Annotated in this window: 56 protein-coding genes, 1 riboswitch and 3 other annotated features (2 of these 60 running past the window's edge); of the genes, 54 read left to right on the plus strand and 2 right to left on the minus strand. The window is 32.4% G+C overall.

Features of this window, described 5'->3' with window-relative positions:
* The 24 genes from polA to C7J89_RS07590 form a co-directional block, all read left to right on the plus strand.
* On the plus strand, window positions 1-1186 hold the 3' portion of the coding sequence (gene polA, locus C7J89_RS07475; protein ID WP_103294680.1) for a DNA polymerase I. The gene continues 1445 nt to the left of window position 1, outside the view; only the last 1186 of its 2631 coding nucleotides appear in the window; its start codon lies off the left edge, out of view; it ends in the stop codon at window positions 1184-1186.
* A 15-nt stretch (window positions 1187-1201) separates the two neighbouring features.
* On the plus strand, window positions 1202-2074 hold the full coding sequence (mutM, locus tag C7J89_RS07480) for a bifunctional DNA-formamidopyrimidine glycosylase/DNA-(apurinic or apyrimidinic site) lyase (RefSeq protein ID WP_103294681.1): 873 nt from the start codon (window positions 1202-1204) through the stop codon (window positions 2072-2074).
* Between the two features lie 16 nt (window positions 2075-2090).
* Window positions 2091-2705, plus strand: coding sequence for a dephospho-CoA kinase (gene coaE / locus C7J89_RS07485; RefSeq protein WP_103294682.1), 615 nt, complete (start codon window positions 2091-2093; stop codon window positions 2703-2705).
* A gap of 133 nt (window positions 2706-2838) precedes the next feature.
* Window positions 2839-3864, plus strand: a complete 1026-nt coding sequence (gene gap, locus C7J89_RS07490) for a type I glyceraldehyde-3-phosphate dehydrogenase (RefSeq protein ID WP_103294683.1) — start codon at window positions 2839-2841, stop codon at window positions 3862-3864.
* 179 nt (window positions 3865-4043) lie between these two features.
* Entirely contained in the window at window positions 4044-4514 is a 471-nt protein-coding gene (nrdR, locus tag C7J89_RS07495; RefSeq protein WP_061854466.1) for a transcriptional regulator NrdR, read from the plus strand.
* Window positions 4514-5893 (plus strand): replicative helicase loading/DNA remodeling protein DnaB, encoded by a 1380-nt coding sequence (locus C7J89_RS07500; RefSeq protein WP_103294684.1) that lies wholly within the window; start codon window positions 4514-4516, stop codon window positions 5891-5893. Before nrdR ends, C7J89_RS07500 begins: the two co-directional genes overlap by 1 nt.
* On the plus strand, window positions 5893-6813 hold the full coding sequence (gene dnaI / locus C7J89_RS07505; RefSeq protein WP_103294685.1) for a primosomal protein DnaI: 921 nt from the start codon (window positions 5893-5895) through the stop codon (window positions 6811-6813). Before C7J89_RS07500 ends, dnaI begins: the two co-directional genes overlap by 1 nt.
* 329 nt (window positions 6814-7142) lie before the next feature.
* Complete coding sequence (thrS, locus tag C7J89_RS07510) at window positions 7143-9080, plus strand: threonine--tRNA ligase (RefSeq protein WP_103294686.1); 1938 nt, start codon at window positions 7143-7145, stop codon at window positions 9078-9080.
* Window positions 9081-9151: 71 nt separating this feature from the next.
* Window positions 9152-9325, plus strand: a riboswitch (Lysine riboswitch).
* Between the two features lie 147 nt (window positions 9326-9472).
* The gene (locus tag C7J89_RS07515) at window positions 9473-10963 is read left to right on the plus strand and encodes an amino acid permease (protein ID WP_103294687.1); all 1491 of its coding nucleotides are present in this window, start codon (window positions 9473-9475) and stop codon (window positions 10961-10963) included.
* A 60-nt stretch (window positions 10964-11023) separates the two neighbouring features.
* Window positions 11024-11150 (plus strand) — a sequence feature (ribosomal protein L20 leader region).
* Between the two features lie 27 nt (window positions 11151-11177).
* Window positions 11178-11705, plus strand: coding sequence for a translation initiation factor IF-3 (gene infC, locus C7J89_RS07520; protein ID WP_048793669.1), 528 nt, complete (start codon window positions 11178-11180; stop codon window positions 11703-11705).
* 27 nt (window positions 11706-11732) lie between these two features.
* Complete coding sequence (gene rpmI / locus C7J89_RS07525) at window positions 11733-11933, plus strand: 50S ribosomal protein L35 (RefSeq protein WP_061854471.1); 201 nt, start codon at window positions 11733-11735, stop codon at window positions 11931-11933.
* Window positions 11934-11997: 64 nt separating this feature from the next.
* Window positions 11998-12354, plus strand: a complete 357-nt coding sequence (gene rplT / locus C7J89_RS07530; protein ID WP_048793476.1) for a 50S ribosomal protein L20 — start codon at window positions 11998-12000, stop codon at window positions 12352-12354.
* Between the two features lie 102 nt (window positions 12355-12456).
* On the plus strand, window positions 12457-13068 hold the full coding sequence (locus C7J89_RS07535; RefSeq protein WP_061854472.1) for an NUDIX domain-containing protein: 612 nt from the start codon (window positions 12457-12459) through the stop codon (window positions 13066-13068).
* 12 nt (window positions 13069-13080) lie between these two features.
* Window positions 13081-14004, plus strand: coding sequence for a hypothetical protein (locus C7J89_RS07540; RefSeq protein ID WP_103294688.1), 924 nt, complete (start codon window positions 13081-13083; stop codon window positions 14002-14004).
* 155 nt (window positions 14005-14159) lie between these two features.
* Window positions 14160-15470, plus strand: a complete 1311-nt coding sequence (tig, locus tag C7J89_RS07545; protein ID WP_061854474.1) for a trigger factor — start codon at window positions 14160-14162, stop codon at window positions 15468-15470.
* Window positions 15471-15661: 191 nt separating this feature from the next.
* Window positions 15662-16924 carry an ATP-dependent Clp protease ATP-binding subunit ClpX gene (gene clpX / locus C7J89_RS07550; RefSeq protein WP_061854475.1) on the plus strand — a complete coding sequence of 421 codons (1263 nt, stop codon included), beginning with the start codon at window positions 15662-15664 and terminating at the stop codon, window positions 16922-16924.
* A 143-nt stretch (window positions 16925-17067) separates the two neighbouring features.
* On the plus strand, window positions 17068-17655 hold the full coding sequence (gene yihA / locus C7J89_RS07555; protein WP_061854476.1) for a ribosome biogenesis GTP-binding protein YihA/YsxC: 588 nt from the start codon (window positions 17068-17070) through the stop codon (window positions 17653-17655).
* Window positions 17656-17840: 185 nt separating this feature from the next.
* Window positions 17841-19178, plus strand: a complete 1338-nt coding sequence (gene hemA, locus C7J89_RS07560; RefSeq protein WP_061854477.1) for a glutamyl-tRNA reductase — start codon at window positions 17841-17843, stop codon at window positions 19176-19178.
* A gap of 20 nt (window positions 19179-19198) precedes the next feature.
* Complete coding sequence (ccsA, locus tag C7J89_RS07565) at window positions 19199-20020, plus strand: cytochrome c biogenesis protein (RefSeq protein ID WP_061854478.1); 822 nt, start codon at window positions 19199-19201, stop codon at window positions 20018-20020.
* Between the two features lie 49 nt (window positions 20021-20069).
* A complete protein-coding gene (gene hemC, locus C7J89_RS07570; protein ID WP_061854479.1) occupies window positions 20070-20996 on the plus strand; it encodes a hydroxymethylbilane synthase in 927 nt (308 codons plus the stop codon).
* Window positions 20997-21013: 17 nt separating this feature from the next.
* Entirely contained in the window at window positions 21014-21691 is a 678-nt protein-coding gene (locus C7J89_RS07575; RefSeq protein WP_103294689.1) for a uroporphyrinogen-III synthase, read from the plus strand.
* 1 nt (window position 21692) lies between these two features.
* Window positions 21693-22670 (plus strand): porphobilinogen synthase, encoded by a 978-nt coding sequence (hemB, locus tag C7J89_RS07580; RefSeq protein WP_103294690.1) that lies wholly within the window; start codon window positions 21693-21695, stop codon window positions 22668-22670.
* 12 nt (window positions 22671-22682) lie between these two features.
* Window positions 22683-23966, plus strand: coding sequence for a glutamate-1-semialdehyde 2,1-aminomutase (gene hemL, locus C7J89_RS07585; protein ID WP_103294691.1), 1284 nt, complete (start codon window positions 22683-22685; stop codon window positions 23964-23966).
* Window positions 23967-24118: 152 nt separating this feature from the next.
* A complete protein-coding gene (locus tag C7J89_RS07590; RefSeq protein ID WP_103294692.1) occupies window positions 24119-25192 on the plus strand; it encodes an AbrB family transcriptional regulator in 1074 nt (357 codons plus the stop codon).
* A 35-nt stretch (window positions 25193-25227) separates the two neighbouring features.
* Here the strand turns inward: C7J89_RS07590 and C7J89_RS07595 are convergent, their stop codons facing one another.
* Window positions 25228-25791, minus strand: a complete 564-nt coding sequence (locus C7J89_RS07595; RefSeq protein ID WP_103294693.1) for a DNA-3-methyladenine glycosylase I — start codon at window positions 25789-25791, stop codon at window positions 25228-25230.
* 58 nt (window positions 25792-25849) lie between these two features.
* Window positions 25850-26074, plus strand: a binding site (T-box leader).
* A gap of 39 nt (window positions 26075-26113) precedes the next feature.
* Here C7J89_RS07595 and C7J89_RS07600 point away from each other — a divergent pair.
* The 8 genes from C7J89_RS07600 (at window position 26114) to C7J89_RS07640 (ending at window position 36173) form a co-directional block, all read left to right on the plus strand.
* Window positions 26114-28744, plus strand: coding sequence for a valine--tRNA ligase (locus C7J89_RS07600; protein ID WP_103294694.1), 2631 nt, complete (start codon window positions 26114-26116; stop codon window positions 28742-28744).
* A gap of 11 nt (window positions 28745-28755) precedes the next feature.
* On the plus strand, window positions 28756-30018 hold the full coding sequence (locus C7J89_RS07605) for a bifunctional folylpolyglutamate synthase/dihydrofolate synthase (protein ID WP_103294695.1): 1263 nt from the start codon (window positions 28756-28758) through the stop codon (window positions 30016-30018).
* A gap of 165 nt (window positions 30019-30183) precedes the next feature.
* Window positions 30184-30882 carry a prepilin peptidase gene (locus C7J89_RS13590; RefSeq protein WP_103294696.1) on the plus strand — a complete coding sequence of 233 codons (699 nt, stop codon included), beginning with the start codon at window positions 30184-30186 and terminating at the stop codon, window positions 30880-30882.
* Entirely contained in the window at window positions 30883-31560 is a 678-nt protein-coding gene (radC, locus tag C7J89_RS07615; RefSeq protein ID WP_061854488.1) for a RadC family protein, read from the plus strand.
* A gap of 147 nt (window positions 31561-31707) precedes the next feature.
* Entirely contained in the window at window positions 31708-32889 is a 1182-nt protein-coding gene (locus C7J89_RS07620; protein WP_103294697.1) for an FtsW/RodA/SpoVE family cell cycle protein, read from the plus strand.
* A gap of 29 nt (window positions 32890-32918) precedes the next feature.
* Window positions 32919-33833 (plus strand): LCP family protein, encoded by a 915-nt coding sequence (locus tag C7J89_RS07625; RefSeq protein WP_103294698.1) that lies wholly within the window; start codon window positions 32919-32921, stop codon window positions 33831-33833.
* 742 nt (window positions 33834-34575) lie between these two features.
* On the plus strand, window positions 34576-35184 hold the full coding sequence (locus C7J89_RS07635) for a hypothetical protein (RefSeq protein WP_103294700.1): 609 nt from the start codon (window positions 34576-34578) through the stop codon (window positions 35182-35184).
* Window positions 35185-35879: 695 nt separating this feature from the next.
* Complete coding sequence (locus C7J89_RS07640) at window positions 35880-36173, plus strand: hypothetical protein (RefSeq protein ID WP_103294701.1); 294 nt, start codon at window positions 35880-35882, stop codon at window positions 36171-36173.
* Window positions 36174-36220: 47 nt separating this feature from the next.
* Here C7J89_RS07640 and C7J89_RS07645 read toward each other — a convergent pair whose 3' ends face one another.
* Window positions 36221-36403 carry a hypothetical protein gene (locus tag C7J89_RS07645; RefSeq protein ID WP_061854494.1) on the minus strand — a complete coding sequence of 61 codons (183 nt, stop codon included), beginning with the start codon at window positions 36401-36403 and terminating at the stop codon, window positions 36221-36223.
* A gap of 142 nt (window positions 36404-36545) precedes the next feature.
* Here C7J89_RS07645 and C7J89_RS07650 point away from each other — a divergent pair, with 142 nt between their 5' ends.
* The 22 genes from C7J89_RS07650 to aspS form a co-directional block, all read left to right on the plus strand.
* Window positions 36546-37004, plus strand: coding sequence for a DUF4930 family protein (locus C7J89_RS07650; protein ID WP_061854495.1), 459 nt, complete (start codon window positions 36546-36548; stop codon window positions 37002-37004).
* A 69-nt stretch (window positions 37005-37073) separates the two neighbouring features.
* Window positions 37074-37229 (plus strand): hypothetical protein, encoded by a 156-nt coding sequence (locus tag C7J89_RS13310; RefSeq protein WP_170066444.1) that lies wholly within the window; start codon window positions 37074-37076, stop codon window positions 37227-37229.
* Between the two features lie 266 nt (window positions 37230-37495).
* Window positions 37496-38338, plus strand: coding sequence for a rod shape-determining protein MreC (gene mreC, locus C7J89_RS07655; RefSeq protein WP_103294702.1), 843 nt, complete (start codon window positions 37496-37498; stop codon window positions 38336-38338).
* Window positions 38338-38862, plus strand: coding sequence for a rod shape-determining protein MreD (gene mreD, locus C7J89_RS07660; protein ID WP_103294703.1), 525 nt, complete (start codon window positions 38338-38340; stop codon window positions 38860-38862). Before mreC ends, mreD begins: the two co-directional genes overlap by 1 nt.
* Before the next feature lie 29 nt (window positions 38863-38891).
* Window positions 38892-38965: a sequence feature (ribosomal protein L21 leader region), on the plus strand.
* A 12-nt stretch (window positions 38966-38977) separates the two neighbouring features.
* Complete coding sequence (gene rplU, locus C7J89_RS07665; protein ID WP_061854498.1) at window positions 38978-39286, plus strand: 50S ribosomal protein L21; 309 nt, start codon at window positions 38978-38980, stop codon at window positions 39284-39286.
* A gap of 2 nt (window positions 39287-39288) precedes the next feature.
* Complete coding sequence (locus C7J89_RS07670; RefSeq protein ID WP_048793501.1) at window positions 39289-39609, plus strand: ribosomal-processing cysteine protease Prp; 321 nt, start codon at window positions 39289-39291, stop codon at window positions 39607-39609.
* A gap of 11 nt (window positions 39610-39620) precedes the next feature.
* The gene (rpmA, locus tag C7J89_RS07675) at window positions 39621-39905 is read left to right on the plus strand and encodes a 50S ribosomal protein L27 (RefSeq protein ID WP_002510438.1); all 285 of its coding nucleotides are present in this window, start codon (window positions 39621-39623) and stop codon (window positions 39903-39905) included.
* A 123-nt stretch (window positions 39906-40028) separates the two neighbouring features.
* Window positions 40029-41321 carry a GTPase ObgE gene (obgE, locus tag C7J89_RS07680; RefSeq protein WP_103294704.1) on the plus strand — a complete coding sequence of 431 codons (1293 nt, stop codon included), beginning with the start codon at window positions 40029-40031 and terminating at the stop codon, window positions 41319-41321.
* A 12-nt stretch (window positions 41322-41333) separates the two neighbouring features.
* Window positions 41334-41789, plus strand: coding sequence for an ACT domain-containing protein (locus C7J89_RS07685; RefSeq protein WP_061854501.1), 456 nt, complete (start codon window positions 41334-41336; stop codon window positions 41787-41789).
* Window positions 41790-41801: 12 nt separating this feature from the next.
* On the plus strand, window positions 41802-42404 hold the full coding sequence (ruvA, locus tag C7J89_RS07690; RefSeq protein WP_103294705.1) for a Holliday junction branch migration protein RuvA: 603 nt from the start codon (window positions 41802-41804) through the stop codon (window positions 42402-42404).
* A gap of 19 nt (window positions 42405-42423) precedes the next feature.
* Window positions 42424-43422 (plus strand): Holliday junction branch migration DNA helicase RuvB, encoded by a 999-nt coding sequence (gene ruvB / locus C7J89_RS07695; protein ID WP_103294706.1) that lies wholly within the window; start codon window positions 42424-42426, stop codon window positions 43420-43422.
* Between the two features lie 5 nt (window positions 43423-43427).
* Window positions 43428-44453: a tRNA preQ1(34) S-adenosylmethionine ribosyltransferase-isomerase QueA gene (gene queA / locus C7J89_RS07700; RefSeq protein WP_103294707.1), complete on the plus strand. Its 1026-nt coding sequence runs from the start codon at window positions 43428-43430 to the stop codon at window positions 44451-44453.
* A 22-nt stretch (window positions 44454-44475) separates the two neighbouring features.
* On the plus strand, window positions 44476-45615 hold the full coding sequence (gene tgt / locus C7J89_RS07705) for a tRNA guanosine(34) transglycosylase Tgt (RefSeq protein ID WP_061854505.1): 1140 nt from the start codon (window positions 44476-44478) through the stop codon (window positions 45613-45615).
* Between the two features lie 15 nt (window positions 45616-45630).
* Complete coding sequence (gene yajC, locus C7J89_RS07710) at window positions 45631-45891, plus strand: preprotein translocase subunit YajC (RefSeq protein ID WP_048793508.1); 261 nt, start codon at window positions 45631-45633, stop codon at window positions 45889-45891.
* A gap of 223 nt (window positions 45892-46114) precedes the next feature.
* A complete protein-coding gene (secDF, locus tag C7J89_RS07715) occupies window positions 46115-48391 on the plus strand; it encodes a protein translocase subunit SecDF (protein WP_103294708.1) in 2277 nt (758 codons plus the stop codon).
* 152 nt (window positions 48392-48543) lie between these two features.
* Window positions 48544-50820 (plus strand): single-stranded-DNA-specific exonuclease RecJ, encoded by a 2277-nt coding sequence (gene recJ / locus C7J89_RS07720; RefSeq protein WP_103294709.1) that lies wholly within the window; start codon window positions 48544-48546, stop codon window positions 50818-50820.
* Window positions 50821-50837: 17 nt separating this feature from the next.
* Window positions 50838-51356, plus strand: a complete 519-nt coding sequence (locus tag C7J89_RS07725) for an adenine phosphoribosyltransferase (protein ID WP_061854508.1) — start codon at window positions 50838-50840, stop codon at window positions 51354-51356.
* 358 nt (window positions 51357-51714) lie between these two features.
* Complete coding sequence (locus tag C7J89_RS07730; protein WP_103294710.1) at window positions 51715-53904, plus strand: RelA/SpoT family protein; 2190 nt, start codon at window positions 51715-51717, stop codon at window positions 53902-53904.
* A 14-nt stretch (window positions 53905-53918) separates the two neighbouring features.
* Window positions 53919-54371, plus strand: a complete 453-nt coding sequence (gene dtd, locus C7J89_RS07735) for a D-aminoacyl-tRNA deacylase (protein ID WP_061854510.1) — start codon at window positions 53919-53921, stop codon at window positions 54369-54371.
* Complete coding sequence (locus tag C7J89_RS07740; RefSeq protein WP_061854511.1) at window positions 54368-55243, plus strand: N-acetylmuramoyl-L-alanine amidase; 876 nt, start codon at window positions 54368-54370, stop codon at window positions 55241-55243. The genes dtd and C7J89_RS07740 overlap by 4 nt, the downstream gene beginning before the upstream one ends.
* A gap of 335 nt (window positions 55244-55578) precedes the next feature.
* On the plus strand, window positions 55579-56841 hold the full coding sequence (gene hisS, locus C7J89_RS07745) for a histidine--tRNA ligase (protein WP_103294711.1): 1263 nt from the start codon (window positions 55579-55581) through the stop codon (window positions 56839-56841).
* Window positions 56842-56853: 12 nt separating this feature from the next.
* Window positions 56854-57671 carry the start of an aspartate--tRNA ligase gene (aspS, locus tag C7J89_RS07750; protein ID WP_103294712.1) on the plus strand. 949 nt of this gene lie beyond the right edge of the window, so the window shows 818 of its 1767 coding nt (coding positions 1-818); its start codon is at window positions 56854-56856; the stop codon falls past the right edge of the window.

Below are 57671 nucleotides of genomic sequence, written 5' to 3' on the forward strand. Positions count from 1 at the left end.
AGCTAAAATTTTAAGCAAAATGGAAGAAACTGGTATTTATACTGAAGCTAGTGAATTAAAAGAGATGGAAATCGAAATACAAAACAAATTGGATAAATTAATCGCTAATATATATGACTCAGCTGGAGAAGAGTTCAATATTAATTCTCCAAAACAATTAGGCGTTGTCTTATTTGAAACATTAAAATTACCTGTTATTAAAAAGACAAAGACTGGTTATTCTACTGCAGTTGATGTATTAGAACAATTAAAAGGTGAACATCCGATCATTGATTATATTTTAGAATATCGTCAATTATCTAAATTACAATCAACTTATGTTGAAGGTCTTCAAAAAGTAATCAGTGATGATAATAGAATACACTCAAGATTCAACCAAACATTAGCTCAGACAGGTAGACTATCGTCAATAGACCCAAATCTACAAAACATTCCTGTACGCCTTGAAGAAGGACGTAAAATTAGAAAAGCATTTAAATCATCTGATAAAGATACTGTTATCTTCTCAGCCGATTATTCGCAAATTGAATTACGTGTATTGGCGCACATCACACAAGATGAAAGTATTATCCAAGCCTTCAAAAACAATGAAGATATTCATACTGCAACGGCAGTCAAAGTGTTTGGTGTAAGTGCTGATGAAGTTGATAGCTTAATGCGTAGACAAGCAAAAGCGGTAAACTTTGGGATTGTATATGGTATTAGTGATTATGGCTTAAGTCAAAACCTAGGTATAACACGTAAACAAGCAAAGCAATTTATCGATGATTATTTAGATAGCTTTCCTGGCGTAAAACAATATATGACTGATATTGTTAAAGATGCAAAAGCCCAAGGATTTGTGGAAACGCTCATGCATCGACGTCGTTATATTCCAGACATCACAAGTCGTAATTTTAATTTGCGTAGCTTCGCTGAACGTACTGCTATGAATACGCCTATTCAAGGTAGTGCAGCTGATATTATCAAGCTAGCGATGGTGAATTTTGATAAGGCAGTTAAAAATGAATCGTTCAATGTAAAATTATTACTTCAAGTACACGATGAATTAATTTTCGAAGTACCAAAAGATGAAGTTGATGATTTTAGTGAATTTATAGAAAATATTATGGATAATGCATTACCTTTAGATGTACCACTATTAGTTGAATGTAACTATGGTGATACTTGGTACGATGCAAAATAAGAAAGTTGGATTATCATGCCAGAACTACCAGAAGTTGAACATGTTAAAAGAGGCATTGAGCCATATGCTAAAGGACAAACGATAACATCTGTTATTTTTTCTGATAAAGTAAAAGAAGGTAAAGCTGACGGACGAGAAACAATAATAAAAGGCATGTCACTGGATACTTTTAAAACTTTTACAGAAAATTTTGTTATAGAACAAATTGAAAGACGTAGTAAATACATCGTTTTTCATTTAGTTAATGAACACGAACATAGAATTTTAATTAGTCATCTAGGAATGGCAGGCGGATTTTTTATAGTCAGAAGTTTAGATGATATAACTGTTAAAAATTATCGTAATCACTGGCACGTCATTTTTACGTTGGATAATGATATGTTACTGGTTTATTCTGATATTAGAAGATTTGGAGAAATTAGAAATGTACCTTCATTAGAAGCCTACCCATCGTTCTTAGAAATAGCTCCAGAACCTTTCGAGGATGAGGCATTAAGTCATTATCTATCATGGTTTGACCGTAAAAGCTACGTAAAAAAACCTATTAAGCAAATGATTTTAGATCATAGAGTGATAGCAGGGTGTGGTAATATATATGCTTGCGAAGCGTTATTTAGAGCTGGCATTCATCCTAATCGAACGACAAATAGTTTAAATAACCAAGAAAGAGAAATGTTATTTTATTATGTTCGGGAAGTGTTATCCGAGGGTATAAAATATGGCGGGACTAGTGTTTCTGATTATCGACATGCCGATGGTAAGACAGGAACAATGCAATTACACCTCAATGTATATAAACAAAAAACATGCAAAGTATGTGGCAGTGATATAGAAACACAAGTTATTGCAACACGTAACAGTCATTACTGTCCTACTTGTCAAAAATAAAGGAAGAGTGAAATTTATGCCAAAAGTAATAGGGCTTACCGGTGGAATTGCAACCGGTAAATCTACAGTATCAGAAGTTTTATCTGTACATGGTTTCAAAATTGTAGATGCAGATGTTGCTTCAAGAAAAGCAGTCGAAAAAGGTAGTGAAGGATTAGCAAAAGTAAAAGCAGCCTTTGGTGATGATGCTATTGATGAAAATGGAGAAATGGACCGCGCTTATGTCGGTAATGTTGTATTTAATCAACCGGAAAAACGATTAGAATTAAATGAGATTGTACATCCAATCGTCCATGATATTATGGAAAACGAAAAAAATGAGTACCTTAACCAAGGGTATAACGTAATTATGGATATTCCATTATTATTTGAAAATGAATTACAAGATACTGTTGACGAAGTGTGGTTAGTTTATACTTCAGAAAGTATTCAAATTGACCGTTTAATGGAACGAAATAATTTATCACTTGAAGATGCCAAAGCACGCGTACTAAGTCAAATCTCTATAGATAAAAAACGTAGAATGGCAGATCATGTCATCGATAATAGAGATTCTAAGCTTGATTTAAAGCAAAATTTAGAAAGTTTATTAATTGAACAAGGCTATATTGATGAAACTGAGCATCTTTAATATTCGCCATTAGCGTTTTACTTAGAAGCGCTAATGGTAATTTTTAATTTTTTAAAGCAAACGCTTTCATTTTTTAATTAATATGTTATACTAATTTCTATAAAGTATAACATAAATTTGAGAGGTGCATTCGATGACGACTAATATAGCAATTAATGGAATGGGTAGAATAGGGCGAATGGCTTTACGTATCGCACTTAAAAATGAGGATTTAAACGTGGTAGCAATTAACGCTAGTTATTCACCAGAAACTATAGCTCATTTAATTAATTATGATACTACGCATGGTACATACGATTTAAAAGTTGAGCCGACTGAAAATGGTATTAAATTAGGAGACCATGAAATTAAATTAGTATCAGATAGAAATCCTGAGAATTTACCGTGGAAATCACTTAATATCGATATCGTGATAGAAGCTACTGGTAAATTTAACCATGGAGATAAAGCAGTTGGCCATATTAATGCTGGGGCTAAAAAAGTATTACTTACGGGACCATCTAAAGGTGGCGACGTACAAATGGTTGTAAAAGGCGTTAATAATGATAACTTAGATATTAATAAGTATGACATATTTAGTAATGCTTCTTGCACAACCAACTGTATTGGACCAGTTGCTAAAGTTTTAAATGATAAATTTGGTATCGTTAACGGATTAATGACGACTGTACATTCAATTACTAACGATCAAAATAATATTGATAACCCTCATAAAGATTTAAGACGTGCGCGTTCATGTAGCGAAAGTATAATACCAACTTCTACCGGTGCAGCAAAAGCATTAAGAGAAGTTTTACCTGAATTAGATGGCAAGCTACATGGTATGGCACTTAGAGTTCCAACAAAAAATGTATCATTAGTTGATTTAGTCGTTGACTTAGAACAAAATGTAACGGCAGAAGAAGTAAATAATGCATTTAAAGAAAATGATTTACAAGGTGTTTTAGCTACAGAAGACGCACCGTTAGTTTCAGTAGACTTTAATACAAACCCACATTCAGCTATTGTTGATACACAAAGTACAATGGTTATGGGCGACAACAAAGTAAAAGTGATTGCTTGGTATGATAATGAATGGGGCTATTCAAATAGAGTAGTTGAAGTAGCTGCGCAATTAGGACAATTGTTAAATTCCGAAGCGGACGTACTAATTAGTTAAACTTAGATAAAAACGCATAATATAAAAATGTCAGAATTTAGATTCTGACATTTTTTTGTTATAATATATAGTATTTCACAAAAAAATAGTGATGTACTTTTAACTGTGACATCATTCTTTTGTCGTATAGTTATTTATAGTATAATAAAGTCGAATCAACTGAAGAGGGTGATAGCACAATGAAATGTCCAAAATGTAATTCAACGCATTCACGTGTCGTAGATTCTCGTCACGCTGATGAAGTTAACGCGATTCGCCGTCGTAGAGAATGTGAAGTTTGTAATACAAGATTTACAACATTTGAGCATATTGAAAAAAGACCATTAATCGTAGTGAAAAAAGATGGTACACGTGAACAATTTTTAAGCGAAAAAATCTTAAATGGTTTAGTTCGCTCATGTGAAAAAAGACCAGTGAGATATGAGCAATTAGAAGATATCACTAATAAAGTCGAATGGCGTCTTAGAGATGAAGGGCGTGCTGAAATCTCTTCAAGAGACATTGGTGAATATGTAATGAATTTATTAATGCATGTAGACCAAGTATCATACGTGCGCTTTGCATCAGTCTATAAAGAATTTAAAGATGTAGATCAATTATTACAATCGATGCAAGGTATCTTATCAGAAAATAAACGGAGTGATTCATAATGGGTTTGCAATCTTCGGATTTTGGATTGAGACCTCAAGATAACTTTAATGTTATCCGCGATTTTTCCATTAATGAACAACATTTAGATATATTAAATAGACTATTCACTCCATTAGTAGGTCCCAATGCAATGGGGCTTTATTACTATTTAGAGCAATTTGTAACACAAAAAGTTGAAATAGTAACCACACATTATGTTGTAATGAGTGAATTACAAATTAATTTAAGCGAATTTAGAACACAAATGGACTCACTAGAGGCTATAGGTTTAGTCAAAAGTTATGTGCACCATGATAGTAATACTTCATCTTTTGTCTATAAACTTATTCAACCACCAACGGCGTATCAGTTTTTTAGCGACCCTATGTTATCGATATTTTTATTTACCGCAGTGGGCAAAGAACGTTATCATCAGCTAAAAGCTCATTTTGAGGCCGGTACAGCGTTTAACCTTAGCGATTATCAAGAAATAACACGCAAGTTTACCGATGTGTTTTCAGTACCTAACAAGCAGTTTCACAATGATGTTTCTAACATTAAACGTGAGAAAAGTTATGAAGGTTTGAATTTAGCGAAAGTAGACTTCGACTTTGAGGCACTTTATGACTTATTACAGTCGCATTTTATTAGTACAGAAATTATTAACGCTGATGCTAAAGCTTTAATTACGCAGCTTGCTACCTTATATGGCCTAACGCCAGAAGCTATGAAAAGCGTGATTTTAAAATCAATCACGAGCGCACAACAATTATCGTTTGAAGATATGCGTAAATATGCTCGTACTTATTACCAAATGGAACACGAACAAAGTTTGCCATCATTACAATTAAAACAACAAGACATGGTCCAGTCCGAAGACAATGGTCAAGCTGCTGAAGAAGATCGTTTAGAACAATTGAATCGTGTGAGTCCAATTGAAATGTTGACTGCATGGAAAGGCTCTGAAATTAGTTTAGACGAAAAGAAATTAGTTGAAGAGTTGGTCGAAAGAGAACAGTTACCATTCGGTGTGATTAATATATTATTGCAATTTGTTATGTTAAAACGAGATATGCGTTTGCCTAAAAAATATACGTTAACTATCGCGGCGCATTGGAAACGTAAAGGATTAAAAACTGCGCAAGAAGCAGAGCCGTTTGCCAAGAAAATAAACGAAGAAGAACAACAACAAAGATCTCAACGTAATTTCAAACAACCAAGAGCAAATTTAGTTTCAAAAGAGATGACGCCGAAATGGCTATTAGAAAGAGATAATACAAATAATGATCAACAAAAGCAGTCAGAAAATGAAACAACAGCAACAGATGATTCTGAACATGAAAAAGAACGTGCCGCGTTCTTACAACATTTAAAAGAAAGATGGGGGGATGATGACTAATGAAAAGCTTTGAAAATATAATGGGCGAATCAAATGATCTAACAAAACGTATTGCTAAAATCAAACAAGATGTTGTGAATGATAAAGACGTTAAAGCATTTTTAACCGAGCATCAGTCTGAACTTACTAATGCGATGATTGATGAAGATTTAAATGTCCTACAAGAATACAAAGATCAACAAAAACATTATGACGGTCATCGTTTTGAAGATTGCCCAAACTTTGTAAAAGGTCATGTACCAGAACTTTATATCGAGCATAATCATATCAAAATAAGATACTTACAATGCCCATGTAAGATTAAACACGATGAAGAGAAGTTTAATGCTCATTTAATTACCTCCCATCATATGCAACGTGATACATTGAATGCGAAGTTAAAAGACATCCATATGGATGGTAAAAGACTAGAAGCAGCAATGAAAGCAGATGAAATATGTAATGATATAGCGAATGACAAAACGAATGTTAAAGGTTTATATTTATACGGTCAGTTTGGTACAGGTAAATCATTTATTTTAGGTGCTATAGCAAATCAGCTAAAAACTAAAAAAATACCATCTACTATTATTTATTTGCCGGAATTTATACGTACATTAAAAAGTGGATTTAAAGATGGAAGTTTTGAATCAAAATTAGCTACTGTACGAGAAGCGAATATTTTGATGCTTGATGACATCGGTGCAGAAGAAATTACACCATGGGTTAGAGACGAAGTTATTGGACCTATTTTACATTATAGAATGGTGCATGAATTACCAACATTCTTTAGTTCGAATTTAAATTTCAAAGAATTAGAACACCATTTATCAGTGACACGTGATGGTACTGAAAAAACGAAAGCTGCACGAATTTTAGAACGTATTAAAACGTTATCGACACCTTATTATTTAGAAGGGAAAAATTATCGTGATGTTTGAAAAATTAAATAAATGTTGTATAATAAATTTAAATCTAAATTAAAGCGAAATAAATTGAGGACATGATAATTTATTCACTGATATCCAGAAAGTCATTAGCTGATGAGAATATGACTATCATAATAATTTTATTACTCCCTCAAGTACAGTGTTTGTAATGAACACTCGGCTCAAGACCGTTATCTTAAGTAGAGTTTATATTAGGCGATGATAAAACGTTTAATATATTATTTTAGGGTGGTACCGCGAAGACCTCGTCCCTTTTTTAGGGGACGGGGTTTTTTTATTTCGTTTTATGCAGAGTGAGTTCAAAATAGGAGGGTTTAACTATGGAACAAATTAATATTCAATTCCCAGATGGTAATTCAAAGGAATTCGATAAAGGGACTACTACAGAAGAAATAGCACAATCTATTAGTCCCGGTTTACGTAAAAAAGCAGTTGCAGGTAAATTTAATGATAAATTAGTAGATTTAACTAGACCATTAGAATCAGATGGCGCTATTGAAATCGTAACGCCAGGTAGTGAAGAAGCATTAGAAGTGTTAAGACACTCAACAGCTCATTTAATGGCACAAGCATTAAAACGCTTATACGGAGATGTTAAATTTGGAGTAGGTCCAGTTATCGAAGGTGGCTTTTATTATGACTTCGATATGGACGAATCCATTTCATCTGATGATTTTGAAAAAATTGAAAAAACTATGAAACAAATCGTTGATGAAAATCACAAAATTGAGCGTAAAGTAGTTACACGTGATGAAGCGAAAGCATTCTTTAGTGATGACCCTTATAAATTAGAGTTAATTGATGCAATACCAGCAGATGAAAACGTTACTTTATATTCGCAAGGTGAATTCACTGATTTATGCCGTGGCGTTCATGTGCCATCTACTTCAAAAATTAGAGAATTCAAATTGTTATCTACAGCAGGCGCATACTGGAGAGGCGACAGTAACAATAAAATGTTACAACGTATTTATGGTACTGCCTTCTTTGACAAAAAAGATTTAAAAGCACACTTGAAAATGTTAGAAGAGCGTAAAGAACGTGACCATAGACGTATTGGGAAAGATTTAGAGTTATTTGCTAATAATCAACTCGTTGGTGCTGGACTACCATTATGGTTGCCAAATGGTGCTACAATTCGTCGTGAAATTGAACGTTACATTGTTGATAAAGAAGTAAGTATGGGTTATGACCATGTTTATACACCAGTTATGGCAAACACTGACTTATATAAAAAGTCAGGTCACTGGGATCACTACAATGAAGACATGTTCCCAACAATGAAACTAGATGAACAAGAAGAAATGGTATTACGCCCAATGAATTGTCCTCACCACATGATGATTTATGCGAATAAACCACATTCTTACCGTGAATTACCAATTCGTATTGCTGAATTAGGTACAATGCATCGTTACGAAGCTAGTGGTGCAGTATCAGGTTTACAACGTGTACGAGGCATGACTTTAAATGATGCGCATATTTTCGTGCGACCTGATCAAATTAAAGAAGAATTTAAACGCGTTGTTAATTTAATAATAGATGTATACGAAGATTTTGGCTTTGAAAATTATAACTTCCGCTTAAGTTACAGAGATCCTGAAGACAAAGAAAAATATTACGATGACGATGACATGTGGGTAAAAGCTGAGAGTATGTTAAAAGAGGCAGTGGACGAGTTAGGATTAGAATATGTTGAAGCAGTTGGTGAAGCGGCATTCTACGGTCCAAAACTTGATGTCCAAGTGCAAACTGCAATGGGTAAAGAAGAAACTTTAAGTACTGCTCAATTAGATTTCTTACTTCCTCAAAAATTTGAATTAACTTATATTGGAAATGATGGCGAACAACATCGTCCAGTTGTTATTCATAGAGGTGTCGTATCAACAATGGAAAGATTTGTTGCTTTCTTAACTGAAGAAACTAAAGGGGCGTTCCCAACATGGTTAGCGCCAATGCAAGTTGAAATCATACCAGTAAATGTTGATTTACATTATGATTATGCTCGAAACTTACAAGATGAGTTAAAATCTCAAGGCGTAAGAGTAGAAATTGATGATCGTAATGAAAAAATGGGTTATAAAATACGTGAAGCACAAATGCAAAAAATTCCTTATCAGCTCGTTGTAGGTGATAAAGAAATGGAAAATAATGAAGTAAATGTACGTAAATATGGTTCTCAAGATCAAGAAACTGTAGAAAAAGATGACTTTATTTGGAATTTAGTAGATGAGATTCGTCTGAAAAAGCAAAGATAGTGTTGAAACAAATCAATTATTCATGTATATTGATGAGTAGTGAAACAGTAAATAATTAAAATTTAAATAAACTTTGAGTTAGAGGTTGCATTTTTAATCAGTAACTTTTCAATGGCTTGATGGAGCCCAGATTGAAATAGCAAAAGGTAAAAATGCCGAAACACACAATAACCATTATTGTTGTGTGTTGGGTCAGTCATCGATAAGATACTGGACTGTCACATATGTGATGTGCTACCTAGTATGATTGATAACACAGCGGTTGCATATCGGAAGGTATGCAACCATTTTTATTTTCTTTAAATTTACATAGGTTGACATTTACTATAAGAAATTTTTTAATTTGTTTCTTTCAATAGTAAACCTCTAAGCAAGACAGAAAGGAAGCTACTATGGAAAAAAATCAACATGATGGGGTTAAAAGAGGACTAAAAGACCGCCATATTTCAATGATTGCGATAGGTGGCTGTATCGGTACTGGTTTGTTTATGACATCAGGCGGTGCTATTCATGATGCCGGTGCATTAGGTGCATTATTAGCTTACGCAATTATCGGGGCTATGGTATTTTTCCTAATGACATCGTTAGGGGAAATGGCAACATATTTACCTGTATCTGGTTCATTCAGTACATACGCTACGCGATTCGTGGATCCTTCTTTAGGATTTGCATTAGGTTGGAACTATTGGTTCAATTGGGTCATTACAGTTGCAGCCGATGTTACGATAGCGGCGCAAGTTATTGAATATTGGACGCCTTTACAATCATTACCAGCATGGATATGGAGCAGTATTTTCTTAATAATTATTTTTGGATTAAATGCGTTATCAGTACGTGTTTATGGTGAAAGTGAATATTGGTTCGCATTAATTAAAGTTGTTACAGTCATTATCTTTATTATTATTGGCTTATTAACAATCGTAGGTATTATGGGTGGAAAATTTGTAGGATTTGATACCTTTACAGCAGGACAAGGACCAATCTTAGGTCATGGTTTAGGCGGCAGCTTGTTAACTATACTTGGTGTATTCCTTGTTGCTGGTTTCTCATTCCAAGGGACAGAATTGATAGGTATAACTGCAGGGGAATCAGAAAACCCTGAACGTGCAGTACCTAAAGCGATCAAACAAGTATTTTGGCGTATCTTACTATTTTACATTTTAGCAATTTTCGTAATTGGTATGCTTATTCCTTATAACAGCCCAGCGTTAATGGGTGGCGATAGCGATGTTGCAACGTCTCCATTTACACTTGTATTTAAAAATGCAGGTTTAGCGTTTGCCGCATCATTTATGAATGCCGTTATTTTAACTTCGGTATTATCAGCAGGGAACTCAGGTATGTACGCTTCGACGCGTATGCTTTATTCTATGAGTAAAGATAAATTAGCCTTCCCAATTTTTGCTAAAACTAATAAAAGTGGAGTGCCTTATCTATCTTTATTAGTAACTGCGCTTATCGTAATTGCAATTTTTGCGTTACAACATATTAGTGGTGATGCGTACGAATATATCGTAGCTGCAAGTGGTATGACTGGATTTATTGCTTGGGTTGGTATTGCAATAAGTCACTATCGCTTTAGAAAAGCGTTTGATAAACAACACTATGATAAATCGATATTAAAATATAAAGCAAAACTATTCCCGTTTGGACCGATTTTTGCTGGTATATTATGTGTTATCGTAATTATTGGTCAAGATGTCGATTTTATCCAAACAGGTCATTTTAACCTTAATCGTTTTGTAATTACCTATATGGGAATCCCAGTATTTTTTGCATTCTTTATCTACCATAAATTACGTTACAAAACTAAGATTATTCCATTAGAAAAAGTGGATCTTAGACAAGATGTTGATATGGAAGAAATAAAATCGCATAAATAATTAAATATCTGTTGACTTATGTCTTAATCGTTGCTATGATTAATAACGTTGAATACGAAACGAACCAAGTAGAAGCTCCCGCTTCTCACCTGTAGCGACGCAAAGGCAGTTGGCAGGTCAATAATACATGTAGTAAACATGTGTAAAGCAGAGCGGGTGTAATTTATACTCGCTCTGCTTTTTTACTTGGCATAATTTCGTAAATTTCATGGAGGTGTCAACCATAGCTAAAGATCAAACTCAAGTAAACGATAAGATTCGTGCGAAAGAATTAAGATTAATCGGTCAAGATGGCGAACAAATTGGTGTTAAACCAAAAAGTGAAGCATTAGAAATGGCCGATCGTGTAGGTTTAGACGTAGTAGTCGTAGCGCCAAACGCTAAACCACCTGTTGGAAGAATTATGGACTACGGTAAATACAAATTCGAACAACAGAAAAAAGAAAAAGAAATGAAGAAGAAACAAAAAACAATAAACGTAAAAGAAATACGTTTAAGTCCTACTATTGAAGAACATGACTTCCAAACTAAGTTGAAAAATGGTCGTAAGTTCTTATCAAAAGGGGATAAATGTAAAGTTTCTATTCGTTTTAGAGGTAGAGCAATTACACATAAAGAAATTGGACAACGCGTTTTAGAAAAATTCGCTGAAGAATGTAAAGATATTGCTTCAGTTGAACAAAAACCTAAAATGGAAGGGCGTCAAATGTTCATTATGTTAAGCCCTACAGCTGAAAAATAATATTCAAATCACAGGAGGAAATTTATCATGCCTAAAATGAAAACACACCGTGGAGCAGCTAAACGTGTTAAAAGAACTGGTTCAGGACAATTAAAACGTTCAAGAGCTTTCACATCTCACTTATTTGCAAACAAAAACACTAAACAAAAACGTCAATTACGTAAAGCTAAGTTAGTTCATAAATCTGACTTAAAACGCGTAAAACAATTATTAGCTTACAAAAAATAATTAAACAACGTTTACTTATCATTAACATTATAAAGAATTAACATATTTTGAGGAGGAATTTATTATGCCACGAGTAAAAGGTGGAACAGTAACAAGAGCTCGTCGTAAAAAGACGATTAAATTAGCAAAAGGTTACTTCGGTGCGAAACGTACTTTATATAAAGTAGCAAAACAACAAGTTATGAAATCAGGTCAATATGCTTTCCGTGACCGTCGTCAAAGAAAACGTGATTTCCGTAAATTATGGATTACACGTATTAATGCAGCTGCACGTCAACATGACATCAGCTACTCAAGATTAATGAACGGCTTGAAAAAAGCTGAAATTGACATTAACCGTAAAATGTTATCTGAAATTGCTATTTCAGACGACAAAGCTTTCGGTGAATTAGTAACTAAAGCAAAAGATGCTTTAAAATAATAAGTAAAAAGAGATGTGGCGTTTGCTACATCTCTTTTTTATTTTGAGATATAAAATAGATTTGATAAAATAACTACGAAGTCAAACATGAAGGAGATACATATGTCTAAATTCGATGAACGCATTATAGTAGTGCCACGTAATATATTATTTGATGAAGAAAATAATCAATTTAACGGCTTTTTAGCTAACGATAGTACAAAAGGGCAAGAAATATTCGATACACTTAGTCAATACGAAGTTAAACGTAGAGGTGATATGGAAGAAGATCCTAACTACAAACAATTGATTTCATATTGTTTGTTAGAAAACGAAAATAATCAACTTTTAGTCTATGAAAGACTATCTGGCGGCGGTGAAGATCGTTTACATGGTCAATCATCTATCGGTGTAGGTGGTCATATGAACGATATCGTTGGTGCGGATACAATTAATGAAGTATTAAGAACTAATGCGCAACGTGAGTTAGAAGAAGAAGTTGGGCTAGCACCAGAGGAATCACAAAATTTACAATACATAGGCTTTATTAATGATGACACGAATGAAGTGGGCGAAGTACATCTAGGTGTCGTATTTAAAATCAAAGTGAATTCAAATGATGTAGAAGTACAAGAGACGGATACTTTAAAAATTAAATGGGTTGAACAAGGAAGTATCGATAATTACGATGACTTTGAAACATGGAGTTCTTTAATTTTAGAAGCTTTACAATAGAGGTGAATAGCCATGTCAGACATCATTCCTTTTCCGCGTTCGAGAGAAAAGTTAATAAGAGATATTAAAGTTGAATTTAACAATAATCGTTTAGAAAAAGTTTATGAACTTTTCGAGGAATTTGAACAATATTTTGAATTAGATGAAACTCTATCATTGCTAAAATGCGCAACATTACATGAATTAGGTTATTATTTAGAACTTAGAGAAGAAACTATTATTTTATTAAAGCAAGGTTTTAATAATTATGATGAACTTGTATTGTATTATGTTAAAAGCTTAAATAATTTAAAACAATATATTGAAGTTGTTGAAGTTATTAATCAAATTATAGATGAAGTACAGAATCATCAAACGAGAATGGAACTTTTTCCAATAAAAGAATTTGCACTTAGTCAATTAGAGCAATATAACAAAATTGCCGGCGAACAATTGCAACAATTTGATGCTTTATCTTTAAGAGAACAAATCAATACGATTTTAACTTTAATTGATAATAACCAATATAATTATAAAGAAACGGTGGCACACTTAATTAATTCTTTAACTTTGCAACCTAATGTAGTAAGCATTATGTTAGAATACTTAAGGTTTGCACAATATGAAACGCGTATTCAATTAACAAAATTTGGTTATAAGCTTGACGTTGTCCCGAATAATTTAGAAGGATTAGAACATACAGAACTTAAACAGCATATTATTCCTAGCGTTATTCAATTAATGGAAGAAGATGCAACGCAATTAATTAATGAGGCAGCACACGTTATGAATAACCACGCTATATTATTATATCCACTTGATATAAATGACATAGCTTCTTCAGAACAGTGGATTGAGACGTATGAAAATTACTTTAAGTCAATGCTAGGCATCGACAAAGGTGAAGCACATAGTGAAATTAAAAACTTAATTCTAAAACTAGACAATTTAACATAATTAATAAATTACATTATGGGTATACAAACAACATAGTATCAATTCTTAACAAATTATTTTAGCTGTAAAACATCTGGGTTTGTATACCCACTTGTCGTATGGTATACTAATGAAGTTGAAAAATTAAAATAGGATAATCATGGAGGTTTTTATACATGACAGCAACTTGGGAAAAAAAGGAAGGTAACGAAGGAGTATTATCAGTTACAGTTCCAGCAGAAAAATTAGACAAAGCATTAGATCAAGCTTTCAAAAAAGTAGTTAAACAAATTAATGTACCTGGTTTCCGTAAAGGTAAAGTACCACGTCAAATCTTCGAACAACGTTTTGGTGTTGAAGCACTTTATCAAGATGCGGCTGACATTTTATTACCAGAAGCATATGGTGAAGCAATCGATGAAACTGGCATTAAACCAGTTGATCAACCTGAAATCGACGTTCAACAAATCGAAAAAGGTAAAGACTTCAAATTTGATGCTACAGTTGTAGTTGAACCAGAAGTTCAATTAGGAGACTATAAAGGTCTTGAAATTGAAAAACAAAATGCTGAATTAACTGATGAAGAAGTTCAAGAATCAATCGATCATCAATTAGGTCATTTAGCTGAAATGGTTGTCAAAGAAGACGGTGCAGTTGAAGATGGTGACACAGTAAATATCGACTTCGATGGTTATGTAGATGGAGAACAATTCGAAGGTGGCCAAGCTGAAGGTTATGACTTAGAAATTGGTTCAGGTATGTTTATCCCTGGATTCGAAGAACAATTAATCGGTGCTAAAACTGGAGAAGAAAAAGACGTAACAGTTACATTCCCAGAAGAGTACCATGCAGAAGAATTAGCTGGAAAAGAAGCTACATTCAAAACTAAAGTTAACGAAATTAAAGCTAAAGAAGTTCCAGAATTAACTGATGAAATTGCTAACGAATTAGATTCAGAAGCAAATTCAGTTGATGAGTTTAAAGAAAATACTCGTAAACGTTTAGCTGAACAAAAAGAAACTGATGCAGAGAATGCACAAAAAGAAGAAGCAATTAATAAAGCTGCTAACAATGCGACTATCGATATTCCAGAAGCAATGGTTAACACTGAATTAGACCGTATGGTTCAAGAATTTGGACAACGTATGCAACAACAAGGTTTAAATTTAGAAACTTACTTCCAAATTTCAGGTCAAGACGAATCTCAATTAAGAGAACAAATGAAAGACGATGCGCAAGAACGTGTTAAAACAAACTTAACATTAACTGCAATCGCTGACGCTGAAAACGTTGAAGTATCTGATGAAGATATCGATAAAGAGTTAGAAAAAATGAGTGGTCAATTTAATATCTCAGTAGAAGATATTAAACAAACATTAGGTAACACTGACATTGTTAAAAATGACGTGCGTATCCAAAAAGTTATTGACTTACTTGTTGACGAAGCAAAATTAGTAGAACCTGCTAAAGAAGACAAAGAAGCATAAGGTTAATATATTGAGCAAATTGTTTTTTGCTTCAAATGTAAAGCTGTATAATGTAAAAATATTGAGTGGCAGATGCATTAATCATTGATGTATCTGCTTCACTATTTTTATGCAAATATCTTGTAAATTTAACTATTTGCATATTAAAATGCTATCTAGTATAGTCTTTAGGGAATAGGGGTGTAAATAGAATGTTCAAGTTCAATGAAGATGAAGAAAATTTAAAATGTTCTTTCTGTGGTAAAGATCAAGATCAAGTTAAAAAATTAGTCGCAGGTAGTGGCGTATATATATGTAATGAATGTATAGAGTTATGTTCAGAAATCGTAGAAGAAGAATTAGCTCAAGCAGAACCAGAAGGCTTAACTGAATTACCTACACCAAAAGAAATTATGGATCAATTAAATGATTATGTAATTGGACAAGAAAAAGCTAAAAAATCTTTAGCTGTAGCAGTTTATAATCATTATAAACGTATTCAACAATTGGGACCAAATGAAGATGATGTTGAATTACAAAAAAGTAATATTGCTTTAATTGGACCAACTGGTAGCGGTAAAACACTTTTAGCTCAAACTTTAGCTAAAACATTAAATGTACCATTTGCAATTGCAGATGCTACTAGTTTAACTGAAGCTGGTTACGTAGGTGACGATGTCGAAAATATTTTGTTACGTTTAATACAAGCTGCTGATTTTGATATTGATAAAGCAGAAAAGGGCATTATTTATGTCGATGAAATCGATAAAATTGCACGTAAATCAGAAAATACTTCTATTACAAGAGATGTTTCTGGTGAAGGTGTGCAACAAGCATTGCTTAAAATTTTAGAAGGTACTACTGCGAGCGTTCCTCCACAAGGTGGACGTAAACATCCAAACCAAGAGTTAATTCAAATTGATACAACTAATATCTTATTCGTTTTAGGCGGTGCCTTCGACGGTATTGATGAAGTTATCAAGAGAAGACTTGGTGAAAAAGTAATTGGATTCTCTAGTAGTGAAGCTTCTAAATATGATGAAGATGCTATTTTAGAACAAATTAGACCTGAAGATTTACAGTCTTACGGTTTAATTCCTGAATTTATTGGTCGTGTACCAATCGTAGCTAATTTAGAAACATTAGACGTTGAAGCATTGAAAAACATTTTAACACAACCTAAAAATGCGTTGGTTAAACAATATGTTAAAATGCTAGAATTAGATGATGTTGAACTAGAATTTACTGACGGTGCATTAGCAGCAATCAGTAATAAAGCAATTGAAAGAAAAACTGGTGCACGTGGTTTACGTTCAATTATTGAAGAAGCATTAATTGATATCATGTATGACGTTCCATCTTCTGATGGTGTTGTTAAAGTAGTCATTACTGAAGACACAATCAATGAAGAAAAGAACCCTGAATTATATGATAAAGATGGTAATTTAGTAAATAATGAACAAACTTCTGCCTAACTAATTAAATAGATTATTAAAGACCGGGACAATATTGTGTCTCGGTCTTTTTACATAAATAGTTAAATTTTGTTAAACGCATCGCAAAATAAGGAATTCTATACTATAATGAATGAGTTAAACAAGTAGAAAGTGGGTCAATAATGAATATTAATCCTAATGAAATTGAAATATTAATAAGTGCAGTAAATCCATCTCAATATCCAGAGACGGGCTTGAGTGAAGTTGCATTAAGTGGTCGTTCTAATGTTGGTAAATCTTCTTTTATTAACAGTATGATAGGTAGAAAAAATATGGCACGTACTTCACAACAGCCTGGTAAAACACAAACATTAAACTTTTATAATATCGATAACCAACTCGTGTTTGTAGATGTGCCGGGTTATGGTTATGCGAAAGTGAGTAAAAAGCAACGTGCTGCATTTGGTAAAATGATTGAACAGTACATTACACAACGCTCGTCATTAAAGCTTGTAATTCAACTTGTCGATTTAAGACATAATCCTACTGAGGACGATATATTAATGTATGATTTTTTAAAGTACTATGAAATACCAACGCTTGTAATTGCAACTAAAGAAGATAAAATTGCAAAAGGTAAAGTCCAAAAACATCTCGACAATATTCAACAAAAGCTACAAATGGAGCCCTCAGACAGTATTATAAGTTATTCATCAGTTAAAAATAATAAGCAGAAATTAATTTGGCAAGCTATCGAAAGTTATTTATAATTATTATTAACTAACAATTATTATTAACTAACAATTATTATACTGAAAATGATGTATATAAGTACAAATTTGACAAATATTTGAATTTAATAATAATTCTTCTAATTTACATGGGCAACTTGCTTAACTCATGTCATAGTTATGTTATAATTTACTTATTGTAATATGTATGGAGGGCGTTATAAATGCATTTTATTGCGATTAGTATAAACCATCGCACAGCAGATGTAGCATTAAGAGAAAAAGTTGCTTTCAAAGACAATGCCATACACGTAGCTAATGTTGATCTATTTGAAACAAAATCTATTTTAGAAAATGTAATAGTTTCCACATGTAATCGTACAGAAGTGTACGCTATTGTTGACCAAATTCACACAGGTCGCTATTATATTCAAAGATTTTTAGCGCGTTCATTTGGTTTTGATGTCGAAGAAATCAAAGATATGACTGAAGTACACATAGGAGATGATGCAGTAAATCATTTAATGCGTGTAGCTTCAGGATTAGATTCTATCGTTTTAGGAGAAACTCAAATTCTTGGTCAAGTTAGAGACGCGTTCTTTATTGCCCAACAGGAAGCAACTACAGGGACTATTTTCAATCATTTATTTAAGCAAGCAATTACTTTTGCTAAAAAATCACATAATGAAACTGATATAGCAGATAATGCAGTTAGCGTATCTTATGCTGCAGTAGAATTAGCTAAAAAGGTATTTGGTAAATTAGCAAATAAAAAAGCTGTAGTTGTAGGTGCTGGTGAAATGAGCGAATTGTCATTATTAAATTTATTAGGTTCTAATGTTAATGACATAACAGTAGTAAATAGAACGGTTAAAAATGCCGAAACACTTGCAAGTAAGCATGCAGTTAATTATGCTAATATTGAACAATTACCTGACTTATTGACACAAGCTGATATTGTAATCAGTTCTACTAGCTCAGAAGATTATATGATTACGAACGAAATGATGTCAGAAATTGATAATCATAGAAAATTAGATTCATTAGTGATGATTGATATCGCAGTACCTAGAGATATTGATCCAGCTGTAAGTCAACTATCTGACGTATTTAGTTATGATGTAGATGATTTAAAAGGATTAGTCGACGCAAACTTAAAAGAAAGACAGTTGGCTGCTGACTCAATTGCGCAAAATATTCCACATGAGATAGCTAATCACAATGAGTGGGTGAATATGCTAGGCGTAGTACCGGTCATTAGAGCTTTAAGAGAAAAAGCAATGACAATACAATCTGATACGATGGATAGCATTGATAGAAAACTACCAAACCTATCAGAACACGAGCGCAAAATCGTCTCTAAACATACGAAAAGTATTATTAATCAAATGCTAAAAGACCCTATAAAACAAGCTAAAGAGTTAAGTAATGATAAGAAAAGTAATGAAAAATTAGAGCTATTTCAAAATATATTTGATATTGAGGCTGAAAATCCATATCCGGAAAAAAGTAAAAATACTAAATCTGAGGATAAATTAAGTCGAATTCTAAGTTTTGAATAAGCCTATTAAATGGTGATGCTATGCAAGATAGTTTATTTATAAGATTTCATGAAATTATTTTATTCATTTATTTTGTCAGTATTTCTTGTTATTTTTATGATTTTTTTAGAAAAAATTTTAAGATAAGACGTTTAGGGTTTATTACTTTAGGGATTGTTTGGGTATTACAAACAATCTCTTTGTCTTTATTTATCAATCAAACGAGGTCAGTACCATTAAGTAATATCTTTGATATTTTATTTATAATTACATGGTTAATTATTTCGATTTCAATTGTTATTAATGTCATTAGACCTATCGATTTTTCGATATTTTTATTTAATTTGGTTGGTTTTATATTAATTGCATTAAATACTTTCCAACCCATGAACTATTTGGAAAAAGGCGAGAAAATAACTGTTATTAATGAATTATTGATAGTGCATATTAGTTTTGCGACGCTCAGTTATGCACTTTTCGCTTTAGCTTTCGTAAATTGTATTTTATATTTAATTCAATATAATAATTTGAAACAAAAGCGATTTACGCAAAAATATTTCCGCTTAGGTAGCGTGGCTACATTAGAGCAAATTGTATTTTATAGCTCGTTGGTAGGCTTTTTATTATTAATTATAAGTCTGATATTAGGTGCTCAATGGGGCATAAATACTATTGGATTTACTACATTAATTGATAAAAAAGTGATTTTCTCGTTTATCATTGTTATTTTATATGCGTTATATATTTTATTTAGAGTAAAGCAATTACAATCAAAACATAAATTAATATATTTTAATATTGTATTATTTTGTTTATGCATAATTAATCTATTATTCGGTCCAAGTATTTCAAGTTTTCACTAATAAATTCATTGAAAATACATGTTGATATAGAAAAGGTGGAACAGATAAAATGCGAAAATTAGTCGTCGGTTCACGTAGAAGTAAATTAGCTTTAACACAAAGTCAACAATTTATAGATAAACTTAAAGCAATTGATCCTGATTTAGAAATTGAAATCAAAGAAATAGTCACTAAAGGTGATAAAATTGTTGATAAACAATTATCTAAAGTTGGAGGTAAAGGATTATTTGTCAAAGAAATTCAGCAAGAATTATTTGACAATGAAATTGATATGGCAATACACTCGTTAAAAGATGTTCCTAGTGTTATTCCAGACGGTTTGACGTTAGGTTGTATCCCTGATAGAGAAATACCTTTTGACGCATACATTGCCAAAAACCATGTAACGTTAGAAGATTTACCAGATGGTAGTATTGTTGGTACAAGTTCTCTTAGACGTGGTGCACAAATATTAGCAAAATATCCTAATTTAGAAATTAAATGGATAAGAGGTAATATAGATACACGTTTAAATAAGTTATACAATGAAGATTATGATGCTATTATCCTAGCTGCTGCCGGATTAAAACGTATGGGTTGGTCTGATGATATTGTTACGACTTATTTAGATAAAGATACTTTAGTACCGGCAATCGGACAAGGTGCTTTAGGCATTGAATGTCGTGCTGATGATACAGAATTGTTGGAGCTTTTGGCTAAAGTTCACAATGAAGAAGTTGCTAATTGTGTAACAGCAGAACGAACATTTTTAAAAGAAATGAATGGAAGTTGCCAAGTACCAATTGGTGGTTACGCTACAATCGAACAAGATGGCATTATTGAATTTACAGGTCTAATCATGACACCAGATGGCACTGAAAGATATGAACATACAGTTCGTGGTAAAGATCCGGTAACCTTAGGTAAACAGGTCAGTGAAGTATTGAATGAGCAAGGTGCTTACGATATTATTAAAGCATTAAACGAAGAAAACTAACCGTTTGAGGTGAAAAAATGAAACCAGTTATTGTGATGACGCAAACGAGTAATTATACAAATGATAAGGTTGATATTATTCATTTACCGATGATTAAAATTGAACCTATGCTATTTGATTATTCAATTCTTGATTCACATTTTGACTGGCTTATTTTTTCGTCTAAAAATGCGGTTGCGTATTTTTATAAATATTTACAATCATTACAAGTCGATAAGATTGCGGTAATAGGAGAGAAAACCAAAGCTTATTGTGAACGATTAGGGATTCAGGTAGACTATTGCCCCGATGATTATTCACAAGAAGGATTATTACATCATTTTCAAAACATTAATAATCTAAATATTATTATCCCATCGAGTGCACAAGCACGTCCTCATCTACACAATGCATTAAATCAACGAGGTGCGCACGTTATCAAAATAGATTTATATCGGCCAGTACCATTTACCGACAATATTTATAAATTACAGCAATTAATAAATGACGAGCAAATAGATGCTGTAACGTTTGCGAGTTCTTCTGCAATAAGGTATTTTTTTAGTGAAGCAAAAATTAATAATTCAAAAATTAACTATTATGTTATAGGGCAACAAACGTTCAAGACAATTGAACAATTTGGAATCAATGCGCCCATTGCGGACATTCAAACTTTGGACGCATTAGTAGACAAAGTATTAGAAAGTAGGGAGTAAAATGGAATTTGATAGACATAGAAGATTACGCTCATCAAAAACGATGAGAAATTTAGTAAGTGAAACACATATAAGAAAAGATGATTTAATATATCCAATTTTTGTTGTAGAACGTGATGACGTTAAGGAAGAAATACCATCAATGCCAGGTGTTTATCAATTAAGTTTAAATTTAGTTGGCGAAGAAATAAAAGCAGCATATGACTTAGGTGTCAGAGCGATTATGTTTTTCGGTGTACCTAATGAAAAAGATGCAGAAGGTACAGGCGCTTATGACCATAATGGTATTGTGCAAGAAGCGACAAGAAAAGCAAAATCTATGTACAGTGATTTACTAATTGTTGCCGATACTTGTTTATGTGAATATACAGATCATGGTCATTGTGGTGTGATTAATGAACATACGCATGATGTTGATAATGATGAATCACTTCCGTTATTAGTTAAAACTGCTATTTCTCAAGTAGAAGCAGGTGCAGATATTATTGCGCCAAGCAATATGATGGATGGTTTTGTTACGGCAATTAGACATGGACTAGATGAAGCTGGTTATGAAAATATACCTATCATGAGTTATGGCATTAAATATGCATCTAGTTTCTTCGGACCATTCCGAGACGCTGCAGAATCTACGCCTCAATTCGGCGATCGTAAAACATATCAAATGGATCCTGCTAATAGACGTGAAGCTTTAAGAGAATTAGATAGCGACCTAGCTGAGGGTGCAGATATGATGATAGTTAAACCATCATTAAGCTTTTTAGATATTATTCGCGATGTGCGCAACACGACGAATGTACCAGTCGTTGCATACAATGTAAGTGGTGAATATAGTATGACAAAAGCAGCTGCTTTAAACGGCTGGATAGATGAAAAAGCAGTAGTAATGGAACAAATGATTTCAATGAAACGTGCTGGTGCTGATTTAATTATTACTTACTTTGCAAAAGATATTTGCCGTTATTTAGACGAACAATAAGGAGGAAATTTAATGCGTTACGAAAAATCCGAACAAGCTATGGAAGTTGCAAAAGATTTAATGCCTGGTGGCGTTAATAGTCCTGTTAGAGCATTTAAATCTGTTGATACACCTGCTATATTTATGGATCATGGTGAAGGTTCAAAAATATATGATATAGACGGTAATGAGTATATCGATTATGTATTAAGTTGGGGACCTTTAATTTTAGGTCATAAAAATAAACAAGTCATCGAAAAATTACATGCTGCCGTAGATAATGGTACGAGTTTTGGTGCTTCAACTATAAAAGAAAATGACTTGGCACAACTTGTTATTGATAGAGTTCCTTCTATTGAAAAAGTAAGAATGGTTTCTTCAGGAACTGAGGCGACACTTGATACTCTAAGATTAGCTCGTGGTTACACTGGTCGTAATAAAATAGTTAAATTTGAAGGTTGTTACCATGGACACAGTGATTCTTTATTAATCAAAGCTGGTTCTGGTGTGGCTACATTAGGTTTACCTGATTCTCCTGGGGTGCCAGAAGGTACAGCGAAAAATACTATTACAGTACCTTATAATGATTTAGAGGCAATTCGCACAGCTTTCGAACAATTCGGTGATGACATTGCAGGCGTTATTGTAGAACCTGTTGCAGGTAATATGGGTGTTGTACCTCCACAAGAAGGCTTTTTACAAGGTTTAAGAGACATTACGACTGAATATGGTTCATTATTAATTTTTGACGAAGTAATGACAGGGTTCAGAGTAGGTTACAATTGTGCACAAGGTTACTTTAATGTGAAACCTGATTTAACTTGCTTAGGTAAAGTGATAGGTGGCGGTTTACCAGTAGGTGCTTTTGGTGGTAAAAAAGAAATCATGGATCAAATCGCCCCTGCAGGTGATATTTATCAAGCTGGTACATTATCTGGTAATCCATTAGCAATGACGAGTGGTTATGAAACATTAAGTCAATTAACTCCAGAATCTTATGATTACTTTAATCATTTAGGCGACATCTTAGAAAACGGTCTAAAAGAAGTTTTTGCTAAACATAATGTTCCAATCACAGTAAATCGTGCAGGTTCAATGATTGGTTACTTCTTAAACGAAGGACCAGTTACTAACTTTGATCAAGCAAATGCAAGCGACTTAGAGTTATTTGGTCAAATGTATAGGGAAATGGCTAAAGAAGGCGTATTCTTACCACCTTCACAATTTGAAGGTACATTTTTATCTCTTGCGCATACCGAAGAAGATATTAATAAAACAATACAAGCATTCGATACTGCACTAAGCAGAATTGTTTAAATATAATTGAGTAAGAATCCAAATAGTAGCAATGCTATTTGGATTCTTTTATTATTAAAAATTTTAAGCTATTTTATGAATTTCATAATATGATACAATCAACTTAAATCGAATGGAAAATTACGGTATTACAATGAAAGTTGAGAAGAGATATGACTAAGTATTTTCGTAATAATATCATAGTTTTAGTTTTAGCTATTTTAATTAGTTTGTTGTTACATGTAGCACATGTGCTATTGCCTTTTATGTTTGGGCCAATTATCGCAACGATTATTGCTATTAAAATATTACATTTAGAAATAAAATGGCCTTTTTGGCTCAGTGAACTTGGCTTAATTTTATTAGGTGTTCAAATAGGGTCTACTTTTACTAAAAATGTTATTTATGATATCAAAGATGATTGGTTTACGATAATTTTAGTAACTGTATTATTATTATTACTTTCATTATTAATTGCCTTTTTGTTTAAAAAAATAGCACAAGTTAATACAGAAACTGCCATATTAAGCGTAATTCCTGGTGCCTTAAGTCAAATGTTAGTCATGGCTGAAGAAGATAAGAAAGCTAATATCATGGTTGTAAGTCTAACTCAGACGTCTCGAATTATATTTGTTGTTGTATTAGTCCCATTTATTTCATATTTCTTTAAATCACCAGGTGGTAGTCATTCTAGTGGTACTGAAGTACATCATAATTTAACACAAGCTTTGACCTTACCTAGCATACTGACATTAATTATTTTAATTGCTTTAGTTTATTATGTGATGGGGAAAGTCAATTTCCCAACAAAACAAATGTTAGCACCTATTGTCGTTTTAATAGGGTGGAATTTAATAACAGGCATTACTTTTACGTTAGATAATTATATTATTGCAGGGGCGCAAATTATCTATATGATAAGAATTGGTAATCAAATAGCAAACTTATTAGATCAAATGAAAGGGCGCATAGCAGTCGCTATAGCAGTACAAAATGTACTATTAATATTGCTAGCCCTTGTCATGGTTTATGTTATTTCATTATTTACTAATAATATGATTAATGATTTATTTTTAGGTGCGGCTCCCGGTGGTATGAATCAAATTGTACTTGTAGCAATTGAAACAGGTGCAGATGTACCAATGATTTCAAGCTATCACATCTTTAGAATATTTTTTATTTTATTTTTAATTGCACCATTATTAAATTACTATTTACGTTATCGTGCAGCAAAAAACCAACAGTAATCGCTCTTTGTGATTACTGTTGGTTTTATTTGTATTTACTTTAAGTTTTTTGGGTTACTTGGGCATGATTGTAAATGGGCATTATATAAACCAGCTGCTTCTAAAAATGAAAACACAGTGACTGGTCCTAAAAATTTAAAACCATATTGTTTTAGTTTTTTCGACAATTGTGTAGCTGTTTCGTCTACTGTGATGCGCTCACTAGGCTCTTTGTAATTTAAATCATATGGTTTATGATCCACGTATGACCATAAGAACTCACTGAAACTTCCATATTCTTGTTCAATTTCAAAGAATCCTTTAGCTTGGTTCACAATGGCTTCTAACTTTTTTCTATTATGTACAATGTTAGGAAACTCCATTAATGAATCAATATCCTGCTCTGTCATCTTTGCAATTTTTGCTGGATCAAAATCGTAAAATGCTTGTTCATAAGATGATTTCTTTTTTAAAATTGTTAGCCAAGATAAACCAGCATGCTGTGATTCTAATGCCATTAGTTTAAATAATTGTAAACTATCATACATTGGTTGGCCCCAAACATTATCGTGATATTCTAAATAAATAGGATCTTTAGTGCCAAACGCACAAGGATTCATAAATTTCACTCCATTTCATTGACTTATTACTGTTTACATTATACTATAATTAAGTAAATTAAATTAGTCTACTGGGAAGAGTAAATGCCAAGAAATTTTTAGAGAGTACACGGTTGGTGAGAGTGTATATTTTCTAGTGTTGAAGGTAGCCCACATCGAACTTTAGCTGAACTCATTAATGATATGACTAGGTTAAAGCGTGTTTGAGCGTTAATCGAGATTAAGTGCAAGAAACGATAAATTTCTTGAATTTAGGTGGTACCACGGAACATCCGTCCTATATTTATAGGGCGGGTGTTTTTATTTTTAAGGAGGCAATTATATGGAAATGAAACCTAAATACAATCCGCAAGAAGTAGAAGCGGGTCGTTATGAAGAATGGGTAAAAAATGGATATTTTAAAGCACAAGAAGATGACACAAAAGAAACATATACTATCGTTATTCCGCCACCAAATGTAACTGGTAAATTACATTTAGGACATGCTTGGGATACAACGTTACAAGATATATTAACTCGTATGAAACGTATGCAAGGCTATGACACTCTATATTTACCTGGTATGGACCATGCAGGAATTGCGACACAAGCAAAAGTAGAAGCTAAATTAAACGAACAAGGTATCTCTAGACATGATTTAGGTCGTGAGAAGTTTTTAGAAAAAGCGTGGGACTGGAAAGAAGAATATGCAAACTTCATTAGACAACAATGGTCTAAATTAGGTTTAGGTTTAGATTATAGCAGAGAGCGTTTTACGTTAGATGATGGTTTAAGCCAAGCAGTTAAAAAAGTATTTGTTGATATGTATAACAAAGGATTAATCTATCGTGGTGAATACATTATTAACTGGGATCCAGTGGCTAAAACTGCATTATCTGACATCGAAGTTATTCATGAAGATGTACAAGGTAAGTTTTATCATTTCAAATATCCGTATGCAGATCAAGATGGTTATATTGAAATTGCTACTACACGTCCAGAAACGATGCTTGGAGATACAGCTATCGTTGTTAACCCTAATGACGAACGTTATAAAGATGTAATTGGTAAAAATGTAACACTACCTATCGTCGGCAAAACATTGCCTATTTTGGCAGATGAGTACGTAGATATGGAATTTGGTAGTGGGGCAATGAAAGTGACGCCTGCACATGATCCTAATGACTTTGAAATAGGTAATAGACATAACTTAGAGCGCATTAATGTTATGGATGAAGAAGGTAAAATGAATGACTTAGCTGGTAAATACGCTGGTCTAGATCGCTTTGAATGTCGTGAACAATTAGTCAAAGATTTAACTGAACAAGATTTAGTTATTAAAATTGAAGAACATGAACATTCAGTGGGTCATTCTGAACGTTCTGGCGCTGTTGTTGAACCTTATTTATCTACACAATGGTTCGTTAAAATGAAACCATTGGCAGAGCAAGCACTAAACAATCAAGAAACTGACGATCGCATTGAATTTGTTCCTTCAAGATTTGAAAATACATTTAATCGTTGGATGGAAGAAATTAGAGACTGGACAATTTCTCGTCAATTATGGTGGGGCCATCAAATACCTGCATATTACCATAAAGAAACTGGTGAACTATTAGTTTCGGAAACACCACCTACTGATATTGAAAATTGGGAACAAGATGAAGATGTGCTAGACACTTGGTTCTCAAGTGCTTTATGGCCATTTTCAACATTAGGATGGCCAAACACTGAATCAGAAGATTTCAATCGTTATTTCCCTACAAATGCGTTAGTAACTGGATACGACATTATTTTCTTCTGGGTTGCTCGAATGATTTTCCAAGGTTTGGAATTCACTGGACGTAGACCATTTAATGATGTATTACTTCATGGTTTAGTACGTGCAGAAGATGGTCGCAAAATGAGTAAATCATTAGGTAACGGTGTAGATCCTATGGATGTTATCGATCAATATGGTGCTGATAGTTTACGTTATTTCCTTGCAACAGGATCTTCACCAGGTCATGATTTACGTTATTCTACTGAAAAAGTTGAATCAGTTTGGAACTTTATTAATAAAATTTGGAATGCTGCACGTTTTAGCATAATGAATATAGGCGACGAGTTCACTGTTGACCAAGTAGATTTATCTGGAAACTTATCTCTAGCAGATAAATGGATACTAACAAGATTAAATGAAACAATCGAAACGGTGACGAACTTAAGTGATAAATATGAATTCGGTGAAGTAGGTAGAGCGCTTTACAACTTTATTTGGGATGATTTCTGTGATTGGTATATCGAAATGAGTAAAATCCCTATGAATGGCAATGATGAAGCTCAAAAACAAACAACACGTTCAGTGTTAACTTATGTTTTAGATAATACAATGAGAATGTTACATCCATTTATGCCTTTCGTAACTGAACAAATTTGGCAAAACTTACCGCATGTTGGCGAAACAATCGTTCACGCTTCATGGCCAACTGTTCGTGAAGAGTTTTCATTTAGTGAAAGTAAAGAAACAATGGACCAATTAGTAGAAATTATTAAATCAGTGCGACAATCACGACTAGAAGTAGACACACCATTATCTAAAGCTATTCCTATCTTTATTAAAGCTAAAAATAGCCATATTAAATCAACATTAGAAACGAATGCAAACTATATTGATCGTTTCTGTCATCCAAGTGAATTAGTTATTGATACTGATATTACAATTCCTGAAAAAGCCATGACTTCTGTAACGTCTGCAGGTGAAGTAGTATTACCACTTGAAGGTTTAATTGATATGGATAAAGAAATTGCGCGTTTAGAAAAAGAATTAGACAAATGGCAAAAAGAGCTAGATAGAGTGAATAACAAATTAGCTAATGAAAACTTTGTCAATAAAGCACCTGAAAAAGTTATTAACGAAGAACGTGAGAAAAAACAAACTTATCAAGAGAAGTACGATGGTGTAAAATTAAGAATAAATCAATTGAAAGCATAGGAGCCTTTAACATGAATTACCTAGACAGCTTATATTGGATACATGAGCGTAATAAATTTGGAATCAAACCAGGCGTTAAACGAATGCAATGGATGCTAGCCAAATTAAACAATCCACAATTAAAAATTAATGGCATTCATGTAGGTGGCACAAATGGTAAAGGATCTACAGTTGCATATATTCGCTCGGCTTTAGTAAATAATGGCTATCAAGTTGGTACTTTCACTTCCCCATTTATTGAAACGTTTAACGAACGTATTAGTTTAAATGGTCAACCTATTAGTGATGATGAACTTGTGAATTTAGTTGAAATCGTCAAACCAGTAAGTGAAGCTTTAGAAGCGGAAACTGATTTAGGAACTGCTACTGAATTTGAAATTATTACGACGATGATGTTTGTTTATTTTGGTGAATTAAATCCTGTTGATTTTGTAATTGTTGAAGCGGGCTTAGGTGTGAAAAATGATTCAACTAATGTCTTCAACCCTATACTTACAGTATTAACAAGCATTGGATTGGATCATACTGATATTTTAGGCGATAGTTATGTAGACATTGCTAAAGATAAAGGGGCAATAGTTAAATCAAATACGCCAATTATTTATGCTGTAAAAAATGATGAAGCGTTAAAAGTCATTCGCCACAATGCAAAAGTAAATGATGCCAAAGCGATTGAACTAGATAGAGATATTACCGTAGTTTCTGAAGGTGATGAATTTACGTATCGTTACAAAAATTATGAACTAGAAACATTAGCGTTAAATATGTTAGGTGAACACCAAAAAGAAAATGCAGCTTTAGCTATTACTGCATTGCTCGAACTTAATGAAGAAGGTAGTGTCGATTTAGATTTTAATAAAATGATTGATGGCATAGAAAGTGTAAATTGGAGCGGACGTATTGAACGTGTGAAAGATCAACCATTAATGATCATTGACGGTGCACATAATAACGAAAGTGTTGAAGCTTTAATAGAGACAATTAAAGATTATTATCATCTTGAACAGGTGGATATTCTATTTTCAGCTGTAAAAGGTAAACCTGTAAACGAAATGTTAGAACAACTGATGCCAATTACTCAAAATTTATATATTACTGAATTCGATTTCCCTAGAGCTATGACTAAAGAAGATATTAGCGAGGAAATTGATTTCGGTCAGAAGGAACTTGTTGATGATTATGCGTCCTTTATTGAAAATTATGATGGTCATGCATTAATCATTACTGGCAGCTTGTATTTTATAAGTGAAGTAAAAGCAAAAGTGAATTTTTAATAATTTCAACCCGTTTAATTAATAAATGTTAATTAGACGGGTTTTTTATTACTAGAACAATTAATCCCCATAATTTAATTAGTGAGAATTATCTTCTTATCTATACGGTACGGTGCTATAATTTTGAATACTTACTCAACTTGAAATTATATTGGGGTGTAATAAATGTTACTTCAACTTATTCTATGTCCAATTTTATTTAGTTTTTTATATCAAATTACAAATATAAAAGGCCTTGCATTCAAATATTTATTGACGCGTTCAAAATGCGATTTTTGCCAAAAACCCATATCTTACTTGCAACTAGTTCCAATATTTAACTTTATAAGGTCACAAGGCAAATCACTATGTTGCAATCGTCAGCTCAGTAAAAGTTATATTATTGGTGAGTTATTATCATATGTTTCACTTATAATTTTGAATATTACTACATTACCAGTTAACGGTGCTGTGTTGTTATTAATATATTTTAGTTTATTAGTTTTAGCATTATATGATATAAAGACATTTTCCATTCCTATACATATTCCTATTATTGTAATTATAACTTCATTTATTTTAGGGTCTTTTTATCTTCTTCAAGGATGTTTCATAACAATGCTTTTACATCTAATTTTTTATTGTTGTAAAAATTGTATTGGCTATGGAGATATCTTAATCTTCGCATTACTATCTTTTATATTACCATTTTCTATTTTTTTCTTGATATTATGGTTCACCTTTTTAACAGGTGGTTGCTTTTCTATATTTTATATAGCTTTAAAACGATCATTGAAATTAAAACTACCTCTTGTGCCATTTATCTTTTGTGCATTTATAATGGTTGCGCTTTTCTATCCTTTTTTAACATGGGTGGTGATTTAATTGAATATTAAAGATTTAGCTAATTCTGAAAAACCTAGAGAAAGATTACTAGAACGAGGAGAAAAATCTTTATCAAACGCAGAACTTATTGCTATTTTACTGAACACAGGTAGAAAGGGAAGTTCAAGTTTAGAAATTGCTAATGAATTATTAAATAAAGTAACTAATTTAAAACATTTACAGCAATTGTCTATATATGATTTGAAAGAAATCAAAGGTATCGGATTATATAAGGCGATTGTGTTAAAAGCGGCATTTGAACTTGGTATTAGAATGCACTCTGGAAGTATAGAGTCACAAGTGAAAGTTAAAAAGCCGGCCGATGTAGCAAACTATTTAATGGGACAAATGCAACATCTATCACAAGAACATTTTGTTGCACTATTTTTAAACTCCAAAAATATTATCATTAAACAGAAAACAATTTTTAAAGGGACTTTAAATTCTTCAATCATCCATCCACGCGAAATATTTTGTGAAGCTATAAAATGGTCAAGTCACGCAATTATAGTTGCGCATAACCATCCATCAGGAGATGTGACACCATCAACAGAAGATATTAAAACAACAGAGCGATTAATTGAATGTGGTGACATTATAGGTATAGGTTTATTGGATCATATTATTATTGGCCATAATAACTATTTAAGTTTAGTTGAAAGTGGTTATATTGAATAGATGAAACAAACTACTTTTGTTTTGATTAACTAAACATTTTGATTTTTTGTTGCGTTAAATATTTTTAGGTTGACCTAAAAATATTTGTAGAAATCATAAAAATATGCAATAATTTAAAAGTCAAAATGAATTAAGAAAGGCAAGACAATGTTGAAAATATACAAAAAGCTTAAGACATCATTGAAATATTTAGACCTAGGCATTATCTGTTGCTTTATAATCTTGAGTATTATTGGCATCGTGATGGTTTACAGTGCAAGTATGGTTTCGGCTTCAAAAGGTGCATTAACAGGTGGAGTACCTATAGAGGCAAATTTCTTTATGAAAAGACAATTTATTTTTGCGATTTTTGGATTTGTCTTAATTATATTTATTAGCGTTTATTTTAATATTAATGCGTTGAAAAAAAGTAATAGTCAAAAAGTTATAGTGTTAGGAACGCTCTTTCTACTTTTTCTAACCCAGCTGATAGGTAAAGATGTAAATGGTTCTAAAAACTGGATTAACTTAGGTATTTTTAGTTTGCAATCCTCGGAATTCCTCAAATTGTCCGCCATTTTTTATCTTGCTTTCGTTATTGATAAATTATTAAAAAATAATAAAGACTACAAATTAAAAAATTTGATTCCACCGCTTGGTTTATTAGGAGTGGGCTTAGTCTGTGTCCTAATGCAGGGCGATTTGGGCGGTACTTTACTAACTGTTGGTATCATTGCTTCGATATTAACGTATTCTGATATTAAAAATAAAATAAAACTTCAAATTATTGCAATTACAGCGATACCTACAATTATTTACATATTCTATACTTTAGTATTTGATGCTAATACGTTATATCGGATGAAGCGTATAAAAGTAGTATTAGATCCTTTTAAATATGAGAATGGAGACGGATATCAACTAACTAATGCACTAGTATCAATTAGTAATGGCGGTATTTTTGGACGAGGTTTAGGTAATGGTATTTTAAAACTTGGTTATTTACCAGAGCCGCATACAGATTTCATATTTACAGTAATTGCAGAAGAATTAGGTTTAGCAGGCGTCATTTTTGTTTTACTATTATATGCATTTATCATATATAAAGGATTTTTTTACGCAAATAAAACAAATAATAATTTTTATAAGTTAATTTGTATTGGCGTTATAAGTTATTTATTTATGCAAATATTTATAAATACTGGCGGCGTTTCGGGCTTAATTCCCTTAACAGGTGTCACTTTACCATTGCTAAGTTACGGTGGGTCATCAATGCTAAGTGTCAGCCTAGCTATTGGCAGCATGCTGGCTGTTATAAGAGAAATAAAGAAAGATGAGTTAAAAAAATAAATTTTAAAACAACTGAAAGGTGAACTACTATGAAATTAACAAAAAAAGGTAAACTATTTATAATTGCTGGTATTATTTTATTAATAATTTTAGGATACGCTGCATTTAAAATAATTCATTTAAATGCGTCAATACATGATTCTAACGATAATCGTGAAGAGACAAAAGCGACTAAAGAAAAAGTTAAAAATAACAAGCCATTATCTATAGCGATATTTGGTGTCGATTCTGATGCTAATCGAGCTAAAGAAAATATGGGCCAACGTACTGATACAATATTAATAGCATCAATAAATCCAAAAACTAAAAAAACAAAGCTTATTTCGGTACCACGCGATATGGAGGTTCAAGTTCCTGGCGTCAATGGCAAACAAAAAATAGCACATGCATATGCTTATGGTGGACCGCAAAAAGCTATAGCAACACTTAATCAACAATTAAATGTCCCAATAGATGGTTATGTTACTGTCGATATGGATGGCTTTGAAAAAATGATTGATATTTTCGATGGTGTAACCGTGAAAAGTAATGCAACGTTTAGTTATAATGGCTCAAGCTTTAAAAAAGGTGGACTTGTGACATTAAAAGGAGAAAAAGCATTAAACTATGTTAGAAGTAGAAAACAAGTTGGTGCTGGTGGTGACGAGGGTCGTACGGCGAGACAACGACAAGTCATTGATGCTTTAGCTAAATCTGCGAGTAATTCATTTAATATATTTAAATTAAATAAAGTGTTAAAAGTTAGTGAGAAAAATGTAAAAACTGATTTAAGCCTCAGTGATTTAAAAACAATTTATACTGATTACAAAGATAGTGCAAAATCGATTGATAAAATGTCGATCAACGGTCAGAATTTAATTGAATCTGATGGCATTTGGTATTTTGAACCTGATCAAACAGACCTTGCAAATAAAGTTAAAGCGTATAAAGATAATCTAAAATAAATGTCGATAATGGTGATTGCTATATTTTATATGCAATTACCATTATTTTTGTTAAGTATTCAACGTGATATATACGTAATATGCTAATAGACATATCTGAGTAATTTATATAATGATAGGGTAAATAACTTTTAAAGTTTAAACGTTAAAATTTTTACTGGTTGGTGAGTAATACATGCAAAATTATTTAAAATTAACATTACCTATATTTGCAGTAAGTTTAATACTAACATTGATACTTTATGTTCTGTTTGTATTAACTGATTTAATCATGAGTTTTTCTAATGCAGCGTTGCTATTAAATATAGATTTTTTAGTAAACTATAAGTATATAAATATTTTTGAAGAATTATTAATACATTTCTTGATAACTTTAACCATCGTTTTAATGACTTTTTATGTATATCGTAACTTTCAAGATTTAAAAGTCGTATATTTGTGTAGTTTAATGACTGTCTTTATTTTGTTATATCCTATTCTGATTCTCTTATCAAACCGTCAATTTTTTCATTATGACATAGGCGCACATATAGTTTGGTTAATTGCTCATTTTATTTTTATTGTTTTATTGAATTTTAGTGTAAAAAAAATAATTGCCAAGATTTAATAAACATAAAAATGGTTCATATTTTTAAAATAATAGAGGTGCTAAATTATAAAATATACAATAGCATCGAAGTGTATTATAAGTTAATATAGTTAGTGAATTGATTTATAATTGCGAGGGGAGAACAAGAATTAAATGGCAAATTATCAACATAACAATAACGCTAAAAAGTCAAAGTGGAATATAATTGTGATTGTTATTATCATTCTTGTATTTTTATCATTAGTTTTTGCGTTATTCTTTGGCACTTATAGTTTTATCAAAAATAATGTAAATTTTAATATCAATCATTCACATTCAACAAGTGAAAAGGAAAAGGGTAATAGTGAACCTAAAGATGCACCTAAAATAAACGTGTTAACTTCTGAATTCAGTAATAACTTTATGCATGCCGATCAACGTAATGGTTATCATGGCATTACAAAAGGGTTGACTAAAAAAGAAGTTGAAAAGAAATTAGGGCACACGAATCATGTCGTACCTATCGCAAGTGTTAAAGCACACAAATATGGTAGTATCGCAACTTATTACAATAAAGATAATAAAGTCGAGCGTATCTTTGTCGTACCTCAAAATGTATCAATACATGAATTCGAAAATTATCATGGTCAAGCTACGATCTCTTACAATCAAAGTGGTAAGGTATATGATGGCAATCCTAATAATAGTTTTTCTGTAAAAGTATTTACTAATAAAGATGATAAAATTACTGGGATAGAAAATGTCGATCAAATTGCACGATAAAAAGACATTCCTAATTATTTAGTAATAGGCTATCTTTCAATATTATAAAAGGAAACTTTAAATGTTAAACTTAAAATCATTATTTCTACTGTTATTTATAATTATTGCAGTAATCACAATTGTGAGCTTAATTTTAACTAATAACTATACTATGGCACTTATTACCACTGTCGTTTTATTTTTGGTGGTTATAGATTTTATGGTGCGTGCTATTAGAAAAAATAATAATTATAAATAATTAAATTTAAGAGTTTGGGACATAATTCTTAACTCAAGTTAAATAACACCTCATTCTACTGATTTATTCAGTAAAAATGAGGTGCTATTTTTATAATTCACGATTTTGTTCGTGCATGCTTGCCTTGATTTAGGATAGTATGGTTCGAGCCTGTAGTCTCTCACTCATACGATTCCCTCAGGCGTCAGCACGATACAAAAACATTACAAAGTTAATCTTATCTTATTTATATATTGATAGTATATGACTTTATGACTGGATTGAAAATGCGCTTATTTCAAGCTGTTTTCAACTCTAATTATCATTTCTAGTACGGATTACAAATGCTTCTAAAAAAGATTTTTGTCCTGCTCCCTTATACTTACTTATTGATTTGATACTGAAGTTTTGTAATCCCTTCAATCGTTTGAAAAATTATTATATAATAATGTGGTATTTAATTTAGGAGGTTTACATCATGAATCTAGTCATCTTATTAGGTGTATTAGCACCAGTTATATATCTAATGTTAAAAGTCGTATCAAATACAGTTATTAATAAAAAAATCACAATAAACACCGTAGTAATTGCTATGATTGGCATGTTGTTAGCAGCAATTGTCATGGTAGTTGTAAATAAACCCATTCATTTAATTTATTATATTGTAGCAAGTATTTTTGTGGGAATCATATGGGGCGTTATTTTGTGTGGATGTTGCTTTTTTTATCAAAAGTTAAATAGTGCATTTAGTAATAAGAAAAAGGATATGTAATAAAAACAACGTTTCTATAATTTATAATTAGAAACGTTGTTAATAGTTTAAAATTGAATTAAATTGAAATATTGATGGAAATGGTCCATAATCCATAATACTCCTTGGTATCCTAAATAAATACATAAAATAATAATACCAACTGAGATTAGGAATCGTAATATTGATAAGCCAACTTTAAAAAATAAGATGACTAATAATGCTATTAGTATAATTGTTAGAATGCTCATCTTGTTCACTCCCTTTTAGTAATATCTTACATTTTTATAACTACGTAAACATCGGTCCCAAGTTAGGATTTAAATAAGCCTACGGTCTGATTACAAATATAAATATAATAAATTATAATTCATTTGAAAAGGAGGTTATTGAATGAGGTTTATTTTCGGTGTTATAAAAAATATTTTAGCAGTAGTTGCTATTATAGCTATCGTCTTTTTTGCTTTAAAATATGCGCCATTCTTAAAAGAACAAGAATGGAATCCTCTTCATGAAAATAGGCCTACATTTAAAGATAGCCCTGTCGATCCACAAATGAATAATGGCAAACGTTATTCGCTGGAAAGTAATGATTTATTAAATAATGTACCACCTAGTCAAAGTAAAAAGGTTTTCAATTGGGTTGATAAAAAAGAATTTATGTCTGTCTCAGGATTAGAACGTATGGGATATAATGATAAATATATTGCCGGTCAAAGACAAGATAAATTTGTAATCTATAAATTTGGTTCTGATTCTATGCGTGTGTATACTACCGAAATAGAAATGGAACAAGATTTGGCTAAATTAGGACAACACATCAAATTAAAACCACGACAATCATATGAGTAATGCGTTTGAATTTAAAATACAAATGCGTTACCTTTATAGTGTAAATAGAGAAAAGGTTGGTGTCTAAATATGAGTGAACAATCTAAAGAGAAAAAAGCTGACGAACAGGCTAAAGCACAAAACTTATTTGCACGTTGGCGTAAAGAAGAAACATTGTATAAAGAAGACGAGAAAGATTCACAAGATAACGATAAATCGAACACTGATAAGAAAAAAGAAGATTAATAATAAAAGGGACTTGGATAACCAAGTTCTTTTTATTTTATAAAATTTTAATAAACATTAATTGCTTTACTACGCTTTTATTTTTGAATGTTGTTATAATAATAGTAATCATTTTATTCAATGAAGTGGTCCAATGTTTTTAAATAATATCTAGTCGGTTAAAGAAAGTATTTGTGAATATTAAAGTAACACTTTATTTCGCATCATGAGTAATATAAAATGATTAGTGATTATAAAATTATAGTGTGCTAATTGAGGTGTTTAGTTTGTCGAAGTTTTTTAAAAATAACAAATTGGTTGTTATTTTATGTGCAATAATCATATTTATATCCTTAATTGGAATATCATTAAGGTCTCAATCTCAATCGCATGCTGAACAGTATGTTGGAGATTCAGTTTCATTTGGTCAAAGAGTAGTTAGTTATCCTGTCCAATTCGTTACTGGTTATATTGATGATTTATTCGTGAGCAATAAAGACAAAAAGCCATCGAATAAAGAAAAGCAATTGCAGGCAGAGAATGAACGCTTGAAAGCGGAAAATAAAAAATACAAAAAAGAATTGGATATCGAGGATATTTCAAAGTATGATCCTATCTCAAGTACCGTTATTTCTAGAAATCCAGATCAATGGATGAATACATTAGTTATAAATAAAGGTTCAAAAAATGGGATAAAAAGTAATATGGCGGTTATGACGTCAGAAGGTTTAGTAGGTAGAATTTCAAAAGTAAATCAATTTTCTTCACAAGTTGATTTAGTTTCAACAAATACAAGATCAAATCGTTTATCTGTAAATATTCAGCATGATGGTAACAATGTATTTGGTCTAGTAGATCAATATGATGCTAAAAACCAAGAGCTAGTTATTTCTGATATTAATAATAAAGATAAAGTCAAAAAAGGCGATAAAGTTGTTACGAGTGGTTTAGCTGATCAGTTACCAAGTAATTTATACATAGGTGAAGTGACTAAAGTTGAAAATGATAAATACGGCTTATCTAAAGAAGTTAAAGTTAAACCGGCAGCATCACTTTCAGACTTAAATCATGTTTATGTAGCAAAAAGAGATGCCAAATCACTGCCTGATAACGAAAGTGGTGTTAATTAATGAGAGTATTTTACTACTTTTTAATTGGCGTAGTATTATTTTACATTGATACGGTTATTGGCCTAGTTATCCCAATGCATATTGGCAATAAAGACATTATATTTGTACCACATTTAACGTTAATGTACTTATTAATCATTTGTGTATTTCGAAGTTTTGGAGTTTCAATCATATTAGCGATTGTCTTAGGTGCAATAACTGATCTTTATTTTGGTAGTTTTTATGGACTGTATTTGTTTGGATACATCTTATTAGTCGTAATAATGGATTTCTTTTTCAAAGTCTTTTACCGAGACGATTCAATGCTCTTTGTAATTATCTTGTTTAGTACAGTGGTTATGGAAATTTATGTAGCATTAATATATTCGGCTTTAGGGTTAATACATTTTATGTTTATTGATTTTATTTTATTACGTTTAATTCCAACATTAATTTTAAACTTAGTATTATTAATTATTATATATCCATTAATAACTAAATTTTTCAGAAAAACACAATTGAAGATTGACACCAATCACCGCTAATGCTAAAATGCAGTAGTTGAGTAGTTTCAGGCTACATACAATCGCTCGAATTCAGGTATAAGTACAGTAATGTCACCTGATTTTGGCGTGACTTATAATATAGGAGGTGCAAAGTATGTTTGCTATTATTGAAACAGGTGGAAAACAAATCAAAGTAGAAGAAGGCCAAGAAATTTTCGTTGAAAAATTAGACGTTAATGAAGGCGACGCATTCACATTTGATAAAGTATTATTTGTAGGTGGCGATTCAGTTAAAGTTGGTGCGCCAACAGTTGAAGGTGCTACAGTTAGCGCTACAGTAAGTAAACACGGCCGTGGTAAAAAAATCACAGTCTTCACTTACAAACGTCGTAAAGACTCAAAACGTAAAAAAGGACATCGTCAACCTTACACTAAACTTACAATCGATAAAATTAACGCATAATTATGATTACTGTTGATGTAGCTTTAAATAGCGAAGGTCAAGTAACAGATGTAATTATGGACGGCCATGCAGATCATGGTGACTATGGTCATGACATAGTATGTGCAGGTGCTTCAGCCGTGCTATTCGGCAGTGTGAATGCTATTATGGGTTTAACATCTGAGAAACCTGATATAGATTATGAAGAAGACGGCGGTCATTTTCATATACGCAGTGTTGATACAAATAATGAACAGGCACAATTAATTCTTCAAGCTATGTTAGTGTCATTACAAACAATAGAAGAAGAATATCATGAGAATATTAGATTAAATTACAAGTGAGGTGCAATTCAATGTTAAAATTAAACTTACAGTTCTTCGCATCGAAAAAAGGGGTAAGTTCTACAAAAAACGGACGTGACTCTGAATCAAAACGTTTAGGTGCTAAACGTGCTGACGGTCAATACGTTACTGGCGGTTCTATTTTATTCCGTCAACGTGGTACTAAAATCTACCCTGGTGAAAATGTAGGTCGCGGTGGTGACGATACATTATTCGCTAAAATCGACGGCGTTGTTAAATTCGAACGTAAAGGTCGCGACAAAAAACAAGTATCTGTTTATTCAGCTGCTGAGTAATTTGTCTTTACTAACACCAGAAGTTTTAACTTCTGGTGTTTATTTTTTGTTTTATTTTATATAAAACGACTTAATGATATAATGGTGTAGATATTGTAAAATTATAGAAAAAGAGGTGAAAATATGTTTGTCGATCAAGTGAAAATTTCACTAAAAGCTGGTGATGGTGGTAACGGGATTACAGCATATAGACGAGAAAAGTATGTACCGTTTGGAGGTCCAGCCGGTGGTGATGGTGGCGATGGTGCTTCGGTTATTTTTGAAGTGGATGAAGGATTAAGAACTTTATTAGACTTTAGATACCAAAGCCATTTTAAAGCTAAAAGAGGTGAAGGTGGCCAAAGCAGTAATATGCATGGTAAAAATGCAGAGAACTTAATCTTGCATGTTCCACCAGGCACAATTGTTAGAAGTGTTGAAACAGGTGAAGTATTAGCCGATTTAGTTGAACATGGACAACGTGCGACTGTAGCTAAAGGTGGTCGTGGTGGTAGAGGTAATTCACGTTTTGCATCTCCACGTAATCCGGCACCAGATTTTAGTGAGAACGGTGAACCCGGTGAAGAAATCGAAGTAACATTAGAATTAAAATTATTAGCTGACGTAGGATTAGTAGGTTTCCCAAGTGTGGGTAAATCAACTTTACTTTCTATTGTGTCGAAAGCAAAACCAAAAATAGGAGCATATCATTTTACTACAATCAAACCAAATCTTGGTGTTGTAGCAACTCCTGATAATAGAAGTTTTGTTATGGCTGACTTACCAGGTTTAATTGAAGGTGCGTCGGATGGTGTTGGATTAGGTCATCAATTTTTACGTCACGTAGAACGTACAAAAGTTATCGTGCATATGATAGATATGAGTGGCTCTGAAGGTCGAGATCCTTTAGAAGATTATCGAATTATCAATAAAGAATTAAGTGCTTATGAACATCGACTAGAAGAAAGACCTCAAATCGTTGTTGCGAATAAAATGGATATGCCTAATTCTGAAGATAATTTAGCTTTATTTAAAGATGCTTTAAAAGATGAAGAAGTTGATATTATTCCTTTATCAACTTTTACACGTGAGAATATAGATAAATTACTTTATTTAATAGCTAATAAACTAGAAGAAGTTAAAGACATAGACTTTAACGAAGAAGAGGAAGATTTAGGAATAAACCGTGTTGTTTATAAACATACTCCTAATCAAGATAATTTCACTATCTTAAGAGATGATGATGGTGCTTATGTCGTGCGTGGTAAATCAATTGAGCGTATGTTCAAGATGACTGACTTCAATAGTGATCCAGCTGTGCGTAGATTTGCTAGACAAATGCGCTCAATGGGTATTGATGATGCGTTACGAGATAGAGGCTGTGAAAATGGAGATATTGTGAGAATTCTTGGCGGAGAATTTGAATTTGTAGAATAGAGGTGCTCAAAAATGGATAGTAAAGATTATAAAAAGTTTTATTTAATTAGAGAAGATGTATTGCCAGAATCTGTTGTGAAAACAATAAAAATTAAAGATGCTTTAAAAAGTGATCCTAAGCTATCCATATTTGAAGCAGTCAAAAAGTATGATTTATCAAGAAGTGCATTTTATAAATATAGAGATACTATTTTTCCAGTGGACGAGAAGATGGAAACTACTAAAGAATTTACATTAATCTTATATGTTAATGATATCGTGGGTATGTTAGCTGAAGTTTTAAATACCCTGTCTAGATTAAGTTTATCGGTATTGACTATTCATCAAAGTATTCCTATGGATCAGAGAGCAACAATTACTGTCTCTTTAGATGCCAAAGGAACAGATTTAGAAATTGATGACGTTGTAGCGTCATTACAAACGATTGAACATGTATCTAAAGTAGAATTAATAAGTATGACAATATAAGGAAGTGTAAATTTGTACGCATATATTAAAGGTAATTTAACTCAATTATTTCCAACACATTTAGTCGTTGAAACGGCAGGCATTGGTTATGAAATTCAAACGCCTAATTCATATCGTTTCCAACGCTACTTAGATCAAGAAGTGAAGGTTTTCACTTCATTTATAGTGAGGGAAGATGCACAACTGTTATATGGTTTTATTAATGAAGAAGAAAAAGATATGTTTCTTAACTTAATCAAAGTAACAGGTATCGGACCTAAATCTGCACTTGCGATTTTAGCCACAAGTACGCCTTCAGAAGTGATTCAAGCAATCGAAAATGAAAATGACGCTTATTTAACTAAATTTCCAGGCATTGGTAAAAAGACAGCGCGTCAAATTGTGTTAGATTTAAAAGGTAAAGTACAAGTAACTGAAGAAAAAGCTGAAAATCTATTAACACATGATAAAGCTAGCGACACTAACGATGGCGTAGTTAAAGAAGCGATTTTAGCGCTTGAAGCGTTAGGTTATTCTAAACGTGAACTTACTAAAGTTGAGAAAACATTAAGTAAAGAAACTTGTGAATCAGTCGATGAAGCAGTTAAAAGAGGTTTACAATTGTTAGTTTCTTAAAAAAATGGGGTGAACAAAAGTGGATGACAGAATGGTTGATCAATCATTACATGAAGATGAAACATCATTTGAATTATCGTTAAGACCAAAAAGAATACGTCAATATATCGGTCAATCTTCAATTAAAAATAATTTAGAAGTGTTTATTAAAGCGGCTAAATTAAGAGAAGAACCTTTAGACCATGTATTACTTTTCGGGCCCCCAGGTTTAGGAAAAACAACTTTGTCTAATATTATCGCAAATGAAATGGAGGTTAATATTAGAACAATTTCTGGCCCGTCTATCGATAGACCAGGAGATTTAGCAGCAATATTATCTGGGTTACAACCGGGTGATGTATTATTTATTGATGAAATTCATAGATTAAGTAGTGTAGTAGAAGAAGTTTTATATTCAGCGATGGAAGACTTCTTTTTAGATATCGTAATTGGAAAAGGCGATGAAGCTAGAAGTATTAGAATAGATTTGCCACCTTTCACTTTAGTAGGTGCGACAACAAGAGCGGGTAGTTTAACTGCACCATTAAGAGACCGCTTTGGTGTGCAATTACGCTTAGAATATTATAAAGATACAGAACTTAAAGAAATTATAGTTAGAACAGCTGAAGTTTTAGGTACTTCTATTGATGAAGATAGTGCAATAGAATTAGCTAAGAGAAGTCGTGGGACACCACGTGTTGCGAATAGATTGTTAAAACGTGTTCGTGATTTCCAACAAGTTAATGAAGATGAGCATATATTTATTGAAACTACAAAACAAGCATTGAAGCTTTTACAAGTTGATGAAGAAGGCTTGGATTATATCGACCATAAAATGATGCAATGTATTTTAGATCAATATAATGGAGGCCCAGTTGGCTTAGATACAATTGCAGTTTCTATAGGTGAAGAACGCGTAACGATAGAAGATGTATACGAACCTTTCCTTATTCAAAAAGGCTTTATCGAACGAACGCCTAGAGGACGTAAAGCAACACCTTATGCTCACGAACACTTTAGAAATATAAGAAAGAGGTAGTAACATTGGATATTGAAGATTTTGATTATCATTTGCCTGAAGCATTGATAGCACAAACACCATTAAAAGATAGAGACCAAAGTCGCTTATTAGTATTAGGTAAAAATTCTGGTGACATTGATCATCGTCATTTTAAAGACGTTATAGATTACTTTAATCAAGGTGATACTTTGGTGCTAAACGATACACGAGTAATGCCAGCGCGTTTATTCGGTATTAAAGAAGAAACAGGCTCTAAAGTAGAAATGTTAATGCTAACTCAATTAGAAGGTAATGATTGGGAAGTATTATTAAAGCCTGCAAAAAGAATTCAAATTGGTGATAAATTAAACTTTGGTGAAGGTAAAATAATCGCAGAATGTATTGAAACGTTAAACCAAGGTGGACGTATTATGCGTCTTCATTTTGAAGGTATATTACAGGAGCGTTTAGACGAATTAGGTGAAATGCCATTACCTCCATATATCAAAGAACGTCTTGATGACCCTGAGCGTTATCAAACTGTTTATGCTAAAGAAATTGGTTCAGCTGCAGCACCAACTGCCGGGCTTCATTTTACAGATGAATTATTATCACAAATAAAACAAAAAGGTGTGAATGTTGCATTTATTACTTTGCACGTTGGACTGGGTACATTTAGACCGGTAAGTGTAGACAATATAGACGATCATGAAATGCACAGTGAATATTACCAAATGACACAGGAAACTGCTGACTTATTAAACGCTACGAAAGAGAATGGCGGTCGTATCATTTCTGTAGGTACAACTTCAACTAGAACATTAGAAACTATTCGCCAAAACAATAGTCAGTTTGAAGCTGAAAGTGGGTGGACAGATATATTTATCTATCCAGGATTTGATTTTAAAGGCGTGGACGGTTTAATAACAAATTTCCACCTACCTAAATCAACACTCGTAATGTTAGTATCAGCATTTAGTTCAAGAGAAAATATATTAAATGCATATAACCAAGCAGTAGCTGAACAATATAGATTTTTCAGTTTTGGCGATGCCATGTTAATTATTTAGGGAATTGAGAGGAGTAACAAATATGCCTGCAGTTACATATGAACATATAAAAACATGTAAGCAATCTGGCGCGCGTTTAGGAATTGTACATACACCACACGGTTCGTTCGAAACACCTATGTTTATGCCAGTTGGAACTAAAGCTACAGTTAAGACAATGAGTCCAGAAGAACTTCATCAAATGGAAGCTAAAATCATTTTAGGAAACACGTATCATTTGTGGTTACAACCAGGAAATGATATTATTCGTAAGAGTGGGGGATTACATCAATTCATGAATTGGGATGGTCCGATACTTACTGACTCAGGTGGTTTTCAAGTATTTAGTTTAAGTAATTTGAGAAAAATTTCTGAAGAAGGCGTAGAATTTAGACACCATACTAATGGGTCAAAATTATTTTTAAGTCCTGAAAAAGCGATGCAAATTCAAAACGATTTAGGTTCAGACATTATGATGGCATTCGATGAATGTCCACCAATGCCTTCTGAATATAAATATGTTAAAGACTCTATCGAACGTACGACACGTTGGGCTGAAAGATGTTTGAAAGCGCATAATCGTAAAGAAGATCAAGCGTTATTTGGTATCATTCAAGGTGGAGAATATAAAGATTTGAGACAGCAAAGTGCTGAAGAACTCGTTGCTTTAGATTTTCCAGGGTACGCTATTGGTGGTTTATCAGTAGGTGAACCTAAACCGGTAATGTATGATATGGTTGAACATACTGAACAATATATGCCAAAGGATAAACCAAGATATTTAATGGGAGTTGGTTCTCCAGATGCTTTAATTGAATGTAGCATTCGTGGCATGGATATGTTTGATTGTGTATTACCAACACGTATAGCTAGAAATGGCACATGCATGACTTCTGAAGGACGCGTAGTTATTAAAAATGCTAAATACGCTGAAGATTTTGGTCCATTAGATCCAAATTGCGATTGTTATACATGTAAAAATTACTCTAGAGCTTATTTAAGACATCTCATTAAAGCAGAGGAAACTTTTGGAATACGTCTTACTACATACCATAATTTGCAATTTCTGCTTAAATTAATGGAAAATATTAGACAAGCAATTCGTGAAGACCGTCTGTTAGATTTTAAAGAAGAATTTTTTGAACAATACGGACTTAATGTAGATAACCCTAAAAACTTTTAAAGGAGAAATAAAATAATGCAATTAACATCATTAATTTTACCAATTTTATTATTAGCATTAATGTGGTTCTTTTTAATTAGACCACAACAAAAGAAAGCGAAAGAGCATCGTGAAATGGTGCAACAAATTCGTTCAGGTCAACGTGTTACAACTATCGGTGGTATCAAAGGCACTGTAAGAAGTGTTGACGAAACTACTGTAGTACTTACTTTAAATGGTAATGGCACAGAAATTACACTTGAAAAACCTGCAATCAAACAGGTAGACCCATCATAATCAAACACAAAATGGCAGGGATTGTAGATTCCTGCCATTTTTTTATATTTAAGTAATATTACAAAAAATTAATTGAGCATAATAAATGTTAGTTTGTGTATGAGTTGTAATATGTTAAGATATATAGGTCGCTTAAACAAGTTATAGTAGTTTACGTAATGACTTGCACAAATATTAATAATTAAAGTATCCTTAAATCATAAGTTTACAATGAGGTGTTCATGTGAAAAAAAGTAGTAGAATAGTTGCGTTTATTTTACTTGTGGTTCTATTATTTGCGGGAATGGGACTCACATATAAGAACGTAGTTAAGAACGTTAACTTAGGTTTAGACTTGCAAGGTGGATTTGAAGTTCTTTACCAAGTTAATCCGTTACAACATGGCGATAAAGTTGGTAAAGATGCGGTAAAAGCTACCTCTAAAACATTAGAGAATCGTGTCAATAAACTTGGGGTTTCTGAACCAAAAATACAAGTTGAAGATAATAACCGTATTCGTGTACAACTTGCCGGTGTTAAAAACCAATCGCAAGCGAGGAAATTGTTGTCCTCTCAAGCTAATTTAACGATTCGTGATGCAAATGACAAAGTTAAATTAACTGGTAAAGACCTTAAACAAGGTACAGCTAAGCAAGAATTCAAACAAAATACAAACCAACCCGCAGTTACTTTTAAACTAAAAGATAGTGACAAATTCAAAAAAGTAACAGAAGAAATTTCTAAGAAAAAAGAAAATGTTATGGTTGTGTGGTTAGATTACGAAAAAGGTGATTCATACCACAAAGAAAAAACTAAGAAAGACCCTAAATATGTTTCTGCCGCTAATGTAGATAAACCGATCAATTCTGACAGCGTAGAAATTTCAGGTGGCTTCAACGGTGAAAAAGGCGTTCAAAAAGCAAAACAAATTGCAGACTTATTAAACGCTGGTTCATTACCTGTTGATCTTAAAGAAATATATTCAAATTCTGTAGGGGCTCAATTCGGTCAAGATGCATTAGATAAAACAATTTTTGCGTCTATGTTAGGTGTAGCAGTTATCTACTTATTTATGTTAGGTTTCTATCGTTTACCTGGCCTTGTAGCTGTCATCGCCTTAACAACATACATTTATTTAACACTATTTGCCTTTAATTTAATTTCAGGCGTGTTAACACTACCTGGCCTAGCAGCACTTGTGCTTGGTGTAGGTATGGCCGTCGATGCCAATATCATAATGTATGAACGGATAAAAGACGAATTGAAAATTGGTCGAACGCTTAAACAAGCATATAAAAAAGCTAATAAAAGTTCATTCTTAACCATTGTCGATGCCAACTTAACAACTGTTATTGCAGCGGCAGTACTGTTCTTCTTCGGTGAAAGTTCAGTAAAAGGTTTCGCAACTATGCTATTATTAGGTATTTTAATGATTTTCGTTACGGCAGTATTCTTATCTAGATTGCTGTTATCATTATTAGTTTCATCAAACTTCTTTAAGAAATCATATGGTATGTTTGGCGTAAGTAAAAAACATATTCATGACATCAATGAAGGTAAAGACGTACATGACTTAAAAACACCTTATGAGAAATGGGACTTTATGAAACTAGCCAAACCGTTATTATCTTTAAGTGTAATTATCATCATTATTGGTGCAATCATACTATTTATCTTTAGATTAAACTTAGGTATTGATTTCACAAGTGGTACGCGTGTCGATTTTGACGCTACAAACAAAGTATCGCAAGATAAAGTAACCCAAACACTTGAAGATAAAAACTTTAAACCAGATCAAATATCAATTGGTCAAAATAGTAAAAATGTAAGTGTTCAATTTAAGAAAGACTTAAACAAAGACCAAGTTGCAAAAATTAAAGACACAATACATGATAAGTTTGGTCACGACCCAACTGTAAATACAGTGTCGCCAGTAATTGGTCAAGAATTGGCTAAAAATGCGATTATGGCATTAATTTACGCCGCAATTGGTATTATCATTTACATTAGTTTCCGTTTCGAATGGCGTATGGGACTTTCATCTGTACTTGCACTACTACATGATGCATTTATGATTGTAGCCGTGTTTAGTTTATTCAGATTAGAAGTAGATATTACATTTATAGCAGCCGTATTAACCATTATCGGTTATTCAATTAACGATACGATTGTTACGTTTGACAGAGTACGTGAAAACTTGCATAAAGTGAAAGTTATTACTAAGTCAAAACAAATCGACGATATCGTTAATAGATCAATAAGACAAACGATGACACGTTCAATCAATACAGTGTTAACTGTTGTTGTCGTAGTTATTGCACTATTAATCTTTGGTGCTTCAAGCATTTTCACATTCTCATTAGCGCTGTTAATTGGTTTAATTACAGGTGTATTCTCTTCTGTATTTATTGCAGTACCTTTATGGGGCATTATGAAAAAACGACAACTTAAAAAATCAGATGATCATAAGTTAGTAGTTTACAAAGAAAAACGTTCTAACGATGAAAAAATCTTAGTATAATTTAAATGAATTTTACCACTGCGTATGCACTACGCAGTGGTATTTTTATTTTTTTGCGTATTTCTTTAAATAATATTGTCATATTAATGGTCACCGCTTTTTATTTTAATGAATATTTTGTATAATGACTGGTGGAAATGAGGGAGACTCGTATGATTAAACCAAAGTATAATTGGGATTTTAATACACCCGAAAATGAAATTTCAGCAGACACTGCCAAGAAATTAAAATTAACTCCTATTGTTAAACAAATTTTAGAGAGTAAAAATATCGTCGACTATGATGAAGTCGAAGCGCTATTTAATAATAAGGTTATTAATCATGATCCTTGGTTACTAAGCGATATGAAAAAAGCAGTTGACCGAATTAATTTAGCAATCGATAAAAACGAAAAGATTCTTGTATATGGAGACTATGATGCAGATGGAGTTACATCAACGACTATTCTGGTATCTACTTTAAGAGAATTAGGGGCGCACGTAGGTTGGTACATACCAAACCGATTTTCAGAAGGATATGGTCCAAATGAAATGGCCTTTAAGAACGCTTACGATGAAGGTATTTCACTTATTATTACGGTAGATAATGGTATACAAGGACACAAAGAAGTAGAGAGTGTTCAGTCCTTAGGTGTCGATGTAATAATTACGGACCATCATGAAATTGGCAGAACAATGCCAGACGCATATGCCATTGTACACCCAATGCATCCAGAGTTTGATTATCCATTTCAATATTTATGTGGAGCAGGCGTAGCTTATAAATTAGCTCAAGCTTTATTATCTCAACCACCACAGCAATTTTTAGGATTAGTCGCAATCGGTACAATTGCAGATTTAGTTTCTCTAACTGACGAAAACCGATCTCTCGTCAAACAAGGACTTGGTGTGTTAAATGAGCAATGCCCAGTATCGATAAAGGCATTATTAAACCAAGCAGGTTATACTGATGACATTAATGAAGAAACAATTGGGTTTATTATCGGACCTAGGTTGAATGCAGTAGGTAGACTAGAAGATGCAGGTTTAGCTGCCGAATTATTAATGACTGACGAACAAGAAGAAGCCACATTTTTAGCGGAACAAGTTGAGTTTTTTAATCAAGAACGTAAAGATATTGTGGCTAGTATTACTGAAGAAGCCTTAGCAATGGCAGAAGAACAAGTACAGCAACAAGCTAAATTTCTTCTATTAGCTAAAGAGGATTGGCACGAAGGTGTATTGGGTATTGTTGCGTCCAAAATTGTTGAAACATACAGCTTACCAACACTTATATTAAATATTGATGAAGCACAAAATCATGCAAAAGGTTCAGCTCGTAGTATCGAACAAGTTTCAATGTTTGAAATTTTAACTGCCCATTCTGATTTAATTTCCAAATTTGGTGGCCACCATATGGCTGCTGGTGTCACGATGCCTATAGAAAACATTCAAAATTTAGCACAAGGCTTAAATTTATGGATGGAAGAATTAGCAAGTACAACTTCATTAGAACCTTCAAAAAAGGTTGATGTAAAAGTTAATGAAGCAGATATTAGTGTTGAAAACATTCAAGATATTCATAAACTAAGACCTTTTGGTACTGATTTTGAGAGCCCATGTTTCGAATTGTCAGATGTTATGGTGCGTCAATCTAAAGGTATTGGTCAGGACAAGAAACATTTGAAATTATCGTTAGGAGATAGTAATTTACAAGCATTGTATTGGCAAAATGGCCATTTAAGTAATCAATTAAATACTGAACAACCCATTAATATTATTGGTACATTACAAATTAATGAGTGGAATGGCCATAAATCGCCACAATTTATGATCCAAGATTTAGCAAGTAATAAATTACAAATACTAGATTATCGTAGTAAAAATAAGCTAGCTGAGATTAATGATAATGATAATGCTACTGCTTTTCTTATCCACCCGCATAACGAAAAATTAGGAGATAATTATTACTTTTATGGGGAAGCGATACAACATAATTATGAAAAATATGTCTTTAGAGATTTACCGTCAACAATTGATGATATTAAGCATAGTTTGAAAAGTATTAAAGCTTCACAAATATATTTAATGTTGAATCATCAACAATCTATATATTTTGAAGGCATGCCTAAAATGGAAAGTTTTAAGCAATGTTTTAAGGCACTTGCTACAAAAGGCGAAACAAATTTAGCACAAGATGGTATGCATTTATGTGAGTTCTTAAATGTAAAACCTAACATGTTGAAATTTATTTTAAAGGTATTTCTAGATTTAAACTTTATAAATGATGACAATGGTATAATAACAGTTAATAATCAAACGCAAAAACAACCTATCGACGCTAGTAAGTTTTATCAAGCACGACTAAATAGAATAGAAGTTGAAAAAGTTTTATTATATCAAGATATAAAACAATTAAAGCAATGGTTAACAACCGAATTGACTGGTTAAATTAGGAGGATTTTACAATGGATTTAAAGAAATATGTCTCAGAAGTTCAAGATTGGCCGAAAGAAGGGGTCAACTTTAAAGATATAACAACAATCATGGACAATGGTGAAGCTTACGGTTACGCTACAGACCAAATTGTTGAATATGCAAAAGAAAAAGATGTTGATGTAGTAGTAGGACCTGAAGCGAGAGGATTTATTATAGGTTGTCCCGTTGCTTATTCTATGGGCATTGGGTTTGCGCCAGTACGTAAAGAAGGTAAGCTACCTCGTGAAGTTATCAAATATGAATATGATTTAGAGTATGGCAAGAATGTTTTAACTATGCATAAAGACGCGATAGTACCAGGTCAACGTGTATTAATTACAGACGACTTGTTAGCAACAGGTGGTACGATTGAAGCGGCTATTAAGTTAGTCGAAAAGCTTGGTGGCATCGTGGTTGGTATCGCGTTTATTATTGAATTAAAATATCTAAATGGTATTGAAAAAATTAAAGACTATGATGTAATGAGTTTAATTTCTTACGATGAATAAAATGAATGTTTAATAAGCTTTTTGATATGGAAATAATAATATTACTAGGCAATAGGCCTGTAGTGTTATTATTTCTTTTTATTAACGATGAATTAAAATTGTAATTATACGGAATAACAGTATTTATCATAGCAAAACAATTGTGTTTTCAAAGCATTTCAATTATGCTAGATTAAATTTATTATAATTAGATTGTATTTGAACGTCATAACGCGTTTATTTATTTGCAAACATGTAGTATCATATAACTATTATTTGAAATTACATACATAAGTAAATTGAATTAAAAGTTTGTCTACATATAATCAAAAATCATGAACATTTTTAGGTAATTAAAATTAAGTGTGGGGTGTCTTGAGTGAATAATGAATATCCATACAGTGCTGACGAGGTACTATATAAAGCAAAATCATATTTATCAAAAGATCAATATGAATATGTATTAAAAAGCTATCATATTGCTTACGAAGCACATGAGGGTCAATTCCGTCAAAATGGCTTGCCATATATTATGCATCCTATTCAAGTAGCTGGTATTTTAACTGAAATGCACTTAGATGGACCAACAATTGTTGCTGGTTTTCTTCATGATGTTATTGAAGATACTCCTTATACTTTTGATGATGTTAAATCGATGTTCAATGAAGAAGTGGCAATCATTGTCGACGGTGTAACCAAACTAAAAAAAGTTAAGTATCGTTCAAAAGAAGAACAACAAGCAGAAAACCATAGAAAACTGTTTATAGCTATCGCAAAAGACGTTCGCGTTATTTTAGTTAAACTTGCGGATAGATTACATAATATGCGTACGTTAAAGGCGATGCGCAGAGATAAGCAAATTAGAACTTCTAAAGAAACATTAGAAATCTATGCACCTTTAGCACATCGTTTAGGTATTAACACGATTAAATGGGAATTAGAAGATACGGCGCTTAGATATATAGATAGTGTTCAATATTTCAGAATTGTTAATTTAATGAAGAAAAAGCGTAGTGATCGAGAAGATTATATCCATAAAGCGATTAATAAAATAAGTTCTGAAATGGATAATATGAATATCGTCGGAGAAATTAACGGACGACCTAAACATATTTATAGTATTTATCGCAAAATGGTAAAACAAAAGAAACAATTTGATCAAATCTTTGATTTACTTGCAGTCCGCGTCATAGTTAACTCTATTAATGATTGTTATGCAATATTAGGATTAGTACATACACTGTGGAAACCAATGCCTGGTAGATTTAAAGATTATATTGCTATGCCTAAACAAAACATGTATCAATCTTTACACACTACCGTAGTAGGACCCAATGGAGACCCGTTAGAAATACAAATTAGAACGTATGAAATGCATGAAATTGCAGAACACGGGGTTGCTGCACATTGGGCTTATAAAGAAGGTAAGCAAGTTAAAAATAAAACCGACGATTATTATAATAAACTCAACTGGTTAAAAGAGCTAGCTGAAACTGATAATACAACTTCTGATGCCGAAGAGTTTATGGAATCATTAAAATTCGACCTACAAAGTGATAAAGTTTATGCGTTTACTCCTGAAAGTGATGTTATCGAGTTACCTTATGGTGCCAATCCGATAGACTTTGCTTATGCTATTCATAGTGAAGTTGGAAATAAAATGATTGGGGCAAAAGTTAACGGTAAAATAGAACCAATCGATTACGTCTTACAAACAGGTGATATCGTAGAAGTTCGTACAAGTAAACATTCATACGGTCCAAGTCGTGACTGGTTAAAAATTGTGAAATCTTCTAGCGCGAAAAGTAAAATACGTAGTTTCTTTAAAAAGCAAGATCGCTCGTCAAACATTGAAAAAGGTAAGTTTATGATTGAAGCGGAAATTAAAGACCAAGGCTATAGAGTGGATGATGTGCTTACCGACGACAATATAGCTATAGTAAATGATAAATATAATTTTTCAAATGATGATGATTTGTTTGCAGCTGTCGGATTTGGCGGCGTCACAGCACTGCAGATCGTTAATAAATTAACTGAAAAGCAACGCGTGTTAAATAAACAAAAGGCGCTTAATCAGGCACAAGAAGTTACAAAATCAGTGCCGATTAAAGAAGATATAATTACTGATAGTGGTATATACGTTGAAGGCATTGAAAATGTATTAATTAAATTATCAAAATGTTGTAATCCAATCCCAGGCGATGATATTGTTGGATATATTACTAAAGGTCATGGTATAAAAGTACATAGAACAGATTGTCCAAATATTAAAAATGAAACTGATAGACTAATTGATGTTGATTGGGTAAAATCAAAAGATGCTACTCAAAAATATCAAGTAGATTTAGAAGTAAACGCTTATGATAGAAATGGATTACTCAACGAAGTATTACAAGCAGTTAATTCTACGAGTAGTAATTTAGTCAAAGTTTCAGGACGTTCTGACATTGATAAAAATGCTGTGATTAATATTAGTGTTATGGTTAAAAATGTCAACGAAGTATACAAAGTTGTAGATAGAATCAAACAACTGGGTGACGTTTATACCGTAACTAGAGTTTGGAATTAGAGGTGCCACTAAATATGAAGATAGTTTTACAAAGAGTAAAAGAAGCAACGGTAACCAATGATTCAATTAAGCACTCAATTGGTCAAGGTTACTGTTTGCTCGTTGGATTAGGTCGAGATTCAACTGAAGCAGATATCGACGTATTAGCTAAAAAGATTGTGAATGCACGTCTTTTTAGTGATGATGAAGGAAAAATGAATTTAAGTTTATTAGATATAGGTGGACAAATATTATCGATTTCGCAATTTACGTTATATGCTGATGTGCGTAAAGGTAATAGACCTGGATTTACTAAATCTATGCCACCAGAACAAGCTGAACAATATTTCGACAAATTCAATGATGTGTTGCGCAGTTATGGTGTAGAAGTATTAACAGGTGAATTTGGCACTGATATGTTGGTTGATATTTCTAATGATGGACCTGTTACTATTATTTATGAGAGTCAGGATGGCAAAGTTATATGAATAAACTCAATACTTGGTTAACTAAACATCATTTAAAAAATATTCCCACATTTATTGTTGCAGTCGTTTTTATAATCTTTGTTGTGATGTTAATTGCTTTCTTAAATCACAATGATGAAAATAGTAGTACGGTTTATATAACTGAAGATGCAAAATTACTTACAGGTCCCAATGCTACTTACCCACAAATAAAAGCTCTTTATAAAGGACAAAATTTCCATAAAGTTAAAAAAGTCGGTAAATGGATTGAAGTCGAATCCAGAAACGGCAAAGAAAAAGGTTGGGTCGCTGGTTGGCACACGAATTTAGACATAAAGCCAGATAAAACAGCAGACGCTAAACCTTTAAAAGATAAAACAATTGTACTTGACCCTGGTCACGGTGGTAGTGATCAGGGAGCTTCAAGTAGAACAAATAAAAAAAGTTTAGAAAAAGTATACACTTTAAAGACCGCAAAAGAACTCAAAGTATTATTAGAAAAAGAGGGTGCTAAGGTCAAAATGACGAGAACTAGTGATAAATATGTATCGTTAGATGATCGTAATTTAAAAGGTGATGCTTATATTAGTATACATAATGATTCATTAAAATCTTCAAAAGCTAATGGTGGCACTGTCTATTGGTTTAAAGATAGCCAAAAACCTTTAGCAGAAACATTAAATAATAGCATTCAAAAGAAAGCATTGTTGTCAAATAGAGGCGCAAGGCAAGAAAATTATCAAGTATTGAGACAAACTAATGTACCAGCCGTATTGTTAGAGTTAGGCTATATAAGTAACCCAACAGATGAAGCAATGTTGACTGATAAATTACATCGACATATTGTAGAACATGCAATTATAGATGGTTTACGTTCATACTTCTCAAAATAAAAAGGTTGCAAAATAATTATAAACTGGTTATGATTATTAGTGAATTTTATAAATTAACCGTTACGATTCTTGAATATTTTAAATAACAAGGTAGCACATATTGTGTGAAGAGATATAATTCTAGGCTGAAAAATTATACTTAGTTATTTAAAATGAATGAACACAAGAACAGGTGCTCTCAACAAAAGGAGCCGTTTTACGAGCGTTATTCGTGTTAAAGTGGGTCATTTTAGATAACAATTTGGCCAATTAGGGTGGCAACACGGCATTTCGTCCCTTGTATGATTAATCATCATGCAAGGGTCTTTTTTTATTTCAGACAAGGAGAGATGAGTATGATAAATATTCCAAGAGGAACTCAAGATATACTACCAACTGAATCTAAAAAATGGCGTTATATCGAACGTCGTTTAGAAGAATTAATGACTTTATATAATTATGAAGAATTACGCACGCCTATATTTGAAAGCACGGAATTATTCGCACGTGGTGTAGGTGATTCTACTGACGTCGTACAAAAAGAAATGTATACATTTAAAGATAAAGGTGATCGTAGCATTACGTTACGACCTGAAGGCACAGCTGCTGTTGTTAGATCTTATATAGAAAATAAAATGCAAGGCTATGCTAATCAACCAATTAAACTTTATTACTTAGGACCTATGTTCCGTTATGAACGTAAACAAAAAGGACGTTATCGCCAATTTACTCAATTTGGTGTTGAAGCAATTGGTGCTGAAAATCCAAGTATAGATGCGGAAATTTTAGCTATGGCAGTACACATCTATGAGTCATTTGGGTTACAACATTTAAAATTAGTTATTAACAGCATCGGTGATATCGAATCAAGAAAAGAATACAATGATGCGTTAGTTAAACATTTCGAACCTGTAATCGGTGACTTTTGTAGTGATTGCCAATCAAGATTACACACAAATCCAATGAGAATACTTGATTGTAAAGTAGATAAAGATAAAGAAGCAGTAAAAAATGCACCGCGCATTACTGAATATTTAAATGAAGCATCTACTAAATATTACAATGAAGTAAAACAGCACTTAGATCGTCTAGGTATTCGTTACGAAGAAGATCCTAATTTAGTTAGAGGTTTAGATTATTATACACACACTGCTTTTGAGTTAATGATTGATAATCCTAATTATGATGGCGCTATAACTACACTTTGTGGTGGCGGACGTTATAATGGGTTATTAGAATTATTAGATGGGCCAAATCAGACAGGTATTGGGTTTGCATTAAGTATTGAACGCTTATTATTAGCCCTAGAAGAAGAAAATATCGAATTAGATGTAGATAATGACTTCGATTTATTTATTGTTACGATGGGTAAAGAAGCTGATGATTATGCCGTTAAATTATTAAATGATTTACGTAAACAAGGCGTTAAAGCTGACAAAGATTACATGGATCGCAAAATTAAAGGCCAAATGAAACAAGCAGATCGCTTAAATGCAGATTATACAATCGTTATTGGCGACCAAGAGTTAGAAAATAACCAAGTAGCCATAAAAGATATGACAACTGGTGAAAGTGAATCAATACAATTAGATAGCGTAGGAGCATACTTTAATAAATAAGGAGAATATAAAATGAGTAAACGAACAACTTACTGTGGATTAGTTACAGAATCATTATTAGACCAAGAAGTAACATTAAAGGGTTGGGTTCACAACCGTAGAGACTTAGGTGGATTAATTTTTATTGATTTAAGAGACCGTGAAGGTTATGTACAAATTGTGTTTAATCCTTCATTCTCTGAAGAAGCATTACAAACAGCTGAATCAGTACGTTCAGAATATGTTGTAGAAGTAACAGGACTTGTGAAAAAAAGAGAACCAGAAACTGTAAATCCTAAAATTGCTACTGGTCAAGTTGAAGTGCAAGTTTCTGATATTAATGTTATTAATAAAGCAGAAACACCACCATTTTCTTTAAATGAAGAAAATCAAAATGTAGACGAAAATATTCGTTTAAAATATAGATATTTAGACTTAAGAAGACAAGAATTAGCTCAAACATTCAAGATGCGTCATCAAACAACAAAGGCAGTACGTAATTATTTAGACGATGCTGGTTTTTATGACATTGAAACACCTGTATTAACAAAATCAACTCCTGAGGGTGCACGTGACTATTTAGTGCCTTCTCGTGTACACGACGGTGAATTTTATGCATTACCACAATCACCACAAATTTTTAAACAGTTATTGATGATAAGTGGTTTTGACAAATACTACCAAATCGTTAAATGTTTTAGAGACGAAGATTTACGTGCTGACAGACAACCAGAATTTACTCAAATCGATATCGAAATGAGCTTTGTTGATCAAGAAGATGTTATTGAAATGGGCGAAGAAATGCTGAAAAAAGTCGTGAAAGACGTTAAAGGCATTGATTTACAAGAACA

This window comes from Staphylococcus kloosii, from assembly GCF_003019255.1.
GTDB classification, from domain to species: Bacteria; Bacillota; Bacilli; order Staphylococcales; family Staphylococcaceae; genus Staphylococcus; species Staphylococcus kloosii.

Bases quoted from the DNA above. Each gene is read 5' to 3' on its own strand.
- mutM (WP_103294681.1), top strand. From the start codon at position 1,202: ATGCCAGAACTACCAGAAGTTGAACATGTTAAAAGAGGCATTGAGCCA.
- coaE (WP_103294682.1), top strand. From the start codon at position 2,091: ATGCCAAAAGTAATAGGGCTTACCGGTGGAATTGCAACCGGTAAATCT.
- gap (WP_103294683.1), top strand. From the start codon at position 2,839: ATGACGACTAATATAGCAATTAATGGAATGGGTAGAATAGGGCGAATG.
- nrdR (WP_061854466.1), top strand. From the start codon at position 4,044: ATGAAATGTCCAAAATGTAATTCAACGCATTCACGTGTCGTAGATTCT.
- C7J89_RS07500 (WP_103294684.1), top strand. From the start codon at position 4,514: ATGGGTTTGCAATCTTCGGATTTTGGATTGAGACCTCAAGATAACTTT.
- dnaI (WP_103294685.1), top strand. From the start codon at position 5,893: ATGAAAAGCTTTGAAAATATAATGGGCGAATCAAATGATCTAACAAAA.
- thrS (WP_103294686.1), top strand. From the start codon at position 7,143: ATGGAACAAATTAATATTCAATTCCCAGATGGTAATTCAAAGGAATTC.
- C7J89_RS07515 (WP_103294687.1), top strand. From the start codon at position 9,473: ATGGAAAAAAATCAACATGATGGGGTTAAAAGAGGACTAAAAGACCGC.
- rpmI (WP_061854471.1), top strand. From the start codon at position 11,733: ATGCCTAAAATGAAAACACACCGTGGAGCAGCTAAACGTGTTAAAAGA.
- rplT (WP_048793476.1), top strand. From the start codon at position 11,998: ATGCCACGAGTAAAAGGTGGAACAGTAACAAGAGCTCGTCGTAAAAAG.
- C7J89_RS07535 (WP_061854472.1), top strand. From the start codon at position 12,457: ATGTCTAAATTCGATGAACGCATTATAGTAGTGCCACGTAATATATTA.
- C7J89_RS07540 (WP_103294688.1), top strand. From the start codon at position 13,081: ATGTCAGACATCATTCCTTTTCCGCGTTCGAGAGAAAAGTTAATAAGA.
- tig (WP_061854474.1), top strand. From the start codon at position 14,160: ATGACAGCAACTTGGGAAAAAAAGGAAGGTAACGAAGGAGTATTATCA.
- clpX (WP_061854475.1), top strand. From the start codon at position 15,662: ATGTTCAAGTTCAATGAAGATGAAGAAAATTTAAAATGTTCTTTCTGT.
- yihA (WP_061854476.1), top strand. From the start codon at position 17,068: ATGAATATTAATCCTAATGAAATTGAAATATTAATAAGTGCAGTAAAT.
- hemA (WP_061854477.1), top strand. From the start codon at position 17,841: ATGCATTTTATTGCGATTAGTATAAACCATCGCACAGCAGATGTAGCA.
- ccsA (WP_061854478.1), top strand. From the start codon at position 19,199: ATGCAAGATAGTTTATTTATAAGATTTCATGAAATTATTTTATTCATT.
- hemC (WP_061854479.1), top strand. From the start codon at position 20,070: ATGCGAAAATTAGTCGTCGGTTCACGTAGAAGTAAATTAGCTTTAACA.
- C7J89_RS07575 (WP_103294689.1), top strand. From the start codon at position 21,014: ATGAAACCAGTTATTGTGATGACGCAAACGAGTAATTATACAAATGAT.
- hemB (WP_103294690.1), top strand. From the start codon at position 21,693: ATGGAATTTGATAGACATAGAAGATTACGCTCATCAAAAACGATGAGA.
- hemL (WP_103294691.1), top strand. From the start codon at position 22,683: ATGCGTTACGAAAAATCCGAACAAGCTATGGAAGTTGCAAAAGATTTA.
- C7J89_RS07590 (WP_103294692.1), top strand. From the start codon at position 24,119: ATGACTAAGTATTTTCGTAATAATATCATAGTTTTAGTTTTAGCTATT.
- C7J89_RS07595 (WP_103294693.1), bottom strand. From the start codon at position 25,791: ATGAATCCTTGTGCGTTTGGCACTAAAGATCCTATTTATTTAGAATAT.
- C7J89_RS07600 (WP_103294694.1), top strand. From the start codon at position 26,114: ATGGAAATGAAACCTAAATACAATCCGCAAGAAGTAGAAGCGGGTCGT.
- C7J89_RS07605 (WP_103294695.1), top strand. From the start codon at position 28,756: ATGAATTACCTAGACAGCTTATATTGGATACATGAGCGTAATAAATTT.
- C7J89_RS13590 (WP_103294696.1), top strand. From the start codon at position 30,184: ATGTTACTTCAACTTATTCTATGTCCAATTTTATTTAGTTTTTTATAT.
- C7J89_RS07620 (WP_103294697.1), top strand. From the start codon at position 31,708: ATGTTGAAAATATACAAAAAGCTTAAGACATCATTGAAATATTTAGAC.
- C7J89_RS07625 (WP_103294698.1), top strand. From the start codon at position 32,919: ATGAAATTAACAAAAAAAGGTAAACTATTTATAATTGCTGGTATTATT.
- C7J89_RS07635 (WP_103294700.1), top strand. From the start codon at position 34,576: ATGGCAAATTATCAACATAACAATAACGCTAAAAAGTCAAAGTGGAAT.
- C7J89_RS07640 (WP_103294701.1), top strand. From the start codon at position 35,880: ATGAATCTAGTCATCTTATTAGGTGTATTAGCACCAGTTATATATCTA.
- C7J89_RS07645 (WP_061854494.1), bottom strand. From the start codon at position 36,403: ATGAGCATTCTAACAATTATACTAATAGCATTATTAGTCATCTTATTT.
- C7J89_RS07650 (WP_061854495.1), top strand. From the start codon at position 36,546: ATGAGGTTTATTTTCGGTGTTATAAAAAATATTTTAGCAGTAGTTGCT.
- C7J89_RS13310 (WP_170066444.1), top strand. From the start codon at position 37,074: ATGAGTGAACAATCTAAAGAGAAAAAAGCTGACGAACAGGCTAAAGCA.
- mreD (WP_103294703.1), top strand. From the start codon at position 38,338: ATGAGAGTATTTTACTACTTTTTAATTGGCGTAGTATTATTTTACATT.
- rplU (WP_061854498.1), top strand. From the start codon at position 38,978: ATGTTTGCTATTATTGAAACAGGTGGAAAACAAATCAAAGTAGAAGAA.
- C7J89_RS07670 (WP_048793501.1), top strand. From the start codon at position 39,289: ATGATTACTGTTGATGTAGCTTTAAATAGCGAAGGTCAAGTAACAGAT.
- rpmA (WP_002510438.1), top strand. From the start codon at position 39,621: ATGTTAAAATTAAACTTACAGTTCTTCGCATCGAAAAAAGGGGTAAGT.
- obgE (WP_103294704.1), top strand. From the start codon at position 40,029: ATGTTTGTCGATCAAGTGAAAATTTCACTAAAAGCTGGTGATGGTGGT.
- C7J89_RS07685 (WP_061854501.1), top strand. From the start codon at position 41,334: ATGGATAGTAAAGATTATAAAAAGTTTTATTTAATTAGAGAAGATGTA.
- tgt (WP_061854505.1), top strand. From the start codon at position 44,476: ATGCCTGCAGTTACATATGAACATATAAAAACATGTAAGCAATCTGGC.
- yajC (WP_048793508.1), top strand. From the start codon at position 45,631: ATGCAATTAACATCATTAATTTTACCAATTTTATTATTAGCATTAATG.
- recJ (WP_103294709.1), top strand. From the start codon at position 48,544: ATGATTAAACCAAAGTATAATTGGGATTTTAATACACCCGAAAATGAA.
- C7J89_RS07725 (WP_061854508.1), top strand. From the start codon at position 50,838: ATGGATTTAAAGAAATATGTCTCAGAAGTTCAAGATTGGCCGAAAGAA.
- dtd (WP_061854510.1), top strand. From the start codon at position 53,919: ATGAAGATAGTTTTACAAAGAGTAAAAGAAGCAACGGTAACCAATGAT.
- C7J89_RS07740 (WP_061854511.1), top strand. From the start codon at position 54,368: ATGAATAAACTCAATACTTGGTTAACTAAACATCATTTAAAAAATATT.
- hisS (WP_103294711.1), top strand. From the start codon at position 55,579: ATGATAAATATTCCAAGAGGAACTCAAGATATACTACCAACTGAATCT.